Source organism: Streptosporangium sp. G11 (assembly GCF_051192615.1).
Taxonomy (GTDB): Bacteria; Actinomycetota; Actinomycetes; order Streptosporangiales; family Streptosporangiaceae; genus Streptosporangium.
This window is the reverse complement of record NZ_JBPJUQ010000051.1, coordinates 1-57671: the sequence shown is the minus strand read 5'-3', so window position 1 is coordinate 57671 and position 57671 is coordinate 1. Positions and strand designations below refer to the sequence as shown.

At 71.9% G+C, this 57671-nt stretch carries 43 protein-coding genes and 2 pseudogenes (1 of these 45 running past the window's edge); 19 read left to right on the top strand and 26 right to left on the bottom strand.

Annotated features, from left to right (window positions below; translation table 11 throughout):
• From ACSDR0_RS34660 to ACSDR0_RS34625, 8 genes are all read right to left on the bottom strand, one after another.
• Positions 1-1897: the 5' portion of a PQQ-binding-like beta-propeller repeat protein gene (locus ACSDR0_RS34660; protein WP_435293147.1), read on the bottom strand. 173 nt of this gene lie to the left of the window's left edge; 1897 of the gene's 2070 nt are visible here — the first part of the coding sequence; its start codon is at positions 1895-1897; the stop codon falls past the left edge of the window.
• A 135-nt stretch (positions 1898-2032) separates the two neighbouring features.
• Positions 2033-2887, bottom strand: a complete 855-nt coding sequence (locus ACSDR0_RS34655; RefSeq protein WP_435293146.1) for a DMT family transporter — start codon at positions 2885-2887, stop codon at positions 2033-2035.
• The gene (locus tag ACSDR0_RS34650; RefSeq protein WP_435293145.1) at positions 2884-3594 is read right to left on the bottom strand and encodes an ABC transporter ATP-binding protein; all 711 of its coding nucleotides are present in this window, start codon (positions 3592-3594) and stop codon (positions 2884-2886) included. The genes ACSDR0_RS34655 and ACSDR0_RS34650 overlap by 4 nt, the downstream gene beginning before the upstream one ends.
• Positions 3591-5387 (bottom strand): branched-chain amino acid ABC transporter ATP-binding protein/permease, encoded by a 1797-nt coding sequence (locus tag ACSDR0_RS34645; RefSeq protein ID WP_435293144.1) that lies wholly within the window; start codon positions 5385-5387, stop codon positions 3591-3593. The genes ACSDR0_RS34650 and ACSDR0_RS34645 overlap by 4 nt, the downstream gene beginning before the upstream one ends.
• Positions 5384-6253, bottom strand: coding sequence for a branched-chain amino acid ABC transporter permease (locus ACSDR0_RS34640; RefSeq protein WP_435293143.1), 870 nt, complete (start codon positions 6251-6253; stop codon positions 5384-5386). Before ACSDR0_RS34640 ends, ACSDR0_RS34645 begins: the two co-directional genes overlap by 4 nt.
• Before the next feature lies 1 nt (position 6254).
• Complete coding sequence (locus tag ACSDR0_RS34635) at positions 6255-7358, bottom strand: ABC transporter substrate-binding protein (RefSeq protein WP_435293170.1); 1104 nt, start codon at positions 7356-7358, stop codon at positions 6255-6257.
• 162 nt (positions 7359-7520) lie between these two features.
• Positions 7521-9236, bottom strand: coding sequence for a thiamine pyrophosphate-binding protein (locus ACSDR0_RS34630; RefSeq protein ID WP_435293142.1), 1716 nt, complete (start codon positions 9234-9236; stop codon positions 7521-7523).
• On the bottom strand, positions 9233-10681 hold the full coding sequence (locus tag ACSDR0_RS34625) for an aldehyde dehydrogenase family protein (protein WP_435293141.1): 1449 nt from the start codon (positions 10679-10681) through the stop codon (positions 9233-9235). The genes ACSDR0_RS34630 and ACSDR0_RS34625 overlap by 4 nt, the downstream gene beginning before the upstream one ends.
• Positions 10682-10885: 204 nt before the next feature.
• Between ACSDR0_RS34625 and ACSDR0_RS34620 the strand changes: the two genes are divergently transcribed.
• The 4 genes from ACSDR0_RS34620 to ACSDR0_RS34605 all read left to right on the top strand — a co-directional run bounded on the left by ACSDR0_RS34620 (position 10886) and on the right by ACSDR0_RS34605 (position 14854).
• Positions 10886-11665 (top strand): IclR family transcriptional regulator, encoded by a 780-nt coding sequence (locus ACSDR0_RS34620; protein ID WP_435293140.1) that lies wholly within the window; start codon positions 10886-10888, stop codon positions 11663-11665.
• A gap of 15 nt (positions 11666-11680) precedes the next feature.
• Positions 11681-12838: a CaiB/BaiF CoA transferase family protein gene (locus ACSDR0_RS34615; RefSeq protein WP_435293139.1), complete on the top strand. Its 1158-nt coding sequence runs from the start codon at positions 11681-11683 to the stop codon at positions 12836-12838.
• On the top strand, positions 12835-13578 hold the full coding sequence (locus tag ACSDR0_RS34610) for a citryl-CoA lyase (protein ID WP_435293138.1): 744 nt from the start codon (positions 12835-12837) through the stop codon (positions 13576-13578). Before ACSDR0_RS34615 ends, ACSDR0_RS34610 begins: the two co-directional genes overlap by 4 nt.
• A 319-nt stretch (positions 13579-13897) precedes the next feature.
• Positions 13898-14854, top strand: coding sequence for a ThuA domain-containing protein (locus ACSDR0_RS34605; RefSeq protein WP_435293137.1), 957 nt, complete (start codon positions 13898-13900; stop codon positions 14852-14854).
• 60 nt (positions 14855-14914) lie between these two features.
• On the opposite strand, the gene ACSDR0_RS34600 is transcribed toward ACSDR0_RS34605, so the two are convergent.
• Positions 14915-15547 carry a TetR/AcrR family transcriptional regulator gene (locus ACSDR0_RS34600; protein ID WP_435293136.1) on the bottom strand — a complete coding sequence of 211 codons (633 nt, stop codon included), beginning with the start codon at positions 15545-15547 and terminating at the stop codon, positions 14915-14917.
• Positions 15548-15758: 211 nt separating this feature from the next.
• Here ACSDR0_RS34600 and ACSDR0_RS34595 point away from each other — a divergent pair, with 211 nt between their 5' ends.
• The 3 genes from ACSDR0_RS34595 to ACSDR0_RS34585 all read left to right on the top strand — a co-directional run bounded on the left by ACSDR0_RS34595 (position 15759) and on the right by ACSDR0_RS34585 (position 17686).
• Complete coding sequence (locus ACSDR0_RS34595) at positions 15759-16970, top strand: cytochrome P450 (RefSeq protein WP_435293135.1); 1212 nt, start codon at positions 15759-15761, stop codon at positions 16968-16970.
• A 40-nt stretch (positions 16971-17010) separates the two neighbouring features.
• Entirely contained in the window at positions 17011-17211 is a 201-nt protein-coding gene (locus tag ACSDR0_RS34590; RefSeq protein WP_435293134.1) for a ferredoxin, read from the top strand.
• 241 nt (positions 17212-17452) lie between these two features.
• Entirely contained in the window at positions 17453-17686 is a 234-nt protein-coding gene (locus ACSDR0_RS34585) for a hypothetical protein (RefSeq protein ID WP_435293133.1), read from the top strand.
• 44 nt (positions 17687-17730) lie between these two features.
• Here the strand turns inward: ACSDR0_RS34585 and ACSDR0_RS34580 are convergent.
• The 3 genes and pseudogenes from ACSDR0_RS34580 to argH form a co-directional block, all read right to left on the bottom strand.
• A pseudogene (locus tag ACSDR0_RS34580) lies at positions 17731-18123 on the bottom strand (histidine kinase); the annotation flags it as partial.
• A gap of 557 nt (positions 18124-18680) precedes the next feature.
• The gene (locus ACSDR0_RS34575) at positions 18681-19859 is read right to left on the bottom strand and encodes an argininosuccinate synthase (RefSeq protein WP_435293132.1); all 1179 of its coding nucleotides are present in this window, start codon (positions 19857-19859) and stop codon (positions 18681-18683) included.
• On the bottom strand, positions 19856-21403 hold the full coding sequence (gene argH, locus ACSDR0_RS34570; protein WP_435293131.1) for an argininosuccinate lyase: 1548 nt from the start codon (positions 21401-21403) through the stop codon (positions 19856-19858). The genes ACSDR0_RS34575 and argH overlap by 4 nt, the downstream gene beginning before the upstream one ends.
• Positions 21404-22307: 904 nt before the next feature.
• Between argH and ACSDR0_RS34565 the strand changes: the two genes are divergently transcribed.
• Genes ACSDR0_RS34565 through ACSDR0_RS34545 form a run of 5 tightly spaced genes read left to right on the top strand, consistent with a single transcriptional unit; the run spans position 22308 to position 34599 of the window.
• Positions 22308-27308, top strand: coding sequence for an amino acid adenylation domain-containing protein (locus ACSDR0_RS34565; protein WP_435293130.1), 5001 nt, complete (start codon positions 22308-22310; stop codon positions 27306-27308).
• Positions 27305-32089: an amino acid adenylation domain-containing protein gene (locus tag ACSDR0_RS34560; RefSeq protein WP_435293129.1), complete on the top strand. Its 4785-nt coding sequence runs from the start codon at positions 27305-27307 to the stop codon at positions 32087-32089. The genes ACSDR0_RS34565 and ACSDR0_RS34560 overlap by 4 nt, the downstream gene beginning before the upstream one ends.
• Positions 32086-32283, top strand: a complete 198-nt coding sequence (locus ACSDR0_RS34555; RefSeq protein WP_435293128.1) for an MbtH family protein — start codon at positions 32086-32088, stop codon at positions 32281-32283. Before ACSDR0_RS34560 ends, ACSDR0_RS34555 begins: the two co-directional genes overlap by 4 nt.
• A 34-nt stretch (positions 32284-32317) precedes the next feature.
• A complete protein-coding gene (locus ACSDR0_RS34550) occupies positions 32318-33592 on the top strand; it encodes an MFS transporter (RefSeq protein ID WP_435293127.1) in 1275 nt (424 codons plus the stop codon).
• Positions 33593-33648: 56 nt separating this feature from the next.
• Positions 33649-34599 (top strand): methionyl-tRNA formyltransferase, encoded by a 951-nt coding sequence (locus ACSDR0_RS34545; protein ID WP_435293126.1) that lies wholly within the window; start codon positions 33649-33651, stop codon positions 34597-34599.
• A 247-nt stretch (positions 34600-34846) separates the two neighbouring features.
• Here ACSDR0_RS34545 and ACSDR0_RS34540 read toward each other — a convergent pair whose 3' ends face one another.
• On the bottom strand, positions 34847-35443 hold the full coding sequence (locus ACSDR0_RS34540; protein WP_435293125.1) for a hypothetical protein: 597 nt from the start codon (positions 35441-35443) through the stop codon (positions 34847-34849).
• Positions 35444-35619: 176 nt separating this feature from the next.
• Between ACSDR0_RS34540 and ACSDR0_RS34535 the strand changes: the two genes are divergently transcribed.
• The 3 genes from ACSDR0_RS34535 (at position 35620) to argG (ending at position 40072) form a co-directional block, all read left to right on the top strand.
• Entirely contained in the window at positions 35620-37755 is a 2136-nt protein-coding gene (locus tag ACSDR0_RS34535) for a sensor histidine kinase (RefSeq protein WP_435293124.1), read from the top strand.
• Positions 37752-38444 (top strand): response regulator, encoded by a 693-nt coding sequence (locus ACSDR0_RS34530; RefSeq protein ID WP_435293123.1) that lies wholly within the window; start codon positions 37752-37754, stop codon positions 38442-38444. The genes ACSDR0_RS34535 and ACSDR0_RS34530 overlap by 4 nt, the downstream gene beginning before the upstream one ends.
• A gap of 179 nt (positions 38445-38623) precedes the next feature.
• Complete coding sequence (gene argG / locus ACSDR0_RS34525; RefSeq protein WP_435293122.1) at positions 38624-40072, top strand: argininosuccinate synthase; 1449 nt, start codon at positions 38624-38626, stop codon at positions 40070-40072.
• 226 nt (positions 40073-40298) lie between these two features.
• Here the strand turns inward: argG and ACSDR0_RS34520 are convergent, their stop codons facing one another.
• Genes ACSDR0_RS34520 through ACSDR0_RS34510 form a run of 3 tightly spaced genes read right to left on the bottom strand, consistent with a single transcriptional unit; the run spans position 40299 to position 41306 of the window.
• A complete protein-coding gene (locus ACSDR0_RS34520; protein ID WP_435293121.1) occupies positions 40299-40625 on the bottom strand; it encodes a DUF1048 domain-containing protein in 327 nt (108 codons plus the stop codon).
• 1 nt (position 40626) lies between these two features.
• Positions 40627-40983 carry a DUF1048 domain-containing protein gene (locus ACSDR0_RS34515; protein WP_435293120.1) on the bottom strand — a complete coding sequence of 119 codons (357 nt, stop codon included), beginning with the start codon at positions 40981-40983 and terminating at the stop codon, positions 40627-40629.
• On the bottom strand, positions 40980-41306 hold the full coding sequence (locus tag ACSDR0_RS34510) for a PadR family transcriptional regulator (RefSeq protein ID WP_435293119.1): 327 nt from the start codon (positions 41304-41306) through the stop codon (positions 40980-40982). Before ACSDR0_RS34510 ends, ACSDR0_RS34515 begins: the two co-directional genes overlap by 4 nt.
• Positions 41307-41633: 327 nt before the next feature.
• On the opposite strand from ACSDR0_RS34510, the gene ACSDR0_RS34505 reads away from it, so the two are divergent.
• Both ACSDR0_RS34505 and ACSDR0_RS34500 read left to right on the top strand, forming a co-directional pair.
• Positions 41634-42488, top strand: coding sequence for a poly(ethylene terephthalate) hydrolase family protein (locus tag ACSDR0_RS34505; RefSeq protein WP_435293118.1), 855 nt, complete (start codon positions 41634-41636; stop codon positions 42486-42488).
• A gap of 119 nt (positions 42489-42607) precedes the next feature.
• Entirely contained in the window at positions 42608-44008 is a 1401-nt protein-coding gene (locus tag ACSDR0_RS34500) for a carboxylesterase/lipase family protein (RefSeq protein WP_435293117.1), read from the top strand.
• On the opposite strand, the gene ACSDR0_RS34495 is transcribed toward ACSDR0_RS34500, so the two are convergent.
• Positions 44005-45117, bottom strand: coding sequence for a PucR family transcriptional regulator (locus ACSDR0_RS34495; protein WP_435293116.1), 1113 nt, complete (start codon positions 45115-45117; stop codon positions 44005-44007). The genes ACSDR0_RS34500 and ACSDR0_RS34495 overlap by 4 nt on opposite strands.
• 255 nt (positions 45118-45372) lie before the next feature.
• Between ACSDR0_RS34495 and ACSDR0_RS34490 the strand changes: the two genes are divergently transcribed.
• Positions 45373-46200, top strand: a complete 828-nt coding sequence (locus ACSDR0_RS34490; RefSeq protein WP_435293115.1) for an NmrA family NAD(P)-binding protein — start codon at positions 45373-45375, stop codon at positions 46198-46200.
• Between the two features lie 35 nt (positions 46201-46235).
• On the opposite strand, the gene ACSDR0_RS34485 is transcribed toward ACSDR0_RS34490, so the two are convergent.
• The 6 genes and pseudogenes from ACSDR0_RS34485 to ACSDR0_RS34460 all read right to left on the bottom strand — a co-directional run bounded on the left by ACSDR0_RS34485 (position 46236) and on the right by ACSDR0_RS34460 (position 51772).
• Positions 46236-46676 (bottom strand): hypothetical protein, encoded by a 441-nt coding sequence (locus ACSDR0_RS34485; RefSeq protein WP_435293114.1) that lies wholly within the window; start codon positions 46674-46676, stop codon positions 46236-46238.
• 160 nt (positions 46677-46836) lie between these two features.
• Positions 46837-47016: pseudogene (locus ACSDR0_RS34480) on the bottom strand (hypothetical protein); the annotation flags it as partial.
• Positions 47017-47138: 122 nt separating this feature from the next.
• Positions 47139-47975 (bottom strand): carbohydrate ABC transporter permease, encoded by an 837-nt coding sequence (locus tag ACSDR0_RS34475; protein WP_435293113.1) that lies wholly within the window; start codon positions 47973-47975, stop codon positions 47139-47141.
• Complete coding sequence (locus tag ACSDR0_RS34470) at positions 47972-48919, bottom strand: carbohydrate ABC transporter permease (RefSeq protein WP_435293112.1); 948 nt, start codon at positions 48917-48919, stop codon at positions 47972-47974. Before ACSDR0_RS34470 ends, ACSDR0_RS34475 begins: the two co-directional genes overlap by 4 nt.
• The gene (locus ACSDR0_RS34465) at positions 48916-50256 is read right to left on the bottom strand and encodes an extracellular solute-binding protein (RefSeq protein ID WP_435293111.1); all 1341 of its coding nucleotides are present in this window, start codon (positions 50254-50256) and stop codon (positions 48916-48918) included. Before ACSDR0_RS34465 ends, ACSDR0_RS34470 begins: the two co-directional genes overlap by 4 nt.
• Positions 50257-50260: 4 nt before the next feature.
• On the bottom strand, positions 50261-51772 hold the full coding sequence (locus ACSDR0_RS34460; RefSeq protein ID WP_435293110.1) for an alpha-N-arabinofuranosidase: 1512 nt from the start codon (positions 51770-51772) through the stop codon (positions 50261-50263).
• A gap of 132 nt (positions 51773-51904) precedes the next feature.
• Between ACSDR0_RS34460 and ACSDR0_RS34455 the strand changes: the two genes are divergently transcribed.
• Positions 51905-52960, top strand: a complete 1056-nt coding sequence (locus ACSDR0_RS34455) for a LacI family DNA-binding transcriptional regulator (RefSeq protein WP_435293109.1) — start codon at positions 51905-51907, stop codon at positions 52958-52960.
• 316 nt (positions 52961-53276) lie between these two features.
• On the opposite strand, the gene ACSDR0_RS34450 is transcribed toward ACSDR0_RS34455, so the two are convergent.
• The 3 genes from ACSDR0_RS34450 to ACSDR0_RS34440 form a co-directional block, all read right to left on the bottom strand.
• Positions 53277-54545: a hypothetical protein gene (locus ACSDR0_RS34450; RefSeq protein ID WP_435293108.1), complete on the bottom strand. Its 1269-nt coding sequence runs from the start codon at positions 54543-54545 to the stop codon at positions 53277-53279.
• A 115-nt stretch (positions 54546-54660) separates the two neighbouring features.
• Entirely contained in the window at positions 54661-56073 is a 1413-nt protein-coding gene (locus ACSDR0_RS34445) for a glycoside hydrolase family 43 protein (protein ID WP_435293107.1), read from the bottom strand.
• A gap of 299 nt (positions 56074-56372) precedes the next feature.
• On the bottom strand, positions 56373-57416 hold the full coding sequence (locus ACSDR0_RS34440) for a LacI family DNA-binding transcriptional regulator (RefSeq protein ID WP_435293106.1): 1044 nt from the start codon (positions 57414-57416) through the stop codon (positions 56373-56375).
• Positions 57417-57671 lie beyond the last annotated feature (255 nt).

Below are 57671 nucleotides of genomic sequence, written 5' to 3'. Positions count from 1 at the left end.
GGTTGACGAAGGTGACCGTGGTGCCGACCGGCACCCGCAGGTGGGTGGGGGCCATCGCGTTCACCGCGGTGGACTCGGCCGTGCCGACCTGGCCGGTGGCGGCGTTGTAGGTGCGGGCGAGCACGACGGTGTCGTTCACGGCGGTGCCGTCGACGGGGCCGCCGGAGACTGGCCGCCGGATCACCGGCGCGGGCGGGGTGGCCGCGGGAGGCACGGTGCCGCCCAGCTTGAAGGCCCACAGGTGGTCGCCCCGGGCGGCTGAGTCGCCGTAGGGAATGCTGGTGCCGCCCGCGTAGACGGCGACGTACTGCTCCCCGTCGATCTCGTAGGAGATCGGGCTGCTGCTGACGGCGGCGCCGGTCTGCCAGCGCCACAGCTCGTGGCCGTCCCGGGCGTCCAGGCAGAGCAGGTTGCCGTCGGGCCGGCCGATGAACAGCAGGTCGGAGGCCGTGGTGAGGATGCCGTTGCCGTGCGCCAGCGAGTACGGCATGTTCCGCTTCCACCGGACCCGGTTGGTGCTCGGGTCCACGGCCACCACCCCGCCGGTCATGTACTCGCCGGGCGGCCGCAGCCCGTTGGACGGTTCGGTCAGCGAGTGCGCCGCCGCGACGTAGCCGAAGCCGGTGTACACCAGCCGGGTGCTGTGGCTGTAGGACTGGTGGTTCCAGTCGGCGCCGCCCCCGTGCCCGGGGATGGTGAGGATCGGCACGTCCCAGTGCGGGGTGAACAGGGACCCGATCTGGTAGTTCGGGACGGCGCGGTGCGGGAGGCCGGGGATCTCGGTGCCCAGCGGCTGCCGTACGGGGGCCAGCTCGGTCCAGCCGCCCTGGCGGGGGAAGGGCTGGGTCGGCCAGGTCTTCTGCCGGGGCTCCTGGGGGACGGGCACCTCGTCGATGCCCAGCGGGGCCGAGCCGTCGGCCCGGTCGAGGATGTAGTACATGCCGGTCTTGCTGCCGTAGACGACGAGCTTGCGGGTCCGGCCGTGGACGCGCGCGTCGAGCAGGACGGGCGCCATGACGTTGTCCATGTCCCAGATGTCGTGGTGGATGGACTGGAAGTGCCAGCGGTAGGCGCCGGTCTTCAGGTCCATCGCCACGATCGAGTTGGCGAACAGGTTCTGGCCGCCGCGCTCCGAGCCGTCCTGGGAGGAGCGGGCACCCCTGGCGTTGCCGAACGTCCAGTAGACCAGGCCGAGCTCCGGGTCGATGGCGCAGTGCATCCACGGGGTGGCGCCGCCGGTCTGCCAGGAGTCGCCCTCCCAGGTGTCGTTGCCGAACTCGCCGGGTCCGGGGGTGCCCCAGAAGTGCCAGGCCAGGTCGCCGGTCTCGGCGTCGAAGGCGAGCGCGGCGCCGCGCGGGCCGTCGTTGGTGCCGCAGTACAGCATGCCGTCGTGGTAGGTGACCGCGACCTTCTCCAGGTTGCCGTGGCCGTTGTGCTGCCGCTCCCAGATCACCTGGCCGGTGCGCTGGTCGAGGGCGATGAGCCAGTTGTCGTTGGCGCAGGTGTAGACCCTGCCGTCGCCGACCGCGACGCCGCGCCGGGTGACCGCCCCGCGGGTCTGCAGGTACTTCCATTTGACGGCGCCGGTGCGGCCGTCCACCGCGGTGACGTTGCCCAGGGCCGACTCGATGTAGAGCACGCCGTCCACGGCCACGGCGGTGCTCTGGCTGTTGCCCGCCATGAGGCCGCCCTCGATGTTGTTGACCCAGGCGGCCCGTAACCGTTTGACGTTGCCGCGGTGCAGGTCGCGCAGCCCGCTGTGGTTCTGGTTCGCCAGGTTTCCGCCGATCTTCGGGAAGTCGGTGTCGCGCCGGTGGGTGGTCGCGGCGGCCTGGCCGGCCGGGGCGAGCACGGCAGCGGCGGCGGCGGCCATGAGCAGCTCTCTGCGACGGATCATGATCATCCTCTCACTAGTCCACTAGGTGGATTGATAGTTCCGAGTGATGGACGCACGATAGATCTTGCCTCCGGCGGGGTCAATAACCTTTCGACCGATGAGCGGATTCTTGGTTCCACTAGGTGGACCAAAGGGTCAGCGCTTCATCAGCACCCAGCGCAGGCCCACCAGGATCGCCGCCATGCCGAGCACGCTCAGCGGCGAGATCGGCTCGCCGAGCAGCACCAGCCCCCACAGCACGCCCGAGATCGGCACGAGCAGGTTCACCGTGGCGGTCCTGGCCGGCCCCAGCCGGTCGATCAGCCGGTAGAACAGCAGGTACGCCACCCCGCTGCCGAGGATGCCCAGCCCGGCCACCCCGGCGGCCACCGGCGGCGTGACCGGGCCGGGCGGCGGGAAGACGGCCACCAGGGGGAGCAGCAGCACGGCGGCGCCGAGCTGCTGCCCGGTGGCCACCACGAGCGGCCGCACGTCCCGGAAGTGCCGGGCGGCGTAGCTCGCGCCGTACGCGAACACCGCCGCGCCCGCCAGCCCCGCCAGTACACCGGCCCAGCCGCCCGGCCCGACGTCCAGGCCGCGCTCGGCCATCACCAGCGCCACCCCGCCCGCCCCGGTGGCCAGCCCGGCCAGTTTCAGCCCGGTGAACCGGTCGCGGCCCGCCGCCACCTCGATGGCGAGGGCGAACAGCGGGCTCACCGAGTTGAGCACCGCGGCGGTGCCCGCGTTCATGGTCGTCATGGCCAGCGACAGCAGCAGGAACGGCAGCGCGGCCGACAGCGCGCCCAGCACCAGGAACCGGCCCGGAGGCGGCCCGCGCAACCTCTCGCCCCGCGCGAGCACCACCGCCAGCAGCAGGCAACCGCCCAGCGCGGCACGGGCCGCGCTGACGCCGACCGGGCCGAGCGCGCCGACCGCCGACCGGGTGAAGACGAACGACAGCCCGAACAGGGCCGCGCACGTGGCCAGCAGCACCCCCGGGCGGGCCGTCAAAGGCCCAGGTAGATACGCCGCACCTGGGGATCGTCACGAAGCTCGGCCGAGGTGCCGGTGGCGGCGATCTCCCCGTTCTCCATCACCAGGCAGGTGGTGGTGACGTCGAAGGTGAGCTTGGCGTTCTGCTCGACCAGCAGGATGGCGAGCCCGTCGGCGTTGAGCCGCTTGAGGACGCCGGCGATCTCCGCCACGAGAATCGGCGACAGGCCCATCGAGGGCTCGTCGAGCAACATCATCCTGGGCCGGCACATGAGCGCCCGGCCGACGGCCAGCATCTGCTGCTGCCCGCCGGACAGCGCGCCGGCCAGCCGGTGGCGCATCTCGGCGAGGACCGGGAACAGCTCGAACACCTCGTCGATGGGCGTGTTCTTCCAGCTGCTGGTGTAGGCGCCGAGCAGCAGGTTCTTCTCCACGGTGAGCCCGGGGAAGACGTGCCTGCCCTCGGGGACGTAGCCGAGCCCGTGCCGTACCAGGGTGTGCGGCGCGGCGCGCAGCAGGTCGTGCTCGCCGAAGCGGATCGCCGTGGCCTGGCGGGGCGCCAGGCCCATCACGGCCTTGAGGGTGGAGGACTTGCCGGCGCCGTTGGCGCCGATGATGCCCAGCGCCTGGCCGGGCTCGACGGTGAAGCTCACGCCGTGGGCGGCGCGGACGCCGCCGTAGTGGACCGACAGGTTCTCGACGGTCAGTGTCATCGGGGTCGTCATCGGGTCGCCTCCTCGACGGCGGACTCGGTGGGGGCGGCCATGGAGTCGCCGAGGTACGCCTGCACGACGGCGGGGGCGACCGCGACCTCGGCGGGGGTGCCGTCGGCGATCACCTTGCCGCCGGACAGTACGGTGACGTGGTCGCACAGCGACATGACCAGCCCCATGTTGTGCTCGATCACCACCACGGTGACGCCGGAGTCCCTGATGGAGCGGACGATGTCGCCGAGCTGGCGTACCTCCTCGCCGTTCAGCCCGGCGGCGGGCTCGTCGAGCAGGAGCAGCGACGGCGACATCGCCATCGCGCGGGCCATCTCGATGCGCCGCTGGATCCCGTACGGCAGCGAGCGCGGGACGCCGGCGGCGTAGTCCGCCAGCCCGAACCTGGTGATGATCTCGTCGGCGCGCGCCCCGAGCGCCCGTTCGTAGCCGAACACCCTCCAGGGCAGCGCCAGGTAGCGCCAGATCCAGGAGGTCCTGGTGCGGTCGAGGCTGAGCAGGATGTTCTCCCGGACGTCGAGGTCCTCGAACAGGCGCAGGTTCTGGAAGGTGCGGGCGACCCCGCGCTGGGAGAGCCGGTACGGCCTCGCCCCGGTCACGTCGTGCCCGTGCAGGCGCACCGAGCCCGCGCTGGGCGTGTAGAAGCCGCTGACGATGTTGAACAGGGTCGTCTTGCCCGAGCCGTTGGGGCCGACGACGCCGCGGATCTCGCCGCCGGTGACCGTGAGGGAGACGTCGTCGAGGGCGGTCAGCCCCTTGAAGCGCATCGTCACGCCCCGGACCTCAAGCACGTCCCCGCCGGACGCGGCGTGCTCGGCCCGCTCGTAGGGCTGGAAGGGGTGCAGCCGCACCCGCGTTCCCGGATCGCGGCGCCGCAGCAGGGACCGGAGGCGGCGGGGCAGCCCGGCCAGTCCGGTGGGGGCGAAGACCACCACGAGGACCACCACGATGCCGTAGCCGAGCTGGGCGTAGGCCGAGGCGTCCAGCAGCGCCTCGCGCACCATGGCCAGCGCGACGGCGCCGATGACGCAGCCGATGATGCTGGCCCGCCCCCCGATGATCACCATCGCGAGCAGCAGGAACATGTTGGCGATGTTGAACGACTCGGGCGCCACGAAACGGATGAGCCCGGCGTACAGGACGCCGGCCAGGCCGCCGTACACGCCGGACAGCACGAAGGCGGTCATGCGCAGCAGCGGGATCTCCGCGCCGAGCGCGCCGGCCGCCAGGTCGTCGTCGCGCATCGCGCGCAGCCTGCGGCCGAGCGGCGAGTGCGTGACGAACAGCGCGAACGCCAGCGCGAGCGCGAAGACCACCAGCTCGACGTAGTAGAACAGGTACGCGCTGGACAGGTCGAGCCCGAACAGCACCGGCACGGGGATGTCGCTGATGCCCTCGGCGCGGCCCGCGATGTGGGCGTTGGTGACCCAGTTGGTGAAGGCCAGCGCCAGGCCGAGGGTGACGATGCCGAGATAGTGCGACTGCATCCGCAGCGCCGGGACGCCCACCAGCACGCCGAAGATCACGGACACGACCAGGGCGAGCGCCGCCGCGCTCCAGAAGCCGAAGCCCGCCCGCGTGCACAGGATGGCGACGGTGTAGGCGCCGACGCCGAAGAAGGCGACCTGGGCCAAATTGATCTGCCCGGCCACGCCCATGGTCAGGCCCAGGCCGATGGCGAGGATCGCGAAGATGATCGCGACGTTCACGACGTGCATGGAGTAGCCGCCCAGCCCGTACGGCAGCAGCCAGGCGGCCACCGCGAGGGGGGCGAGGTATGCCAGACGTTTCAAGCTCGGTTCACCGTCGTCTCTCCGAAGATGCCGGTGGGGCGGATCATCACGATGACCGCGAACACCAGGAACGTGACCAGCTCGGAGTACTCCTGGAAGTTGCCGGCCGCGAAGGCGTCCAGCAGTCCGAAGGTCATGCCGCCGACGATCGCGCCGGGCATGCTGCCGAACCCGCCGAGCATGGCCGCGGCGAACCCCTTGATGCCCAGGGTGCCGCCCATGGTCGGGTTGACGTACAGCATCGGCCCGATCAGGCTGCCCGCCAGCGCCGCCAGGCCCGCGCCGATCGCGAAGGCCATCGCGTTGCTGCGGCCGACGTGGATGCCGACCGCGGTGGCCGCCTGGTGGTCCATGGCCACCGCCTGCATGGCCGCGCCGCGCTTGGTGCGCTGCAGGAACAGCGCGAGCAGGCCGGTGGCGGTCGCCGCGACGGCGATCACCAGCAGGCTGTAGGTGGGGATGCGGATCCCGCCCAGGTCCAGCGGCGCGGTCGGCACGGGGGAGGGGACCGCGTGGCCGGTCGCCCCCCAGATGAGCACGGCGCCCGCCTCCAGGACGGCGCCGAAGCCGATCGTGCCGATCAGCATCAGCGTGAAGTCCTTGTTCTCCAGCGGCCGCAGGAAGCGCTCGATGATCAGCCCGATGAGACCGGTGACCCCGATGGCCACCGCCACCGCGATCGCGAACGGCAGCTGGGTGGCCAGATAGAACGTGGAGGCGGCGTACGCGCCGATCATCACGACGCTGCCGTGCGCGAAGTTGACCAGCCCCATGGTCCGGTAGACGATCGAGAACCCCATCGCCACCAGCGCGTACACCGCTCCGAACGTGACCCCGCCGATCAGGGTCTGAAGGAATACCTGCACGTCAGCTCGCGTCTTCGGGAACGACCGTGCCGCCCTTGACCAGGCCGATCTTGGTGGCGTGGATGCCGACCCCGGACTCGTTGTAGTCGTAGTCGCCCAGCAGCCCGGCGCGCTTCACGCCGCGGATGGCGTCGGCCAGCGGCTGGCCGCCCGCGCCCTTGGTCTGCTTGAGCGCCTCGATCAGGATCGACGCGCCGTCGTAGGCCTTGGCGACGTGCATCCGGGCGTCCTCGTTGTAGACGGCCTTGTACTTGGCGGCGAACTCCTTGATGGGCTCGCTGGCCTCGTTGCTCAGGTACGGCGAGCTCACGACGGAGCCCTCGGCGTTGTCCAGGCCCGCGGTGGTGGCGTACACGTCGGTGCCCATCGGGGCGCCGCCCGCGAACAGCGCCTTCAGGCCCAGCTCGCGCGACTGCTTGGCGATCAGGCCGGACTGGACCTCCTCGGCGCCGATGAACAGCACCTCGGGCTCCTGCTCGCGGATCTTGGCGAGGTTGGCGTTGAAGTCCTTCTGGTCGGGGGTGACGACCTCGTCGGCGATCGCCGTGATGTTCCTGGTCTTGAGCGCGGCCAGGAACGCGTCGTGCTCACCGGCGCCGTACGCGCCGTTGTTGCTGATCAGCGCGATCTTCTTGTAGCCCTTGTCGTCCACCAGGTACTTGGCGAGCGTCTCGTCGAACGTGACGCTGGTCGGCGCGTTCAGGAACAGGAACGGGCTCTTGAGGTCGGCGAGCTTGGGCGACTGGCCCGAGGTGATGTTCGGGATCTTGGCGTCCTTGAGGATCGGGGCCATGGCCAGGGTGACCGCGCTCTCGGCGGTGCCGAGCATCGCGACGTAGCCCTCGCTGGAGATCTTCCTGGCCAGGTTGGTGCCCACGGTGGGGTCGCCCTGGCTGTCGAAGAGGTCGAGCTTGATCTGCCGTCCGTTGACACCGCCCGCCTTGTTGACCTCGTCGATGGCGAGCTTGACGCCCTTGTGCTCCCACTGACCGAGCGGGCTCAGCTGCCCGCTCTGCGCGTTGACGTTGGCGATCTTGATGGGACCGGTGGCGTCCGCCTCCTGGGCGGCCTGCTGGCCGGGGGCGGAACAGGCGGCGAGCGCCATCAGTGCCACGGCGGAAACGGAAACTCTTGCGGAGAACAAGTGATTCACCTCATTGGGGGGTGGAGGAAAGTGCGGTGATCGACACGGCCCCGTAATGCACGGACTAGTACGTTAGTTATACGGCCTTGCGAAACCCGGGGAAATACCGAACGGGCAACGGTTTCAGTCGGGGAAAACGCCCTGATAGATGTCCTTGATGTTCCAGTGCCCGGGGGTCGGCACCGGCTCGTTGACCATCGGCACGTCGATGAGCGCGGGCCGGCGGTTCGCCACCGCCGAGCGCAGGGCCGCCCCGAACTCCTCCGGCGCGGCGACGGTGTGCCCGTCGGCGCCGCACGCGGCGGCCAGCGCCGCGAAGTCGGGACTGTAGGGGAGCCCGGCGGGGTCGGTGAAGTCGCAGCCGTGGCTGCGGCCGAAGTTCGCGGACTGCAGGTCGGAGATGGTGCCGTGCGCCCTGTTGTTCATCACCACGAAGACCACCGGCGCGCCCTGCTCGACGGCGAGCGGCAGGGCGGGCAGCTGGGCTCCCATGCCGCCGTCGCCGATGAGCGCGACCACGACGTCGTCAGGCCGGGCGAGCTGGACGCCGACGGCGGCGGCCGGGCCGAACCCCATGGTGGAGGCGCCGCCGGGGGCGATGAAGCGGCCCTCGGCCGGCAGCTCGTAGCACTGCGCGACACCGTTCTTGTTCCAGCCCACGTCGGTCACCAGGGTCGCGCCGGGCGGCAGCGCGTCGCGCAGGTCGGCGAGGATGCGCTCGGGCCGCAGCGGGAAGGCGTCGCTGCGGCCCCGCTCGCGGCTCCCGGCGAACAGCTCCGTCCTGGCCTCGCGGATGCGCTCGCGCAGCTCGGGCCGGTCCGCCGGCGGATGGGACGTGACGGCCTCGGCCAGCGCCCGCACGGCGAGCCCGACGTCGGCGACGGCGCCGATCTCGACCGGGTAGTTGCGGCCGATCTCGGCCGGGTCGATGTCGATCTGGATCAGCCTGCCGCGGTCGCCGAGCGTCCAGGTGAAGCGGGGATCCCACGAGCTGGCGTCGGTCTCGGCGAACCGGGTGGCCAGCGCCAGCACCACGTCGGCGTCCCTGGCGTAGGCGTTGGTCAGCTCCAGTCCCCAGAACCCCGGCATGCCGAGCACCAGCGGGTGCGCGTCGGGGACGGTGCCCTTGGCCATCAGCGAGTGCGCGATCGGGATGTCCAGGTGCTCGGCCAGCGCCAGCAGCGCCTCGGAGTCCTCGCGCAGGCCGCCGCCGACGTACAGCAGCGGCCGCTCGGCGCCCGCGAGGGCCTCGGCGATCCGCTCCGCCGTCGCGGCGGGCAGGCCCGGCGGCGCGGCGTGGCTGATCGGCGGATACGGCGCCGCGGGCCGCGAGAAGACGTCCATCGGCACGTTGACCAGCACCGCCCCCGGCCTGCCCGACGTCGCCGTCCAGAAGGCCCGCTCGACGGAGCGGCCCAGGTCCTGGGCCCGCCGCACGTTCCAGGCGCGCTTGACGAAGGGCCGGAAGACCGACGCCTGGTCGGCGTCGGCGTGCAGGTTGATCTCCTGGTGCGGGTGGCGGCCGTGGTAGTAGGACGGGATGTCGCCGGAGATCACCACCATCGGCACCGAGTCGAGCGCGGCGGTCATCACCCCCGTGGCGGCGTTGGTCAGGCCGGGACCGACGTGCACGAGCAGCACGCCGGGCCTGCCCGAGGCACGGGCATAACCGTCGGCCGCGTGCGCCGCCGCCTGCTCGTGGCGGGCGATGACGAAGCGGACGCGGCTGTCGGCCAGCGCGTCGAGCACGGCGATGTTGGTGTGCCCGCAGGTGCCGAAGACGTGGTCGACGCCGAGGTCCTCAAGCTGGGTGACGAGCGCGTGGGCGGCGGTGGTCACTGTTCTCCCCAGATGGTCAGCCCGCGAAGGAGCAGGGTCTTGGTCACGGTGAAGTCCTCGATCATCCAGCGGGGCGACTCGCGGCCGATGCCGGAGTCCTTCACGCCGCCGAACGGGAGGTGGTCGAGACGGAAGTTCGACGAGCCGTTCACGACCAGGCCGCCCACCTCGAGCTCCCGCCAGGCGGTGACGATGCGGCGCACGTCGTGGGTGAACAACCCCGCCTGCAGGCCGAAGGTGCTGCGGTTGCACTCCTGGACGACCTCGTCGAAGCCGTCGTAGGGGAGCACCGCGACGAGCGCGCCGAAGACCTCCTCGCGGACGACCTTCGCGTCGGCGGGCGGCGCGACGACCACGGTCGGCGCCATCACCGCGCCCGCCCGGCTGCCACCGGTCGTCACCACCGCGCCGCCGCGCGCCGCCTCCTCGGTCCATCGCTCCACGCGCTCGGCGGCCTCGTCGTCGACCATCGAGCCGACGTCGGTCGCCGGGTCGAGCGGGTCGCCCACGGTCAGCGCCCGCACCTCGTCGGTCAGCGCCCGGGTGAACTCCTCGAACCTGGCGCGCTGCACGTAGACGCGCTGGACGGAGACGCAGCTCTGGCCGGAGTTGCTGTACCCGGTGCGCGCGCAGACGCGCGCGGCCTCCGCCACGTCGGCGTCCTCGCAGACGATGGTGGCGGCGTTGCCGCCGAGTTCGAGCAGCACCCGCTTGGGCCCGGCGGCGTGGGCGACGGCGGCACCGGCCGTGACGCCGCCGGTGAAGCTGACCACGGCGATCTCCGGCGCGGCGCACAGTCGCGCGCCCACGTCACCGCCCCCGTGCAGGAGCTGGACGGCCTCCTCCGGCATCCCGGCCTCCAGCAGCAGCCGGACCAGGGCGGTGGAGACGGCCGGGGCCTGCGGCGGCGGCTTGACGACCGTGGTGTTGCCGGCCGCGAAGGAGGCGGCCAGCTTGTGGGCCAGCAGGTTCGCCGGGGCGTTGAACGGCGTGATCGCCAGCACCGGGCCGGCCGGGGCGCGCTGCGTGATCGCGGTGTTGCCCACCCCGCGGGCCCAGCCCGCCACGGGGAGGACCTCGCCGCCGATCGCCCTGGCCTCGGCCGCCGCGACGGCGAACGTGTCGGCCACCCGCAGCATCTCCCCGCGGCCGTCCTTGAGCGGCTTGCCCAGCTCCAGGGCCAGGAGCAGGGCGAACTCCTCGGTGCGGGCGGCGACCGCGGCCGAGGCGCGCTCCAATATCGTCGCGCGGGTGGCCGGGGCCAGCCGCGCGACCGCCCCGGCCCCCCGGCGCGCGTAGTCGAGCGCGGTGGTGATGTCGCCGGGCCCGGCGAGCCGGGCCCTGCTCACGATCCGCCGCGCGTACGGGCCGACGCGGTCGGAACGGGGGCCTGTACTCAGCCACTTCCCGGCGATCAAGCATTCGGCTTCGTGGACTGCGTCCATGTCATCTCCATAGAGATCCGCTTAACGGTTCTCCTGAACCGCACTGTGGATCTCCTCACGGTATGAGGGCGGCAAAGGTTCTGGCAAGAGGGGTAAGGGATCCATATAGTGGAGCATGTGGACCGCTGCGCGGACTAGTGTTAGCGTACGGACCGCATGCGAGAGTGAGTGGAAGATTCACCTTCGACGCACAAGTGAGGACCCGTGCCTTCGACGAACAACCCAGCAGAATCCGGTGACGGCGGGGGCGGTGTGCGCAGCGTCCAGCGGGCGTTCGACATCTTGTCCCTGCTCACCGAGGACCGCCGGACGCTGACGATCCGCGAGGTCGTCGACGAGACGGGCCTGGCCAAGACGACGGCGCTGCGCCTGCTGCAGACCCTGGAGCACATGGGGCTGCTGTGGGCCACGCGCAAGGGCTACGCCGCGGGGCCGGCGCTGTGGCGCTGGGCGCATCTCGCGCGCCACGCCTGGGAGCTGCCCGCGGAGACCGTCCAGCTCATGCGCGAGCTGGGGGAGCGGCACCGGGAGACCGTCAACCTCTACGTCCTGCGGGACGTCCACCGCATCTGCATCGCCCAGCAGGAGAGCCCGCAGCCGCTGCGCCACGTCGTGCGGGTCGGCGACGAGCTGCCCCTGTGGGCGGGCGCCGCCTCGAAGGTCCTGCTCAGGGACGCCCCGGTGAGGCTTCTGTCGCGCATCGCCCGCTCCTCGCCGGACGGGGAGGAACACCTGGCGACGTTGCGGGAGTGGATCGCCGGGGCAGCCAGGGACGGCTACGCGGCCAGCCACGGCGAGCGCGAGCCGGGCCTGTCGGCGGTGGCCGTCCCCGTGACGGGCGCGTCGGACGCGACCGTGGCGGCGCTCTCGCTGAGCGGCCCGACGGTCCGCTTCGGCGAGGAGCGTGTCCGGGAGTTCGTCGCGGACCTGCGGGAGGCGGCCAAGCGCATGTCGGACCGCGGCTTCGACCATCCCCTGACCTGACCTTATGGAGCGTGAATGCAGCAGTTGCCACTGGACGGCATCAAGGTCGTGGACCTGACCAACGTTCTGGCCGGGCCGTACTGCAGCTACCAGCTGATGCTGTTCGGCGCGGAGGTGGTCAAGGTCGAGATGCCCGGCGGCGGGGATCTCGCCCGCCGCCTCGGCCCCGATCCCCAGCTCAACCAGGAGGGGATCGGCGCCTCCTTCCTGGCCCAGAACGCCGGGAAGAAGTCGGTCGAGCTCGACCTGAAGAGCCCGGAGGGCAGGCGGGCGTTCGAGGCCATGGTCTCCGGCGCCGACGTCCTGCTGGAGAACTTCAGGGCCGGGGTCCTGGAGCGGCTCGGCTACGGCTGGGACCGCCTGCGGGAGCTCAATCCGGGCCTGGTCTACTGCGCGATCTCGGGGTTCGGCCAGAGCGGCCCGATGAGCGGGGCGCCCGCCTACGACCAGATCGTCCAGGGGCTGTCCGGCATGATGAGCGTCACCGGCACCCCCGAGACGGTGCCGCTGCGCGTCGGCTTCCCGATCTGCGACTCGATCGGGGGGCTGATGGCCGCACTGGCGATCTCCGCCGCCCTGGCCGGGCGCGAGCGCGGCGGGACCGGCTGCTTCCTGGACCTGTCGATGCTGGAGGCCTCCGTCTCCGCGATGGGCTGGACGGCCTCCAACTACCTGGTCAGCGGCGTCGAGCCGGAGCCGATGGGCGACCAGAACGCCACCGCCGCGCCGTCGGGCACCTTCGAGACCGCCGACGGGCCGCTGAACATCGCGGCCAACCAGCAGGCCCAGTTCGAGACGTTGTGCCGCCTCGTCGGGCGGCCGGACCTGCCCGCCGATCCCCGGTTCGCCGCGAGAGAGGCGCGCAAGGCCAACCGCCAGGCCCTGAACCACGAGCTCAACCAGGCGTTGCGGGCCAAGAAGGCGCTGGAGTGGGAGGAGATCCTCTCACGCGAGGGCGTCCCGGCCGCCCGCATCCTCACCGTGGCCCAGGCGTTGGCGCTCGACCAGCTCCGCGACCGCGGCTTCCTGACGGAGCTGCCTTTTCCCGGTGGCGACGAGCGCCGCGTGACGGTCACGGGCAACGGCGTCCTCATCGACGGCGCCGCCCTGCGCCCGCGCCATCCCGCCCCCCTCCTCGGCCAGCACAACGCGGAGTTCGGGGTGGCGTCATGAGCATCGTGGCCGACTGGTGGGGAACGTCGGTGTCCCGGATCGAGCCCAACGTCATCGAACTGCAGGGCAGGCCGGTGCAGGAGCTGATCGGGCGGATCGGCTTCACCGAGATCATCTGGCTCATGCTCCGCGGGCAGCCGCCGGACGAGCGGCAGGCCGCGCTGCTGGAGGCGGCGCTGGTCTCCTCGGTGGACCACGGCCCGCACGCCCCGTCGATCGCCGCCGCCCGGATGGCGATCACCTGCGGCGTCGGGCTGAACAACGCCGTCGCCACCGGCGTCAACCTGCTGGGCGACGTGCACGGCGGCGCGGGGGAGCAGTGCGTGGAGCTGCTGGACGAGGTCGTGCGCACCGGTGACGCGGCCGCCACGGTGGCCCGCTGGCGGGCCCGCGACAAGTATCTGCCCGGGTTCGGGCACCGCTTCCACACCCGTGACCCGCGCCGCGACCCGCTGCTCGGCCTGGTGGACGAGGCCGTGGCCGGCGGCGTGGTGGCCGGCGCCCACCTGCGCGCGGCCCGTCAGGTGGAGGAGCTGATCAGCCCGGTGCCGATGAACATCGACGGCGCCACCGCGGTCATCTACGCCGAGCTGGGCTTTCCCGCGCCGCTGGCCCGCGGCCTGTTCGTGCTGAGCCGCAGCGTGGGCATCCTCGCGCACGCCTGGGAGGAGGCGGGCCAGGGCCGCCGCAACAAGGGACCCATCCCGCCCTCCATCCTGCCCACCGACCTCAGGGCCTGACGCGAGCGCGTCCACCGTGTGATCGCGACCGCCTCCACCGCGTGATCGCGCCCGGTTCCTCGCGCCGGGCCGCCGGCCCCCGCGCCGGGCCGGTCGCGTCCGGTTTCGCGGCCAGGTTCGCGGCCGGTTCCATGAGCGGGGCTGGCACCGTACCGCCAATGGTCCGCTGGGCGGATCCGCGGATCCATCCGACGGACGCACGACAAGCCGGGCGCGGGGTGAGAACAAGAGCTTGTCCGGGGCGCCGGCGCTGGATACGCTCAAGACCTTCCAGTGGACCAGCAGGTCCATCTAGTGGACCAAGGCACGTGAGGTGCTCATGCGCATCAGGCGTACGTCCCTGTCCATCGCCGCCGCCGGCGCGGCGGTACTCCTGCTCACCGCCACATCCCCCGGCTCCGCGGCCTCGCCGGGCCACGACAGGGGGGCGGAGAACCTCGGCGACCCCGACTACGGCGTCTGCCGGGGCACCGACCCCCGCTGCTACCACGACTGGGGCAACTTCGACCCCGCCGAGGGCTACCGCCTGCTCGTCTACAGCCGCACGGCCGGCCCCCGCCACGCCCACCTGGGGACCCCGCTCGGCCCCGGCGTGAACCCGCCGCTCAACGACGACAACGTCGCGGTCAAGGCCGTGATCAAGCTGGGGCGGGAGAACGGGTTCGCCGTCGACTACACCGAGGACGTCACCCAGCTGTCCTCGGCGGGCAGGCTGCTGCCGTACAACGCCGTGATGTTCCTCAGCACCACGCGCGACACCCTCGACGACGCCGCGCAGACCGCGCTGCGGCAGTACATCCGCGCCGGCGGCGGCTTCGTCGGCGTCCACAACGCCTTCGGCACCGAGTACAACTGGCCCTGGTACGAGGGCCTGCTCGGCAACGCCAACTTCTACGACCACAGCGCCAACCAGCCCGGAGTCGTCGAGACCGTCGGCAGGCGGGACGCCTCCACCCAGGGGCTGCCGCAGCGCTGGGCGTTCTCCGACGAGTGGTACAACCTCGTGCCGTTCCCGACGCGGGTCCGGGTGCTGGCCAAGGTGGACGAGAGCACGCTGGCCCGAGGCGTGCGCGGCAACCTCGGCCACCCCGGCCACGGCAGGGACCACCCGGTCAGCTGGTGCCAGTACTACGACGGCGGCAAGGCCTGGCTCACCACCCTCGGCCACGACGTCAAGGCGTGGACCGACGAGCCCATGGAGGGCGATCGGTACTTCGTCCAGCACCTGCTCGGCGGGGTCAGGTCGGTGCTCGGCATGGCTCCGTTCTGCCGCTGACCCGGGGAGTCCCGGCCACCGCCGGAGGCCGCCCGCCCGTATTCCCGGGGCGGACGGCCTCTAGGCGGGGGTGCCGGCGTTGAGGTGGTAGAGCGCGCCGAAGAGCGGCCAGGTCAGAGCGGCCATCTCGGCCGGGGACCGCGGGCATCCGCGCTGGAGCCAGTCGGCGGCCACGCCGATGAGCGCCCCGGCGGTGAACGCGGCCGGGACGTCGTGCGGGATTTCCGGCGCCGGGCCCGCGTGCTCCGGGAGACCGCCGGCGGCCTGGTGCAGGCGGTCGTAGACGGTCGCGGCGATGCGGCGGCGGATGTGGTCGACGACGCGCGCGCTGCCCTGCGGTCCCAGCAGGGCGCGGTAGAGCCCGGCGTGCTCGGCGAGGCTGGCGAAGAACGCCTCCAGTGACCGGGTCGCCTCCGGTGCCGGATTCGCCGACTCGGGACCGGGGGAGGGTAGGGACCCGATCAGCCCGTCGATCATCGCGGTGCAGGCGGCCTCGGCCAGCTCGTGGACGTCGCGGTAGTGGTCGTAGAAGGTCGAGCGGCTCACCTCGGCGCGTTCGGCCACGTCGGCGACGGTGATCCGGGAAAGGTCGTGCTCCTCGACGAGCTGGATCAGCGCGCGTGCCAGGGCTGTCTGGGTGCGGCGCACGCGCCGGTCGCCGGAGGGAATGTTGCTGTTCTTGGTCGTGGCCACGCCTTTCACTTTACCGTAAAACTACACCTGCAGGTTTCCCGACACATGTAGGGTAGTTTGACGGTGCAGGACGACCGAAAGGACCGCGTCATATGCGGGCTCGCCGTGGGCGATGGGGGGGAGCGCGACACCTGGCGGCCCTCCGCGCCCGCCCGGCGGCGGCGAGGAGCGGCACGGCCTGACCGACCCATCCATTCGCAAGGAGATACGCATGAGTGTCGACGAGCAGGTCCTGCGCTACCCGATCCCCAGCGACACGGCGCTGGAGCCGCCCGCGGAGTGGGCCGAGCTGCGCGGAGAGTGCCCGGTGGCGCACGTGAGGCTGCCCGGCGGTGACCGGGCGACGCTGCTGACCCGCTACGAGGACGTCAAGCGGGTGCTCGCCGACCCGCGCTTCACCCGCCAGCTCAACGCCCCCGACGCGGCGCGGCTGTCGGCGGAGGGGGGCGGGGTGTTCAGCAGCGAGATGGCGCAGATCATCCCCGACGGGGGCGACGAGCACCAGCACTGGCGGCGCCTGGTCGGCAAGTGGTTCACCGCCAAGCGGATGGCCGCTCTGCGGCCCACGATGACCCAGATCGCCGAGCGGCTCATCGACGACATGGTCGAGCGCGGCCAGCCCGGTGATCTCAAGGCGAGCCTCGGCTTCCCGCTACCGGTCTACGTCATCTGCGACATGCTCGGCGTGCCGGCACAGGACCGGGACCGCTTCTCGTACTGGTCCGACGCCCTGCTCAACCTCACCCGTTACAGCAAGGCCGAGATCGATGCCGCTCAGGGCGAGTTCTTTCAGTACATGTCCGACCATGTCACCGCCAAGCGCGCCGAGCGGGGCGAGGACCTGCTGAGCGAGCTGATCGCGGTCGGCGGTCCGGAGGACGGCGGGCTGTCCGACATCCAGATCCTGGTCACCGGCATGGCCCTGCTGGTCGCCGGGCACGAGACCACCGCCAACATGATCGGCAAGATGGTCTCCATGCTGCTGGCCGACCGTGGCCGGTGGGAGCGGCTGCTCGCCGACCCGTCGCTGATCCGCACGGCGGTGGAGGAGACCCTGCGGCTCGACGCCAACTCCGGCTTCGGCCTGCCGCGCTACCTGCGCGAGGAGACCGAGGTCAGCGACACGACCCTGCCCCGCGGCACCACCGTGGTGTGCAGCATGGCCGCGGCCAACCGCGACGAGAACGCCTTCGAGGCCGCCGGCGAGATGGACCTGGGCCGCAGCCCGAACCCGCACCTGGCCTTCGGCGTGGGCGCCCACTCCTGCCTGGGCCAGGCGCTGGCCCGCACCGAGTTGCAGGTCGTGCTCGAAGTGCTGCTGCGCAGGCTCCCGACCCTGGAGCTGGCCGTCCCGGTGGAGAAACTGGAGCGCGTGGAAGGGCTGGCCGTCGGCGGCCTGCGCACGGTCCCGGTCCGCTGGTGACCCGGCACCGCCACACCCGGCCGACAGAGAGGAACCCGGTATGAAGGTCACCGTGGACGAGACCAAATGCTGCGGTGCCGGTCAGTGCGTGCTGATCGCGCCGGAGGTGTTCGACCAGCGTGACGACGACGGCATCGTCGTCCTGCTCGACCCCGAGCCGGGCGCGGACCAGCACACCCTGGTCCGCGAGGCCGTCGCCGTCTGCCCCACCGCCGCCATCGGGCTGAGCGAGCAGGCGTGAGCGCCGGGCGCGCGGAGGGCGGTGCGAGGGCCGCCCTCCGCCCGTGAAGGAGGTCAGGCGCGCGTCAGCGGGATCTCCGCCTGCAGCCTGTACGTGTCGTCCGCCGTGGTGCCGGCCCGCAACGTCCCCCCCCATCCGGGACACCCGGGCGGTCAGGTCGCGGATCCCCGAGCCGCCCCCCTCGCCCGCCGAGGTCACCGCCTGGGCGCCGGCCGGATCACCGGCGGGCACGATTCCGTCGTTGACCATCCTCATCGTGAGCCGGTCGTCCCGGCAGGCCAGCGTGATCTCGCAGTTCTCCGCCCTGCTGTGCCGCAGCAGGTCGGCGACCCCCTCGCGCAACACCGTGGCGAGCGTGGCCCGCACGTCCGGCGTCAGTTCGCAGGGCTCCAGCCGCAGGGTCACGTTGATGTTCACCGCGGTGAGCATGGCCCGCGCGGACGCGATCTCCTGGTCGAGTGACCGCTCGCGGTAGGAGGAGGCCACGGCGCGCACGTCGGACAGGGCCCGGCGGGAGATGCCGAGGATCTCGGCCAGTTCCCCGAGGGCCTGTCCGGGCCGCAGGGGGATCAGGCGGTGCGCCAGTTCGGTCTTCAGCGTGATGGCCGACAGTGAGAAGCCGAGCAGGTCGTGCAGGTCGCGCGCGAAGCGCAGGCGCTCGCGGGCCACGGCCAGGCCCGCGAGCTCGGAGCGGGCCTCGTCCAGCTCCTTCACCAGCGACCGCAGCCGGGACAGGCCGTAGACGACGAGACCGATCACCGCGGTCAGGTTCGTGACGTAGACGGCCTCCGGCGGCACGCCGGTGAACCGGTACTGGACGAGCCCGGTGACCAGCGCGATCACGCCGAACACCGGCCAGCCCGCGAGCGGGCGCAGGACGAGCAGCGCGTCACCGGCCAGGAAGCCCGGCATGCCGGTCCAGCCATCGCCGTAGAACGCGAGGGGCGCCAGCGTCACGGCCGCCTGCGCGAGCAACGCCGCGCGGCCCCACCGGCCGCGCACGTCCGCGCGCGGGTTGCTGAAGAACCCCAGCTGCAGGGCCATCATCACGGCCAGGCAGAACGCGGCCGGCGCGACGTGGCCGAACGTCGCGCTCGTGGCCACCACGTACTGGAAGGCGTTCACGACGAAGCCGGCGAACACCACCGTGACGACGAGGAGCGCCAGCCGGGGGGCGAGCCCCGCCGCCCCGCCCCCGGAGTCGTTTCCCCGCGCCGGCACGGAGCCGAGGCGTCCTGCCACAACATGCTCCCCTGTGACGAGTGGAGGACTGCGTCGTCGGAGCGCAATGCTACCGGGTGCCCCAGCGGTCTCCCGCTAGTTTTCTCTCTCCCCTATATGGGGATAAATCCGGTCCTCGTGCCGCGTGACCTCGTGGAAGGTGCGGCGGTAGGCCGCGGGGGAGCGCCCTCGGGCACCCCGCCGGCCGGGTGCCCGGGGGATTCCTCGCGGGGAGGGGAGACACGCGGTCAGCGCGAGGAGCCCCTGAGCGGCAGCGACCACACGTAGGCGAAACCCGCGCCCGCCCCGTGGTCGAAGGTGTCTCCCGCCTCGTAGGTGGCCAGCGAGTCGCTGTAGCGGGAGTTCGGTGAGCGGCGGCTGACGATGGAGCAGGTCCCCTTGTAGAGCTCGACGGTCACCTCGCCCGTCACCTGCGGCTGCAACGTGGAGACGAAACCGTCCAGGGCGCGGCGCAGGTCGGAGAACCAGTAACCGTAGTAGGCGAGTTCGGCGTAGCGCTGCGCGAGGCCCTGCTTGTGGTGCAGCGTCTCGCGGTCGAGGACGATCGCCTCCAGTTCCTCGTGCGCGGCCATCAGCACGGTCGCCGCCGGCGCCTCGTAGATGCCGCGGGTCTTGAAACCCACGATGCGGCTCTCGACGATGTCGACCCGCCCCACGCCGTGGCGGGCGGCGATCGCCGTCAGGCGGGCCACCAGGTCGGCGAGTTCCAGTTTGTCGCCGTCGAGGGAGACGGGGATCCCGGCCTCGAAGCCCACCGTGACGAGCTCGGCCAGGTCGGGGGCGGCCTTGGGGTCGGTGGTCAGCTGCCAGGCGTGGCCGGGCGGCGGCCGGTCGATGTCGTCGAGCTCGCCGCACTCGATGCTGGTGCCCCAGATGTTGGTGTCGATGCTGTAGGGGTTCTCCTTGCTGACCGACACCTCGATGCCGTGTTCCCGCGCGTAGGCGATCTCCGCCTCGCGGGCGGTCAGCTCCCAGTCGATGACCGGCGCGAGCACCCGCAGCCCCGGGTCGAGGGCGGTCACGCCGGTGAAGAACCGCACCTGGTCGTTGCCCTTGCCGGTGGCGCCGTGCGCCACGGCGTCCGCGCCCTCGGCGTGGGCGATCTCGACCATGCGCTGGGCGATCAGCGGCCGCGACAGCGGCGCGGCCAGCAGGTACTTGTTCTCGTAACGCGCGTGCGCCTGCAGGGCGGGTAGCGCGAAATCCCTCAGGTACCTGTCGGTGAGCGGCTCCATGTAGACCTTCGAGGCGCCGGTGCGCAGCGCCCGCTCCCGCACGGTCTCCAGCGACTCCAGCTGGCCGATGTCCGCGCAGAACGCGATGATCTCGGCGTCGTGGCGCCGCTTGAGCCAGTGCAGGGCCACGGACGTGTCGAGGCCGCCGGAGTAGGCCAGAACGATCTTCATGACAGCTCTCCGTTGAGCGTGGGCAGATCGGGGGCGATACGGCCGAGGGCCTTGCCGACGTCGGCTCCGCCGGCGACGTCGCGGGCCGCGCCGAAGGCGGCCTCGTACGCGCTGCGGAGTCTTCGCCGTGTCCCGTCGAGCCAGGCGGCGTGGGCGGTCACGGCCGCGCGCAGCTCGGCGCGCACGGCCGTGACGCTCTGCGGCGAGGTGCCGCCGGGGCTGGTGTAGCCGGCCACCGCGGTGGCGGGCGCGAAGATGCGGGCGAGCACGGGTTCGGCCACGGGATGGCCGAGGCCGGCGAGGATCTCCGCGCCGGCGGCCGTGTCACGAAGCGTCGAGCCCCGCTTGATGAGGGCCGAGACGAGCGCGCCGCTGACGTGGTGCGCCTCGCGGAACGCGAGCCCCGAGTCGGCGACCAGGTGGTTGGCCAGCTCCGTGGCCGTGGAGAAGTTGTCCCAGCACAGCTCCTCGCCCCGGCCGCTGTCGAAGCGCAGCCCCCGGGTCTGCCCGGCCACGATGCGAAGGGTCGAGAGATAGGTGTCGATGGCGTGCCACAGATACGGCTTGTCCTCCTGGAGGTCGCAGCTGTAGCCGAGGGTCACCCCCTTGGCCATGGTGAGGAGCTGGACGAGGGTGCCCACCGTCCGCCCGGTGCGCCCCCTGGCCAGCTCGGCGACGACCGGGTTCTTCTTCTGGGGCATGATCGAGCTGCCGGTGGCGTAGGCGTCGGAGACCTCGACCAGGCTGTACTCGTGCCCGCTCCACATGACGATCTCCTCGGCCATGCGGGACAGGTTGTTGCCGCCGATCGCGAAGGCCGAGGCGCTCTCGATGAGATAGTCGCGGGCGCTGGTGGCGTCCAGGGCGTGGCTGAGCACGCCGCGGAACCCGAGCAGCCGGGCGGTGAGCTCGCGGTCGAGCGCGAAGGACGTGCCGGCCAGCGCGCAGGCGCCCAGGGGCGACTCGTCCGTCCGGTCGAACACGCCGCGCAGCCGGCGCACGTCACGCAGGAGCATGCTCGCGTGCGCGGTCTTCCAGAAGGCGACGGAGATCGGCTGGGCGGCCTGGCTGTGGGTGTAGCCGGGCAGGATCGCGAGCAGATCCTCCTCGGGGAAGCCGATCAGCTCGCCGATCAGCTCCAGGTTCGCCGCGACCGCGTCGAGCTGGACCCGCCGCAGGTACATGCGGGTGTCCGTGGACACCTGGTCGTTGCGTGACCGCGCGGTCTGCAGGTGGCCGCCGATCTCACGCCCCAGATCCTCGATGACCTTCTGCTCGATGTTGAAGTGGACGTCCTCGAGCTCGGGGCGCAGCCGCAGCTCCCCGCGCTCGCTCTGGTCCCACAGCCGCAGCAGCGAGCCGAGCAGCGCCCGCGTCACCTCGCCGGTGACGATCCCCCGGGCGCCCAGCATCAGCACGTGCGCGATGTCCTGCCACAGGTCCGCGAAGACGAGACGCTCGTCGACGTCCACGGTGAGCGTGTAGTCGAGAACGTCCTGGGTGATGTCCTCGTCGAAACGGCCGCCCCATAACTTGTCAGTCAAGGCCTGTTCCTTTGATCGTGAAATCCCGATTACCAGACGGCAGCCTGACCAGCGTTATCCGCTCTGGAGGGCCTGGCTGACACCGCGTTATGCATTCCCGGCGGACGGCACGGCGGATATAAGAATCACGGCGCCGGGGAACAATCACCGACAAACCGGTCCGACGACGCCTGAATAATGCACCAGGCGATCTATCCGAGTCAATGGAAGATCACTACTTTTTTGTGGGGGTTGTGAGGGGGCGCCACTCGTGTGCCGGCCCGGGTGTGGCGCCCGGCGGCCGGGCCGGCCGCGACGGCGTGATCATTCCAGGCATGTCCGCGCCCCGGGAACGCGGCCTCTCGCGATGTCCCCGCTCCGGCCGGACGGCCCCCACCCCCGCCTGAATCCCGTATCCAAGTGCCTCTACCTGGGAAGACGGTGCCGCGCGCCGGTTCGGCGGCCCGCGGCGCCCGGCCCGCGTCGGCTGCGGGCTGGTGGCGGACCGCGGGTCGGGCGGAATTGATACAGCAATTTCGAACGGGCGACAAGGCCCATATTTTCAACACATAGCGAGAATAACGAAAAGGTCTTACGGGCTTGTTCACCGACAACCCGCTGTGCTCTGCTATGGCTCGGGAAATGAGAGTGCGCGGGTAAATGCATATGTAGCCCGGACGTTATCCGCGTCGCGATCGGACCATAACCCGGGCGATAAGGGTCCGATCCAATCAGGGGTTTCATGCCTTGTTTCGGCGAGTGGGGCCGCCGAAATCTGCCAAGGGACATCCAAACGTTCGGGCGGCGGTTCGCCGATGCCCGGTGAGGCGGTTCGACGCCGCGCACGGCTCATGCGGTGAGCCCTGCGTGCCGTTCCTCACAAGACCCGGCGTCGCTTGAGCGCGGTTGACGATCAGGAGGCTGTGTGGACACCAAGCCCTACGACGCCGATGTTTTCTCCTACCCTCTGTGCGACGCACTCGCCGAGTCGTTGAGGACGGGCGGCGAGCGGGTCGCCGTACGGGCGGGCACATCGGAACTGACCTATCGGCAGCTGGAGGAAAGGGCGCGGCGCGTCGCGTCGCGCGTCGGTGACCCGGCCGGTCCCACCGGCGCGCAGACGGTGGTCGCGATCATGTTGCCCAGGGGCGAGGAGCTGATCGCCGCGCTGGTCGGCGTCCTGCTGTCTGGGGCCGCCTTCCTGCCTGTCGATCCGCAACTGCCGCTCGACCGCAGGACGCGCATGCTCGCCGCCGCCGACCTGTGCCTCACCGACGCGGCGGGTGCCGCCGTCGCCGAGCGGGCCGGGATCCGGACGCTCCCCGAACCCGGTACCGTCCCGTTCGCGGGGCACCCGCCGCACGGCGAGCAACTCGCCTACGTGCTGTTCACCTCGGGCACCACCGGCACGCAGAAGGCCGTCGAGGTCCCGCACCGCGCGCTCGGCGCGCACGCGGAGGCCGTCCGGGCGGCGTACGCGCTGAGCGGCGAGGACCGGGTCCTCCAGTTCGCCACCATCAGCTTCGACGTGGCGCTCGAGGAGATCCTCCCGACCCTGCTGGCCGGGGCCACGCTCGTGCTCGCGCCGACCTCGGCGATGACCACGGAGCAGCTCACCGGTCTCCTCGCCCGAGAGCGGGTCACCGTCGCCAACCTCCCCACCCCCTACTGGGAGCAGTGGGTCCGCGACCTCGACCAGGGCGGCGGCACCGTACCCCCCTCGCTGCGCCTGCTCGTCATCGGCAGCGACATGGGCCGCGCCGCGACGCTGGCCACCTGGCGCAGGTTCGGCCAGGTCGAGACGATCAACGCGTACGGTCTCACCGAGACGACGGTGACCTCGACGACGCACCCGCTCACCGGCGCCGACGCCGACGCGGGCACCGGCGGAGCGACCCTGCCCGTCGGCACGGCCATCCGGGGCACCGAGGTCCTCCTGCTCGACGAGAACCTGGAGCGGGTCCCGGCCGGCCGGCCCGGCGAGGTCCACATCGGCGGGCCGGGGGTGGCGCTCGGCTACCGCGGCGACCCCCGGCTCACCGCCGACAGGTTCATCCCCGATCCCTGGTCGGGCCGCGCGGGAGCGCGCCTGTACCGCACCGGCGACCGCGGAGTCCTCGACGCCCGCGGCGTGCTGCGGATCCTCGGCCGGGCCGACGACCTGGTGAAGATCCGGGGCCAGCGGGTGCACCCGCAGGAGGTCGTCCGGCACCTGTGCTCCCACCCCGAGGTCGCCGCGGCCCACGCGCGCGCCGAGACCGGCGACGACGGCGACACCCGGCTGATCGCCTACGTCGTGCCGGTCGACTCCCACCGCGTGCCCACCGCGGGCGGGCTCCGCGAGCACCTGGCGCGGTCCCTGCCCGCCGGCCACATTCCCAGCCGCTACGTCGTCGTCGACGCGCTCCCGCTGCTGCCCAGCGGCAAGATCGACGCTGACGCGCTGCCCAAGTCCCAGCTGTGGCGCCGCTCCGACGACGTGCCCTTCCGCGCGCCGGCCACCGACACCGAGATCGCGCTGACCGGGCTGTGGAGCCGGACGCTGCGCGTCGACCGGATCGGCGCCGACGACTCGTTCTTCGACCTCGGCGGCCACTCCCTCGCCGCCGTGCAGATCACCAACGGGATCCGCGCCCGCTGGTCGGCCGAGATCACCGTCGGCGACCTGATGGCACACCCGACGGTCGCCGCGCTGGCCGCGCTCGTCGACCGGCGCGGCCCCGGCGCGGACGGCGCCCTGCCCCGGATGGAGCGCGGCGGCGACGACGACCGCGTGCCGCTCACCGCCCAGCAGCAACAGGTCTGGTTCCTCGACCGGCTCGCCCCCGGCAACATCGCCTACCACGCGCAGACGACGATGCGCGTGGCGGGAGACCTCGACCTCGACGCGCTGCGGCGCGCGGTCGGCGTCATCACCGCCCGCCAGCCGATCTTCCGGACCACCTTCCACGACGACGACGGCGTGCCGTTCCAGCGCGTGCACGCGGAAGGCCCGATGCCGGTCGACCTCGTCGACCTGTCCGGCGTGCCGGAGGCCGAGCACCGGGCCAGGGTGGAGGAGCTGGTCGTCCGCGACATGACCACGCCGTTCGACCTCGGCGAGCTGCCGCTGGTGCGGTGGACGGTGGTACGGCTCGGCCCGGCCACCCACGAGATCATCCTGGTGGAGCACCACTTCGTCCACGACGGCTGGTCCTTCGGCCTGCTGATGCGGGAGCTGCGCGCCGCCTACACCGCCGAGGTCACCGGGGAGCCGGCCGGGCTGCCCGAGATCGAGTTCCACTACGCCGACTACGCGCGCTGGCAGGAGCGGGCGCTGGCCGGCGAGGGTATGCGACGCCAGAGGGAACACTGGGCCGCGACACTGGCCGGCAGCCCGCCGGCGGTGTCGCTGCCCACCACGAAGGCCCGGTCGAGGCCGCAGGGCTTCGAAGGCGGCATGGTGCGCCTGGAGGTGTCGGCGCGGACCGTCGCCGCGCTCCGCGAGCTCGCCAGGACCCACCACACCACGCTGTTCAGCGCCATGCTCGCGGGCTTCTACGCCACGCTGTGGCGCTACACCGGCCAGGACGACCTCGCGGTCGGCTCGGCGTTCGGCAACCGCCAGCTCGCCGAGACCGAGGACGTCATCGGCATGTTCGTCAACGCGGTCGTGCTGCGCTGCGACGCGGGCGGCGACCCCACCTTCGAGGAACTGCTGCGCCGCGCCACCGGGACCGTGCGCGCGGCCACGGCCAACCAGGAGTTCCCCTTCCTGGAACTGGTGCGCGCGCTCAACCCCGACCGCGACCCGGCGGCCAACCCCTACTTCCAGATCATGTTCAGCGCCAACGACGCCAGGATGCCCGACCTGGAGCTGCCCGGCTGCTCGGCGACGGTCTACGAGCGCGACAACGGCTCGGCGAAGGTCGACCTCAACGTGGTCGTCATCCCCAGAGCCGAGGCGGAGCCCGGCGCCGACGGCCGCCTCGACGGCCGGGTCACCCTGCTGTGGGAGTACAACAGCGACCTGTTCGCCAGGGAGTTCATCGCCGAGGTGGCGGAGTGCTACCTGCACCTGCTCGCCGCGATGGCCGAGAACCCCGGCGCGCGCCTCGGCGAGGTGGACCTGGTCGGCCCGGGGAGCCGGGCCCGGCTGCTCGCCCTGGGCGCGGGCCGGCCGACCGCGCCCGCGACGGCCTTCGCCGACCTGTTCGCCGCCGCGGTCGCGCGCACCCCGGACGCGCCCGCGATCAGCACGACGGCCGGGACGCTCAGCTACGCGGAGGTCGCCGGGTGGGCCCGGTCGGTCGCCCGGACGCTCGACGAGTCCGGCGCCGGTGGCGGCGCGCCGGTCGGCGTCCTGCTGCGCCGCACGCCGCAGGCGCTGGCCTCGCTGCTGGGCACGCTGCTCTCCGGCCGCGGTTACCTGCCGCTCGACCCCGCCCACCCGGCCGACCGCATCGCGTACATGCTCGCCGACTCCGGCGCGCGCCACGTCCTCGTCGACGCGAGTACGGCGGGCCTGCTGCCCCCGGGAGACTGGGAACCGCTCGACGTCACCGAGCTGGAACCCGCGGCGGGCCCCGCGTTCCGGCCCGCGCACCCCGCCTCGACCGCGTGGGTCATGTACACCTCGGGAAGCACGGGCCTGCCCAAGGGCTGCCGGGTGACGCACGCCAACCTCGACCACTTCGTGCGCTGGACGTTCGCGGAGACCCCGGACGGGCTGCTGGAGCGCACGCTCGCCGCCACCGCGCTGACGTTCGACGTCTCGGTGCACGAGATCCTGCCGACGCTGGCGGCCGGCGGGACGGTCGTGCTCGTCGAGGACCTGTTCGCGCTGCCGTCGCTGCCGGAGCACCTGGTTCCCGCGCAGGTCAACGTCGTCGGCAGCATGCTCGCCGAGCTGCTGCGCGAGGGCGCGATCCCGGCGGGCGTGCGCTCGGTGAACTTCGGCGGCGAGGCCGGCACCGCGCCGCTCGTACGGCTGGTGGAGGAGGCGGGCGTGCCGATGGTGCGCAACCTGTACGGCCCGACCGAGACGACGGTGTTCGTCACCGGCGGCCCGGTGACCGCCGACCCCGACCGGCCCTGGCCGCTCGGCGCGCCCGGCCCCGGCGTCGAGGTCCACGTCGTGGACCCCGGCGGGCGCCTGCTGCCGCGCGGCGTCGAGGGCGAGCTCGCCATCGGCGGCGACGGCGTCTGCGACGGCTACCTCGGCCGCGCCCGCCTCACCGCCGAACGCTTCGTCCCCGACCCGTACGGCCGGCGGCCCGGCGGCCGGCTCTACCTCACCGGCGACCGCGCGCGGTGGGCGCTGGACGGCAGGCTCGAATACCTCGGCAGGCGCGACCAGCAGGTCAAGATCCGTGGCCTGCGCGTCGAGCTCGGCGAGATCGAGCAGGTGCTCGGCACGCACCCGGCCGTCGCGGCGGCCTACGTCGTGGTGCGCGGCGAGGCTCCCGCGCAGACCCTGGTCGCCTACGTGCGGCCCGCGACGGACGAGCCGCCACCGGCGAAGGACCTCGCCGCGCACGCCGCGAGCAAGCTGCCCCCGGGTCTGGTGCCGCGCGCCTACGTCGTGCTCGACGAGATCCCGCTGACCACCTCGGGGAAGATCGACCGCGCGCGGCTGCCGGAACCGCCGCGCGACACCGGGCCGGCCCCCGGTGACGAGGCGGGCGAGGAGCGGGCGCCCCAGGCGGAGCTGGAACGCACCATGCGCGGCATCTGGGCGGAGATCCTCGACGTGCCCCGGGTCGACCGGCACGACAACCTGTTCCTGCTGGGCGGGCACTCGCTCGCGGTGCTGCGGATCCGCCACCGGATCAAGGCGTCGACCGGCATGGATCTCCCGGTCGCCGACTTCTTCGCCTACCCGACGGTCGCCGAGCTCGTCGGCCGTCTCGCCGTGACCCCGCCCGCGGAAGAGGTCCCGGCATGACCGGCGCGCGGGGACGCGCGCCGCTGACCCCGGCGCAGCTCGGGCTCTGGTTCGGCGAGCAGTGGGAGCGCGCGGCCCAGGCGGACGGCGGGGCGGCGCTGTACCACATCAACGCCTCCCTGCGGGTGCGCGGCGCGCTCGACGCCGGCGCGCTGCACCGGGCGCTGGCGGCCCTGCTCGACCGGCATCCGGTCCTGCGCGGCCATGTCGTCGCGGGCGAGCGGCCCTCGCTCGAGGACACCGGCCCCGTCGTGCTCGCGATGCCGGTGGTGGACTTCTCGCACTCGCCGCACAGCGCCCTGGAGATGGCGCGGGCCAGGCTCGCCCACGAGGTGGGCAGGCCGTTCGACCTGTCCCGCGGCCCGCTGCTGCGCACGGCCCTGCTGCGGCTGTCCGCCGACGAGCACGTACTTGTCCTGGTGGTGCACCACCTGGTGTGCGACGGCCTGTCCCTGCGGGTGCTGTACCGCGACCTCGGCCTGCTCTACCGCGCGCTCGCCGGTGGGACGGGGGCCGAGCTCCCCGTTCCCGCCTCCTGGTTCGGCCGGGACACGACCGTGCCACCCGGCCGTGAGGAGACCCTGCGGTACTGGGAGGACATGCTGCGCGACGCTCCCGAGGTCATCGACCTGCCGGCCGACCGGCCGCGGCCGGAGGGCGGCGGCAGCGCGGGCGGCGCGCTGCGCCGGACGATCCCGCCACCGCTGTGGCGGCGGCTCGTCGCCGCCTGCGCGCGGTGGCGCGTCACGCCGTACATGGTGGTGCTCGCCGCGTACGCGGTCCTGCTGGCCCGGCTGACCGGGCAGCGCGACCTGGTGATCGGCTCGCCGTCGTCGGGACGGACGTCGATGGACGACGCGGACGTCGTCGGCATGTTCGTCACCACCGTCCCGCTGCGGCTGCGCGTCGGCGCCGGCGACACCGTCCAGGACCTGCTCGACCAGGTGCGGACCAGGGTGCTCGAGACGATGCGCCACGGCGGCGTCGGCTTCGAGGAACTGGTGGACCGGCTGCGGGTCCCGCGCTCGACGGCGTACGCGCCGATCGTGCAGGTGCTGTGCGGCCTCGACCAGCTCGACGTGATCGCCCCCGACCTCGGCGCCGGTCTCGCCGCCGAGCGGATGGCGACGCCGTGCACGAACGCCAAGTTCGAGCTCGGCCTCGGGGTGGAGGTCACCGCCGGGGGAGTCGTCGCCGACTGGGAGTACCGCACGGACCTGTTCGACGAGGGCACGGTGGCCGCGCTGGCCGGAGCCTACCTGGCCCTGCTGGAGTCCTTCGTGGCCGACGGGGGCGAGGGGCCGGTGCGCGATCTGGACGCGGGCGGGAGCGGGAGCCTGCTGTTCGGGCCGGTCGGGGCCAAGGGGCCGGTCCTGCCGACCCGGGTGCCGGTGGCGCTGCAGATCTCCGAGCGGGCCGCCCTGAGCCCCGACGCCGTCGCGGCCAGGACCTGCCAGGGCGTCGAGGTGACCTACCGCGAGCTCGACCGCGGGGCCAGGCGGCTGGCCGCGCGGATCCGCGCCGCGGGAGCGGGAGCGGAGGACACCGTGCTGCTCGCCCTGCCGCGCGGGGTGGGCTGGGCGGTCGGGGTGCTCGGCACCTGGTACGCGGGCGCCGCGGTCGTCCCGCTGGACCTGTCCCTGCCCGACCAGCGGCTGCGCGCGATGACGGAGGCGGCCGGCGCGCGCCTCGGGCTGGCCGAGTCCGCCGAGGCGGCCAAGGAGGTCGCGCGGCGGCTCGGCCTCGACCTCGAACTCGACGCCGACCTCGCCTGGCTGGACCTGGACGGGATCGACGCGGAGACCGAAAGCTTGGAGACCGGAGGTGCGGAGACCGGAGGTGCGAAGGCGGGAGGCGCGGAGACCGGAGACGCGGAGGCAGGAGGCGTGGAGATCGGAGACGCGAAGGGAGGCGCGGAGGCGGGAGCGCCCGCCACCCTCCTCGACTCGCTGGCCTACGTGCTGTTCACCTCGGGATCGACCGGGCTGCCCAAGCCGGTGGCGGTCGGCCACGACGCCCTCGCCTTCTACGCGAGCATCTTCGCCGAGCGGCTCGCGATCACCGCCGACGACGTGTTCCTGCAGTTCGCCGCGCTGACCTTCGACGTCTGCTTCGAGGAGACGGTGCCGGTGTGGTGTGTCGGCGGCGGGGTGCTGCTCCTGGAGGACAACAAGATCGCCCCGGTGGATCTCGAACGGGTCCTCGCCGACGGCGGCGGCACGCTGGCCGACTTCACGAGCTCCTACTGGGCCGAGTGGGCGCGTGACCTGGAACGCCGCCCGCGCCCGCTGCCCCCGACGCTGCGCACCGTGGTGATCGGCGCGGAGGCGGGCTACGTGGCCGACCTCGAACGCTGGTCCGAACGCACCGACGTGCCGGTGGTGAACGCCTACGGCCTGACCGAGACCCTGATCACCTCGATCACCCACACCGGCTCGGTGAGCGACGGCAGGCTCGGTCCCGTGGTGCCCATCGGCCTGCCGATGCGCGGCATGCGCGCCTACGTGCTCGACGCGGAGATGTGGCCGGTCGCGCCGGGGCTGGCCGGGGAGCTGTACGTCGCGGGCCCGTGCCTGGCCCGGGAGTATCTCGGCCTGCCCGCCGCGACGGCGCGGAGGTTCCTGCCCGACCCGTTCGGCGACGAGCCGGGCGCGCGAATGTACCGCACCGGCGACCGGGCCAAGGTCGACGCCGACGGCGTGCTGCGCTTCGTCGGCCGGGTCGACGGCCAGATCAAGGTGCGCGGCCACCGGGTCGAGCTCAGAGAGGTCGAGGTGGCGGTCGCCGCCCATCCCGACGTCGAGGAGGTGGTCGCGCGCGCGGTGCGCACCGACGGCTCACACGAGGTGATCGCCTATGTGGTCGCCCGGCCCGGCGGCACGCTCGACACCGGCGACCTGCGGCGTTTTCTCGTCGAGCGGATACCGAGTTACCAGGTGCCCGCCCACCTGGTCGAGCTGGCCGAGCTGCCGCGCACGGCGGGCGGCAAGCTCGTGCCGAGCGCGCTGCCGGAGCCCGTCCGGGAGCGGGGACCGGCCGAGGGCGGGTCCGCGCCGACGGACGACGGGCAGGCGGCGCTCCTGCGCATCTGGTGGGAGGTGCTCGGCCGCGAGGACATCTCGGCCGACGACAACTTCTTCGCCGTCGGCGGCAACTCGATCTCCAGCATCCGGGTGGTCTCCCTGGCCAGGGCCGCGGGCATGCCGTTCACCGCTCGGGACGTGTTCGCCCACCAGACGGTCCGCGAGCTGGCCGGCGCGCTCGGCGCGACCTGGGCTCCACGCGAGAGCGAGCCGCCGGTGGCCGCGGCCGAGCCGGTCCTCCGGGGGTTCCGGCTGCCCGAGACCGCCCATCTCGGCATCGACGGCGCGAGCCGGTCGGCGCTGCTGGCCGGGCTGCTCGACGCCGAACGGATCGAGCCGGCCGGGCCGATGCAGCGCTGGGGGCTCAACCGGCTGCGGCACCGGCCCCGGCCCGGGATGTACCGGGTGTACGAGGCGTTCGACGTCAGCGGCACGGACGTCGACGTGGACCTGCTGGTCCTGGCGTGGAACGCGCTGGTCGAGCACCATCCCGCCCTGCGCACCTCGCTGCACACCCACGACGGCAGGGACCTGCAGGTGGTGCACCGCAACGCCGCGCTCCGCGTGCGCCGCGAGGACCTCGGCGGGCTCGGCACGGACGAGGCGGTCCTGGCGGTCAACCGGCACCTGGAGGCGCTCAGGAGCGCCCCGGCCGATCCGCCGCGCCGCGGCCAGGTCGGGCTGGCCGTGTTCGACCTGGGTCCCGGGGCCGCCTATCTGGTGTGGGACTACTTCTACCTCAACCTCGACGGCTGGTCGTTCCCGGCGCTGCTGCGGGACCTGTTCGACCTGCACGACGGGTTCCGCGCCGGCGAGCCGGTCACCCTGGCCGCCCGGCCGGAGCCCGGTGTGATCGCCCGCTGGTGGCAGGAGCGTGACGTCGCCGCCGCCCGGTCGTACTGGACCGGCAGGCTCGCCGGGGTGCCGCGCGGGCTGGTCGCCGCCGGGCTCGGCCCCGGCTCCGGCGTCGGCGGGCTCGGCCTCGGCACCGGAGGCGAGATCCACGCCGACCAGCGCGCCTGGCTGCCCGCCGAGCGCACGGCGCTGCTGAACCGGCGGGCGGCCGAGGCGGGGCTGACGCTGCACACCCTGGTGCAGGGCGCGTACGCGATCGCACTCGGCCACGCGCTCGGCGGCGACGACCTCGTCTTCGGCACCGTCGTCTCGGGCCGCGCCGACGCGGTCGTCGGCGCGGAGGACATCGTGGGCTGCCTCAACAACCGGCTGCCCAGCCGGGTCGTGGTCGACCACGCGGCCCGCTGCCGGGACTGGCTGCGCGGCCTGCAGGACAACCACGCCGAGGCGGCCGGGTTCGAGTACGTCTCGCCACTGGACGTCCAGCGCTGGTGCGGGATCGACGACGCCGACCGGCTCTACGACTCGGAGATCATCGTCGAGAACTTCCCGTTCGACGGGCGGCTGCAGTCGCGGCTCGCGGGCTGGAATCCGATCGCCAACGGCGCCCCCGGCGACGAGACGCTGCGACTGGTCGTCTGGCCGGACCCCGCCCTGCTGCTGAAGGTGAGCTACTACCGCGAGCAGGTGCCGGACGAGCGCGCGGTGGAGCTGCTGCACCACGTCAGGCGCGTGCTCGACGCCCTGGCCGACGGGCTGGACCGGCCGGTCGCCGACCTGCTGTCCGTAACGCGCCCACACCACCGAACAGGCACGAGGAACCACCGCGAGGAGTGTCCATGACCGACGCCACCGACTACCACGTCGTCCGCAACGACGAGGACCAGTACTCGATCTGGCCCGCCGGACGTGCCCTGCCCCCCGGCTGGACCGAGGAGGGGACCGTCGGGGACCGCGAGACCTGCCTCGACCGGATCGAGCAGGTGTGGACCGACATGCGTCCGCGCTCGCTGCGCGAGCACCTTGCCGCCGGCTGAGCCGGCACCGACGGAGAAAGGGACACCCCCCATCATGGACAGCAAGGCCACACCCACCGCAGGCAGGCGAAGTCTCTGGCGTCACCGTGACTTCACCCTGCTGTGGGCGGCCCAGACGGCCAGTCAGATCGGTTCGCAGATCACCTTCTTCGCCATCCCGGTGATCGCGCTGACCGTGCTCGACGCGTCCACGACCCAGGTCGGGCTGCTCGCGGCAGCGGAGACCCTGCCGTTCCTGCTGGTCTCGCTGCCCGCCGGCGTGTGGGTCGACCGCTGGGACCGGCGCCGCATACTGATCTTCACCGACGTCGGGCGGATGGTGGTCCTCGCGACCCTGCCGCTCGCCTACGTGTTCGACATGCTGAGCATCGGGCTGATGCTGATCGTCGGCCTGCTGGTCGGGCTGCAGACGGTGTTCTTCGACATCGCCGACCAGGCGTTCCTGCCCTCGGTGGTCGAGGCCGAGGACATTCCCGCGGGCAACACCAGGCTGGAGGTGTCCAGGTCGATCGCCTACCTGGGCGGACCGAGCCTGGGCGGGTTGCTCCTGCAGGTGCTGATCGCGCCGCTCGTGCTGCTGTTCAACGTGGTCAGTTACCTGGTGTCGGCCGTGCTGATCAGCGGGATCACCCGCCGCCCCGCCGCCGGGCCCGCCCCCGACGCCCCCCGGCGGAAGATGGGCGCGGAGATCGGCGAGGGGTTGCGGTTCGTCTTCGGCAACCGCATCCTGCGGGCGATCGCCATGTGCACGGGGCTGATGAACCTGATCGGGCTCGGTGGCGCGCTGACCGCGCTGCTGGTCGTGTTCGCGCTCAACGACCTCGGCCTCACGCCCGGCACCCTCGGGCTCATCCTGACCCTGGGCAACGCGGGCGCCCTGCTCGGCGCGATGGTCAACGGGTGGGTGGTCAGGACCCTGGGGTTGGGGCCGACGCTGGTCGGCGCCGCGATGTTGGCGGTCCTGCCGATCCTGCTCATCGCCTCGGCGGGCCCGGGCGCCGGTGCGCTGCTCGTCTCCGTCGCGATCGGGCTGATGCTGGCGGCGATCTCGATATACAACATCAACCAGGTCAGCCTGCGGCAGGCGATCACGCCGACGGAGCTGCAGGGCCGGATGAACGCGTCCATGCGGTTCGCGGTGTGGGGCACGCTCCCGCTGGGCGCCGCCCTCGGCGGCGTGCTCGGCGACGTGTTCGGCGTCCGGCCGATGCTGTGGGTCCTCGGCTCGCTGGCGGCCATGGTGTGCCTGCCGCTCCTGCTCACCCGGGAGATCAGGACACTGCGCACCGGGCCGGGGGAGAAAGGGTAGGCGGGGCAGCCTCCCTCACCACACTCCACTCTTCACCAACGGAAAGGACAGAGGGCGTGCGGCTTGTCTTCATGGGCTACCAAACGTGGGGTCACCGGGTCTTGGAGGCCCTGCTGACCGAGCACGAGGTTCCGCTCGTCATCACCCACCCAACGAGCGATCACGCTTACGAGACCATCTGGGACGACTCGGTGGTGGATCTCGCGGCGAAGCACGGCATCCCCGTACTGGAGCGCCGGTACGCCAACGACGAGGAGGTGGCGGAACGGCTGCGTGAGCTGGGTCCGGACCTCCTGGTCTCCTCCGACTGGCGCACCTGGGTGGCGCCGCACATCTACGGCCTGGCCAAGCACGGCGCGATCAACATCCACGACGCGCTGCTGCCCCGCTACGGGGGCTTCGCGCCGCTCAACTGGGCCCTGATCAACGGTGAGCGCGAGGTCGGCGTCACCGTCCACTTCATGAACGAGAGCTTCGACCTCGGCGACATCGTGCTGCAGCGCCGGGTCCCGGTCGAGGACGACGACACCGTCACCGACCTGTTCCACAAGACGATAAAGCTGTTCGCGCCGATGGCCCTGGAGGCCATCGAACTCATCGACTCCGGCCGGACGGACTGGACCAAGCAGAACCCGGTCGACGCCACGTTCTTCCACAAGCGCTCGATCGAGGACAGCAGGATCTACTGGACGTGGTCGGCGAAGGACATCGTGAACCTGGTCCGGGCTCAGGCGGCCCCCTACCCCAACACGTTCGCCTACTTCAACGGCGAGCGCATCGGGATCCTGGCCGCCTCGGTGTCGAAGCTCCGCCTGGGCGGCACGCCCGGCCGGGTGTTCCGCCCGGACGGCGAGGGGGTGGCGATCGTCTGCGGTCCCGGCGCGCGCAGCGGCGCCGAGCACGGGGTGGTGGTGGAGCGGATCCGTACCGGCGACGGCAGGGAGCACCGCGCCACCGACTTCTTCCGCACCATGGGCGGCTATCTCACCAGCCACCCGTCGCCATGATCATTGATCGGTGAGACCGAGAACCCCAGGCCGCCGACCTGGGGTTCCGCGGGGGCGACGCGTGGGGTGCCTCGTTCGGCGACCGTGGGGGCCGTGGGTCGTCGCGCCTCACGCCGGATCGCGGTACGCACCCGTTTCACGCCAAGATCAGCCATCCTCCGACTCTCACCCGACGGTCACTTTTGGGCAAGCGGTGAACACCATACCGGCCACCGCTTCCGCGCCGGTGGCCCGGGCGAGGGGATGATCACGCCCCGGAGGCGACGGGCGCCGCCGCCCCGCCGGGCAGGACGGCGGCCGGGCGCAGCGCCAGGACCAGGCCGAGTACGGCGTAGGAGCCCAGCAGCCAGGCGGCGCTCACGTAGACGCCCACCCCCATCCCGATCAGGTTCTTCACCGGGATCATCACGAGCAGCCAGCAGCCGCACACCAGCGGGTACCAGCGCAGGAGACCGCGGAACCGGCCGGTCCAGGCCACCGCAGCGCCCATGAGGAGGGTGCAGAGGTTGGCCAGCGGCCAGCACACGTCCACGACGGCCAGCCACAGCGGCATGTCCTCGTAGCGCTCGTAACCGAACCCGGCGAAGCTGTACACCAGCGCCCCGGCCACCATGACGAGCTGCGCCACCGGGATGGCCCGGCCCCCGGCGGCACCGGTCGCCAGGACCACCCAGGCGAGCGCCGCGACGCCCAGCAGATAGAGGATCCCGGTGACCGTCGAGACGTGCGTGACGCGCGTCTGTATGCCCTCGCCGGCGATGATCGTGCCCACGCCCCAGGCGACGGCCCCGCAGAACAGCGTCACCCCCGCGAGCCGTACCCGGGAGAGGAGGATGTCTTCCATGGTGTTCCTTCCTTTGTCGGAGAGGGCACCAGCTTCGGCGCGGCCCGTCCCGGGCGGCCAGGGAGCGCCCGGCCGCCGGCGTCCCGGATCCGCCCGCCTCCGGCGGGGACCGCGGTCCCGTGCCGCGGGACACGGGGCCCGGGACCGCGGGACACCCCGGGTGGGACCATGCCTGTGTGGCCTCTCCTCGACCGCCGGCGCCCCACGCCCCCCTCGCCCTCGGCGCCGTCCCGGCGAACCGGGCGATCCGGGCCGGCGCCCTCGCGCTGGCCATGCTGTGCGCGCTCGCCGCCGCCGTCGGCCTGTGGGCGGACACGTCGCTCGGTGACGCCCCGAGACCCGATCCGATCGCGTGGTCGTCGTGGACCTCGACGACGGCCGGGCTGATCCTGTCCGTGGCGGGCGCCGTGCTCGCCCACCGGCTGCCCCGGCACCCCATAACCTGGCTGCTGCTCGCCGGAGGCGTGGTGGCGTGTGCCGGCGGGTTCTGCGCCGCCTACGCCTCACTGTCCGTCGTGCGCCACGAGGGGGACCTGCCGCTCACCGCGGCGGCGCTGTTCGTGGGCGGCCGCTCCGGCCCCCTGGAGCACCTGATCGTCCCCCTCATGCTGCTGTTCTTCCCCGACGGGAGGCTGCCGTCGCCCCGCTGGCGCCTGCCCGCCGCGGTGACCCTGTGCAGCGTCGGGCTGGTGGTCCTGATCCTGCTCACCATCCCGTGGCGGATCATCTCCCAGGGCGACCCGCCCTTCCCCGGCCTGGCCGGGATCGCGCTGGACCCGCTCGTCCTCCCGCTGCCGGACGCGGCGTGGCAGGCCACCCGCCTGATCATCGTGGTGCTGATCCTGGTCAGCGTGGCCATCCCGGTGGCGGCCTTCGTCGGCAGGTTCCGCGGCTCGGACCCCGAACTGCGGGTGAGGCTCCGCTGGATGCTGCTGGCCGCCGTCGTCAACATCGCGCTCACGGTCGTCGTCCTGGGCGTCAAGTCCTACCTCCCGGACCTCGCGGAGGCGCTCTGGCCGCTGTGCCTTGGGGTCGTCGCGCTCGCCGTGCTGATCGCGGTCGCGCGCCACCGCCTCTACGACGTGGACCTGCTGCTCGGCCGGACGATCCTGTACGGCGGGCTCGCCGCCGCCGTCGTCGCCGTGGACATGGCGGTCTTCGTGAGCGCCGGCGCGCTGGTCGACGACCCGCTGGCGGCGGTGGTCGGGGCCGGGGCCGTCGGAGTGCTCTACGCGCCGCTGCGGTTGCGCATCCAGCGCTGGGTCGACCAGACGCTGACCGGCCGCGGCGACCCGTACGACGTGGTGTCCGTGCTGGCCGAGCGGCTCGAGGAGTCCGTCGGCCCGGACGAGCTGCTGCGCGAGGTGGCCCGCGTCCTGTCCACGGCGTTCCGCTCGCCGTATGTCAGGGTCGAGCTCGACCGGCCCGGCGGCCACGCCTTCGTCGTCGAGCACGGTTTCCCCCGCGACGACGTCGTGGTCCTGCCCTTCGCCTACCGCGAGGCGCAGATCGGGCGGCTGGCCCTGGTGCCTCGCGCGGGCGCGCGACTGTCCGACGCCGACCAGCGCCTCCTGGCCGACGTCGTGCGGCAGGCCGCCGCGGCCGCCCGCGCCACCGCCCTCACCGAGGAGCTCCAGCGCAGCCGCGAGCAGCTCGTCACCGGCGTCGCCGAGGAACGCCGCAGGCTCCGCCGGGACCTGCACGACGGCCTCGGCCCGCTGCTCGCCGGCACCGCCCTCAAGATCGAGGCCGCCAGAAACCTGGCGGCGCGGGACCTTCCGGCCGCCGACGAGGCCCTGGCCGACGTGCGCGGCGACCTGTCGGCGGTGCTCGCGGACGTGCGCCGCCTGGTGCACGACCTGCGCCCCCCGGCCCTGGACCAGTTCGGGCTGGCCGGCGCGGTGGAGCGGCAGGCCGCCAGGTTCACCGGCGACGCGCTGGCGGTGACCGTCCGCACCACCGGCGATCTTCCGGCGCTGCCCGCGGCGGTCGAGGTGGCGGCCTACCGGATCGTCGCCGAGGCGCTGGCCAACGTCTCCCGCCACGCCCGGGCCTCCGCCTGCACGGTCTCGATGACCGCCACGGGGAACGCCGTGGAGATCGAGGTCACCGACGACGGGCGCGGCCTCCCCGCCGGAGCCCTCGCCGGTGTGGGCCTGCTCGCCATGCGCGAGCGCGCCGAGGAGCTCGGCGGGCACTGCGCGGTGGCCGCCCGCTCCGGCGGCGGCACCCGGATCCACGCCGTCATCCCGCACGGTCTCCCCTCAGGGATGACATCCTCTCCGAGCACGTCCCAGGGAAGGCACCCATGACCTCAGAAGACCCCCGCCCGGCGGGCGATCCCGCGCTTCCCCGCGTCGTGCTGGCCGACGATCACCCCGTCTACCGGGACGGCCTGCGGATGATGCTCGCCTCCACCGGAGCCGTCGACGTGGTCGCCACCGCCGCCGACGGGGTGGAGGCCGTCGTCCTCGCCGGGCGGCTGCGGCCCGACGTCGTCGTGATGGACCTGCAGATGCCCAAGCTGGACGGCATCGAGGCGACCCGCAGGATCGTCGCCGCCAATCCCGGCACCGGCGTGCTGGCCCTGACCATGCACGACGACGACGAGAGCGTGTTCGCCGCCATGCTCGCCGGCGCCCGCGGCTACCTGGTGAAGGGCGCCGACCAGGGGGAGATCCTGCGCGCCGTCACCGCCGTGGCCAGCGGCGAGGTCATCTTCGGCCCGGCCCTCGCCGACCGGATCACCGCCTACTTCGCCCGCCTGGCCACCCTCCGCTCCGCCACCGAGGAGCCGGAACCGTTCCCGCAGCTCACCGCCCGCGAGCGGGAGATCCTCGGCCTCGTCGCGGCGGGCCTGTCCAACGGCAGGATCGCCGAGCGGCTGGTCCTGTCGCCCAAGACCGTCCGCAACAACGTCTCCAACGTCTTCGCCAAGCTCCAGGTCGCCGACCGGGCCGAGGCCATCATCCGCGCCCGCGACGCGGGCCTCGGCCACTGAGACGCCCCCCGGGAAATATACGCCCCTCGGGAAACACGGGCTCCGTGCCTGGTGGCGGGGCATGTCCGGCGGGAGGCCGGCGCCGAGGGCTCCCATACGCACGGGGACGGCCGGGTCCGCCGTAGTGTGGCCGATCAAGACTTTGCATAAGCATGCGTCTTAATGCATACTCTTGTTTCATGTCCAAGGTTCTCACCTCCTTGCCCACCGGCGAGCGCGTCGGCATCGCCTTCTCCGGCGGCCTCGACACCTCGGTCGCCGTCGCGTGGATGCGCGACAAGGGTGCCGTTCCGTGCACCTACACCGCCGACATCGGCCAGTACGACGAGCCCGACATCGCCTCGGTGCCCGGCCGCGCGCTGGCGTACGGTGCCGAGATCGCGCGCCTGGTCGACTGCCGCGCGGCGCTGGTCGAGGAAGGGCTGGCCGCCCTCACCTGCGGTGCGTTCCACATCCGCTCGGGCGGGCGCCCCTACTTCAACACCACGCCGCTCGGCCGTGCCGTCACGGGGACCCTGCTGGTCCGGGCGATGATCGATGACGACGTGCAGATCTGGGGCGACGGCTCGACGTTCAAGGGCAACGACATCGAGCGGTTCTACCGCTACGGCCTGCTCGCCAACCCGCACCTGCGCGTCTACAAGCCCTGGCTCGACGCGGCCTTCGTCTCCGAGCTCGGTGGCCGCAAGGAGATGTCGGAGTGGCTGCTCGCCCACGAGCTTCCCTACCGTGACAGCACCGAGAAGGCATACTCGACCGACGCCAACATCTGGGGCGCCACCCACGAGGCCAAGACCCTGGAGCACCTCGACACCGGCATCGAGACCATCGAGCCGATCATGGGCGTGCGGTTCTGGGACCCCGCGGTCGAGATCGCCGCCGAGGTCGTGACCATCGGCTTCGACCTGGGCCGCCCGGTGACGATCAACGGCAAGGAGTTCGCCACCCCGGTCGACCTGGTGATGGAGGCGAACGCGATCGGCGGACGGCACGGCATGGGCATGTCGGACCAGATCGAGAACCGGGTGATCGAGGCCAAGAGCCGCGGCATCTACGAGGCGCCCGGGATGGCGTTGCTGCACGCGGCCTACGAACGGCTGGTCAACGCGATCCACAACGAGGACACCCTGGCGAGCTACCACAACGAGGGACGGCGGCTCGGCCGGCTGATGTACGAGGGCCGCTGGCTCGACCCGCAGGCGCTGATGCTGCGGGAGTCGCTGCAGCGCTGGGTCGGCACGGCGATCACCGGAGAGGTGACGCTGCGGCTGCGGCGCGGCGAGGATTACTCGATCCTCGACACCTCCGGCCCGGCTTTCAGCTACCACCCGGACAAGCTGTCGATGGAGCGCACCGAGGACTCGGCGTTCGGCCCGGTGGACCGGATCGGCCAGCTCACCATGCGCAACCTCGACATCGCCGACTCGCGCGCCAAGCTTGAGCAGTACGCCAACCTCGGCATGGTCGGCACCACCCACCCCGCGCTCATCGGCGCGGCCCAGGCGGCCTCGACCGGACTGATCGGCGCGATGCCACGGGGCGGCGCCGAGGCCATCGCCTCGCGCGGCAAGGTCTCCGGCGACGACGAGATGCTCGACCGCGCCGCGATGGAGTTCGGCACCGACTGACCGGCTCGCCGAGCCGGGAGGTCCGCCTCACCCCGTCCGGCCCGGTCCGCCGGTGCCCGCGGTGGTGGCGGCCGGTGCCGCGATGGTGTGGCGAGCCTCCTGTTTTCCGGGAGGAGTGGCCCTTGTCGCCGGGGAGCGCGTCCGGGCGGGTGCGGGGTCGGCCCGCCGGCACGACAACGACGTCCCGGCGGTCAAGGCGCCCGCCGGTGCCGTGGGCCGGCGGGTGTCACTCCCCGGCCGTGCCGGGTTTCCCGCTGATGGACTCCTGATAGATGTCCGCGTAGGTGCGCGAGTCCTTGACCAGGTCGTCGCAGAAGGCGGCGACGTCGTTGCCGATGAGTTCCAGGACTCCCTTGCCGGCCGCGACGCCCTCCTCGAAGAAATCGACGATCCCTGGGAGCAGGGACCCGTCGGGCAGGTCGATCGGCCCGACCTTGAAGAGGTACCTCTGCATCTCCTTGTAGACGATCTGGTAGTCCGGCGGGAGCGCCTTGACCCGCGCCATGTGCGCCCGCCACTGCCTCTTGCCCTCGATGATGTCCTGGATGCCCACGTCAGCCTCCTAGCCGGCCCAATTTCCTTGCGACGTTCCTGTTCAACTGCTCGCGCCACCGGTCGCGATAGCTCCGAGCCCCTTCTCCGCCGGCCAGCGCCACGCAGAAGCCCTTGATGTCGTCACCCAGCACCTCGTGAATGCCCTGCCCATCGGCCGCCGTCTCTTCGAGCAGCCCCAGAGCGCCGTCGAGAATCGGCATCAGGTTTCGACCTGTGAAGTCCCCGTAGGGAAAAAGATGACCCTTGATCTCTTCCCACGCCGCCCGGTGGTCGGCCGGCAATACCTGGGCCCGGGCTTCGAACGCCTTGTATTCCCTGGTGAGATCGTTGCCGGTGATGGTCTCCCAGAAGTTCATCTCCCGCCCTCCTTGAGCTTGTCGATCCGTGATGTGATGTACTCCCATTTCGCCCAGAACGTCGCGAGTTCGTCGCGCCCCGCGTCGTTGAGCGCGTAGAACTTGCGCGGCGGGCCCAGCCCGGACGGTCGTTTCGTCACCTGGACGAGCTTGTTTTTCTCCAGCCGCAGCAGGATGGTGTAAACCGTCCCCTCGACGACGTCGGCGAAGCCGAGTTCGTTCAGCCGGCGCGTGATGGCGTACCCGTAGGTCTCCTCGCTGCCGATGATTTCGAGCACGCAGCCCTCGAGCGTGCCCTTGAGCATCTCCGTCAGGTCGTCCATCGTGGGTCCTCTTCGGTTCTCCTGGTACTCGGTGGTACCGAGTACCACTACACGGTAGCACAGAGTAGTGGACCAATGTCCAGCAGGCGGCGAGCGCAGACCACGGAAGCGACTCGAATCATCGGCGCCGCGCTGGCGGGCCGGCTCGAAGGAGGACCGGCCGTCGCCGGAGGCGTTCGGCGACGATCGGAACATCGCACAAACTCCCGCGTCGGTAATTGCCGCGATTGCGCAGAGACAGCCGCAGATTCCTCTATCAGGATGTGCGATCAAACAAGGTGTGAGCCGGATGAAACATCCAGTTCACCGTGGCGTCAGGAGTTCGCCGTGCTGTGGAGAAAGCTGCTCGTCCCGCTGATCTCGCTCATCCTCGTCCTGCCCGCCCTCGCCGGCGTGGGCACCGCCTCGGCGTCCACCGGCGCCGGGTCGGTCGCCGTCGACTACGGCGCCCCCGGCCCCTACGCCACCGCCGTGGAGGTCGGGGCGGTGACCACCCTGTACTACCCGCGCGACATCGCGCGAAGCGACCTCCGCCACCCCGTGATCGTGTGGGGCAACGGCACCTTCGCCTTCCCGGTCGTCTACCGGGATCTGCTGCTGCACTGGGCCGGTCACGGCTTCATCGTCGCCGCCGCCAACACCCCGCAGTCCAACCTCGGCGTCTCCATGCGCGCCGGCATCGACCTGCTCACCCGCAGGAACGCCGACCCGGGCAGCGCCTTCCACAACCGCGTCGACCTGGAGCGCATCGGCGCGTCCGGCCATTCGCAGGGCGGCGCGGCCGCCATCGTCGTCGGCGCCGACCCGCGCGTGGACACCATCCTGCCCATCCAGCCCGGACCGCTGGCCAACATCAACGCCGTGCACGGCCCGGCGCTCCTGCTGGCCGGCCAGCGCGACAGCATCGTCTTCCCCGCACTGGTGAAGGCCTTCTACAACGCCGCCGACCACATCCCCGCCATCTACGGCGAGTTGCGCGGGGCCGACCACTTCACCGTCGTGGGCGGGGCCGGGCCGTTCGCCGCGCCGACGACCGCCTGGTTCCGGCTGCACCTCATGGGCGACCAGGCGGCGCGCACCGAGTTCTTCGGTTCCGGCTGCGGCATCTGCGCCGACACCCGCACCTGGTCCGACGTCCGCCGCAACGCCCTGGCCACCCGGTTCCTCTCCGCCGCCCCCTGACCCGGTCCCGCGGACCGTTCCCGCCGTGACCCGCGGCGTCCCGATCTTCGTCGCCCCCGTCCCCGGCGCCCCCCGCGGCCCGGGGGCGGGGGCGACGGCCGCCCATCGAAAGGACCGAAATGGACATCATCGCGACCACCCGGCACGGCAAGGTCCGGGGCCGCGTCCAGGACGGGATCGCGACCTTCCTCGGCATCCCCTACGCCGCCCCGCCCTTCGGCGCCCGCCGCTTCCGCGCCCCAGCCCCCGCCGAACCCTGGCATGGGGTGCGTGACGCGGTGGAGTACGGGCCGACCGCTCCCAAACGGCCCTACCGGCCGCCTCTTGACCGGCTGATTCCCGATCCGGACATCCCCGGCGACGACTGTCTCAACCTCAACGTCTGGACTCCGGCCGCCGGTGAGGACCGGCTGCCGGTGCTGGTCTGGATCCACGGGGGCTCGCTGCGCAACGGTTCGGCGAGCCTGCCGCTCTACGACGGGCGGACCTTCGCGCGCGACGGCGTGGTCCTCGTCTCGATCAACTACCGGCTCGGGATCGAGGGATTCGGCGTCTTTCCCGACGCGCCCGACAACCGCGGCCTGCTCGACCAGATCGCGGCCCTCACCTGGGTCCGGGAGAACGTCGCCGCCTTCGGCGGAGACCCGGGGAACGTCACCGTGTGCGGCGAGTCCGCCGGAGCCATCAGCATCGCGGCCCTGATGACCAGCCCTCGCGCGAGCGGCCTGTTCCACCGGGCGATCCTGCAGAGCGGCCCGCCGCACACGGTCTCGCGCGGCGAGGGCGCGAAGATCGTGAAATCGATGGCGAGGGTGCTGCGGGTACCGGCCACGGCCGAGGCGTTCGCGGCGGTGGACCGCGAGCGGCTGCTGGGCGCGCAGGCCACGGTGGTCGGCGGGGCCGATCCGATCAGTGGCGGGCCCGGCTTCCACATCGTGGCCGACGGCGACGTGGTGCCCGCCGATCCTCCGCCTCCCGAGGTCGACCTGCTGCTGGGCTCCAACCGGGAGGAGTACCGGTTGTGGTTCGTGCCGACCGGGACGGTGGATCGGATCAGCGGTCTCACCCTGCGGCTGGCGCTGCTGAGGTTCCGGATCCCCGGGCGGGTGGCGCGGCTGTACCGGGCCACCCGGCCGGGTGCCGTGCCCGGGGAGATCCTCGGCGAGATGGCCACCGACCTGCTGTTGCGCGGCCCCCTCAACCGGCTCGCCGACTCCCGGCCGTCCCGGACGTTCGTCTACGAGTTCGCTTGGCGCTCGCCCGTCATGGGGCTCGGCGCGTGCCACGCGCTGGAGATCGGTTTCGTCTTCGACAACCTGCGCTTCGGCGAGGAACTGGCCGGGCCCGGCGCCCCCCAGCCGCTGGCCGAGGCCATGCACCGTGCCTGGGTGGCCTTCGCGACCTCGGGAGACCCCGGCTGGGACGCCTGGGACGCGCGCCGGCCCGTCATGGTCTTCGACCATCCCGGCACGGGCGTGGTCCTCGCGCCGAGACAGGAGGAGCTGCGCGCGTGGCTCTAGGCGAGATCCCTGGCGACGAGCGCCGCCTGCAGCAGCCGCGCCTCGGCGGGGACCGCGAGGTCCAGGCCGGTCAGCGCGCTCACCCGGTGCAGCCGGTAGTCCAGCGTGTTGCGGTGGACGCACAACTCCAACGCGGTCTGGCGGCGGTTGTGCCCGCGCTCGACGAACACGCGCAGCGTCTCCAGCAGGTACGGATGCCCCTCCAGCGGGTCGAGCTTGGCCGCCAGCCGGACCAGCCCGTCACCCGGACGCGCGAGCTGATACTCCAGCAGCACGTCGTCGAGGCGGTAGACCCCGGGCGGGCGGCCGAGCCGCTGGACGAGTTCCAGCACGCGGCCCGCCTCCGCCGCCGCCGACGGAATGGCCGCGGGTTCGGCGGCCGGGGCGGCGGCGGCGAGAACGGGCCGTCCCACCTCCTCCCCGAGCGTGACCATCAGGCCCGGCAGGTCGGGCCTGCCCGGGAGCAGCGCGATCCCGGCGACGTGGTCCATCAGCACCGGGATGCCCGTGTGGGCGTCGAGCGAGGACTGCACCAGCCTGGCCGGCGGGTTCGACGCGAACGCGAACGCCACGACCTCGTGCTCGCCCGCCACCGCGACCCGCGCCGCCTCGGCCAGCTCCTCGTACGGCCGCCCGGCCAGCAGGGCGGTCAGCAGGGCCCGCCGTACCCGCTTGTCCTCGCTGTGGATGTCCTCCTGGGCGTGCAGGTGGGCGAGCACGACGGCGGGCATGATCGCGTGCAGGCAGGCGAGCAGGTTCGCGCCCGCCCCGGCCAGCTCCTCGGGCTCCGCGGTCTCGGCCAGCGCCTGCCACCACACCTCGGCGCCGGTCAGGTAGGCGGCGATCACCGCCTCCAGGGGCACGCGTTCCTCGGCCCGGCGCGCCGACCACTCGATGAGCCGGGTCAGGTCGCCCGGACCCGTCGCGCCGCCGTCGCGCAGTGCCCGCAGCAGCAGGCCGAGCACCGCCACGATCGACCGGGTCACCTCGCCCTCGAGCGTCTGGCGCGGCAGTTCCCCGTAGAACGGCACCTCCGCCGCGCAACGCGCGACCACGGCCGCGGAGAGGTCACCGGCTCGGGAGGCCATCCGGGCGTGTAGATCGGGCATCGGCGAATCGTCACATCGTCCGGACCTCGCCGTCAATCACCGCCCCGTCAACGCCCGCACGACGCCGGCGACCGCCCGTTCTCCCGGCGCTCGTGCCGGCCACGCCCGCGGAACGCGAACGTGCCCGGCACGGGTCCCGGCCGCGGGAAGGTCGTTCGGCGAGGGCGTGCGCCGCGGGTCCTAGGCCCATGGTCCGATGCGGTGGCCGCGGGACGGGCCGTAGCGTCGGTGTCTCGTCCAGAGAGAGGCAGGCCGATGACGTTTCTGGTGACCGGGGCGACGGGCAAGGCGGGTCGGCACGTGGTGGACCATCTGCTCCGCGCGGGCCGGAGGGTGCGCGCGCTGACGAGGGATCCGGCCGGGGCGGGCCTGCCGGAGTCGGTGGAGGTGGTGCGGGGCGATCTCACCGATCCCGGAACGCTGGGGCCGGCCCTCGACGGCGTCGAGGGCGTGCACCTGCTGACCACGGGCGGCGACGACTACGCCACGCTGCGGACCGGGCCGGAGCTGGCCAGGCTGGCGGAGAAGGCGGGGGTGCGGCGGGTCACGCTGCTGTGGAACGGCCGGGTGGGTCCGGTGGAGGAGGCCTTCGCGGCGAGCGGCCTCGAATGGACCGGGCTGCGGCCGGTCGACTTCATGAGCAACACGCTGGCCTGGGCACCGGCCATCAGGGCGGAGGGGGAGGTGCGCGAGCCGTTCGCCGACGTTCCCGGCGGGCTCGTGGACGAGGCCGACGTCGGCGCCGTGTCGGCGGCGGTGCTCGTGCGCGGCGGCCACGCGGGCAGGACATATGTGCTCACGGGGCCTCAGGTGCTCAGCAAGCGCCGCCGCCTGGCCGTGATCGCGGAGGTGACAGGCCGTCCGCTCCGCCTCGTCGAGCTCACCGAGGAGCAGGCCCGGCAGGGCTGGCGGCAGGCGGGACACGCCGAGGAGCTCGTCGAGCTGCTCGCCTCCTGGCATGGCGACCCGCCGCCGGAGTCCGTCTCCATCTCGCCCGCGGTGCGTGAGATCACCGGTCGCGAGCCGCGCTCGTTCGAGGAGTGGGCCGCCGAGCACGCCGCCCGCTTCGGCGCGGAGGTCTAGATGGTTGATCGGGGAATTGGTGCAGGTCGATTAGGTCAGTGGTCGTAGGCGATCAAGGATCGTTTACGCGGCGTGCCGATCTTCCAGTTGAACCGGATCGCGACGTTCAGGGCCAACAGGCGCTGGATCACTCGGGTCCACAGCCCGGACAGGATCCGGGCGCCGTGCTGGTCGAGGCCGAGTTGCCCCTTCAGGGGCCAGTTCACCGATTCGATGCGTTGGCGCAGCCAGTTGGGGAAAGCGTGGTCGGGTTCGTCCTTGCGGGCGGGGCCGACCACGGTGATGCCGAACTCGGTGAGCAGGGTGCATTCGAAGTCCGCGCCGGCGAAGCCCTTGTCGCACACGTCGATGGTGCCGGGCGCGGGTCGGTTCTTCGCCTCGGCGAGCATCGGCACGACGGCCTCGCGTTCACCGTAGAGCTTGGGGTTGACCAGCCCGAAGCCGGTGACCATCCCGTCGGGGGTGGTGATGAGCATGAGCTTGCTGCCCCAGTAGAAGCGGCGATCACGAAGCCCCCCAGCGGTCCGACGTGTGTAGACACGCCGAACCTGGACACTCTTCGTTCTCCAGTCACACACCCACCACGGTGTGTCGCGGCTGGATACCCCTACCTGCCGCTAAATCCCGATCAACCATCTAGACGAGAGGTTCCGAAGTGGGCCGGTGGTCGTGGGCGATCGGTGACCGGGTGACCGGTGCACCGGTCTCGTCGTCGCGCCAGATCGCCGCGGCCGTAGCCGGGATGCGCCGGGCGGCGCGGACGTCGATGCCCTCGAAGGTCCGCCCGCCGTGTCGTTGCAGGTCGAGTCGTCCTTCTCCGTGGAATCCGGCGGTACCGGCCCGGTGCTCTCGAAGACGTCCCGCGGCGCCGGTCGTGGAGGGCTCGCGCTCCGGGTGAGCGGCGGACGGCGGCGAAAGCACCCTGGCGGCGGGTCTGTTCATCCCTTCAGGCCCGAACGGGAGATGCCCTCGATGACCCAGCGCTGGGCGACGAGGTAGAGCACGATCACCGGCAGGCTGGCGATCACCGCTCCGGCCATCAACAGGTCGTAGCGGATGCTGTTGGCGCTCTGGAAGTTGCCCAGGCCCGCCGGCAGGGTCAGGGACTCGGGGCTGAGCAGCACGAAGATCGGCCACAGGAAGTCGTTCCAGTTGGTCAGGAACGACAGCAGGAACAGCGTGACCAGCGCCGGGCGGGCCAGCGGGAGCGCGATGGTGGTGAAGATCTGCCACCGGTTGCAGCCGTCCAGCTCGGCGGCCTCCTCCAGTTCGCCGGGCAGGGTGACGAAGAACTGCCGCAGGAAGAACACGCCGAACGCCCCGGCCGCCGCCGGGACGATCACCGCCGGCAGGCTGTCCACCCAGGCGAGCTCGTTGACGATCAGGAAGTTGGGGATCAACAGCACCACCGGCGGCACGAACAGCGTCGCCACGACCGTCGCGAAGATCGTGTTCCGGCCGCGGAAGCGGAGCCGGGCGAGCGCGTACGCGGCCGGCGCGGCGGTTACCAGAACCAGGGCCGCGTGGCCGGTGGCGGCGGCGAGACTGTTGACGAACCAGGTCACGATCGGGCTGTCGGCGCTGCCGAGCAGCTCCCGGTAGGCGTCCAGAGAGGGCGGGTCCGGGATCCACTGCGGCTCGGTGGCCCCCGCCGCCTCGCGGGTCTTGAACGAGGTGGAGAGCATGTAGAGCAGCGGGCTCAGGTAGAGCGCCGCGATCACCGCCAGGACGAGATGCAGCAGGGCGCGCCGCAGCCGCCGGGTGTCGAGGGTCATCGCCCGCTCCTGTCTCTGAAGGCGCCGAAGACCAGGGCGCTGGCCGCCATCAGGAACGCGGCGAGGATGAAGCTCATCGCGGACGCGGTGCCCATGTCGAACTGGCGCAGGCCGGTCTCGGCGATGAGGTAGATCGCGGTCTTCGTCTGGTCGGCGGGGGCGCCACGGGTGATCAGGTAGGACTGGCCGAACATGTTGGCCGACGCCAGGATCGTGGCGTTGACCACGAACACCATGACGGGCCGCAGCCCCGGCAGGGTCACCGACTGGAACCGTTGCCAGGCGGAGGCGCCGTCGACCATCGCGGCCTCGTGCAACTCGCGCGGGATGTCCTGAAGCCCGGCGAGGAAGATGACCGAGTTCAGGCCGAGCGTCCACCAGACCGTCACGCCCACGAGGGCGACCCAGGCGGGCGGTACGTCGTTGGTCCACTGCACGTTCAGGCCGAGGTAGTGGTTGACCAGGCCGATGTTGCCGTCCAGCAGGAACTGCCAGACGAACCCGACGACCGCCACGCCCAGCACGTACGGCGCGAAGTAGACGGCGCGGTAGACGTTGCGTCCCGCGAAGCGGCCGTTCATCAGCAGCGCGGTGAGCAGGGGCAGCACGATGAGCAGCGGCACCGACGCGACGGTGAAGATGCCGGTGGCCCGCATGGCCGTCCAGAACCGCGAGCCGTCCACGCTGGCCGGGTCGAACAGGTCGGCGTAGTTCTCCAGCCCGACGAACGGCTTGTCCGGGAGGTTGATGTCCCACTCGTGCAGGCTGGTCCAGAACCCGAAACCGATCGGCAGCGCCATGAAGACGGCGAACAGCGCGAGGTAGGGGGCGAGGAAGGCGTAGGGCGTCCAGGCCCGCATCCTGGGCGTGGTGGTCCCGGCGGCGGGGGGCCGGTCCGGCCCGGCGGTGGGGGACCGGCCCGTCTGCTTGGCGAGCAGGCTCACTTCTCGTACTTCCGCTTGTTGGCGGCGAGCAGCTTGTCGGCGGACGCCACGCCCTCCTTCAGCGCGTCGGCCGGGGACGACTGCTTCAGCACGGCCTTGGCCACCGCGAGCTCCAGCGCCTTGGACTGCACGTCCCCGACGCCGGGCAGCGGCGGCAGGAAGCGGAAGATGTTCACGTCGGAGGCCAGCCTGATCTGCGGCAGGTCGGCGATCGCGGGGTCCTGGCGGGCGGAGTTGCGCGCCGGGATCATCCCGGCCTTGGCCCACTCGGTGGACTGGCGGCTGATGTGGTCGATGAAGAACTTGGCCGCCTGGACCTTGTTCGGGTCCTTGCCCGCCTGGGAGGTCATCACGAAGTTGTGCGAGGAGGCCCAGGCCGCGGCCGTGCCGCCGATGTTCGGGATCGCGGCCAGGTTCCACTTCAGCGACCTGGCGTTGGTCTTCAGGTCGTTGATCTGCCAGATGCCGTCCCAGGTGAAGCTGACCTTGTCGTTCTTGAAGGCGGCGTACTGGCTGTCCTGGGCGACCTTGGCCGGGCTGAAGCCCTTGTCGATCTGCTCGACCATCCAGCCCAGGGCCTGTGCTCCCTGCTCGGAGCCCCAGAGCGCCCGCATGCCGTCCTCGCTGTAGAGCTCGCCGCCGAACTGCCAGAGCAGGCTCATGAACATCAGGTGGGCCGGCCACTTGCTGGGCATCCAGAACGGGTTCTCGATGCCGGCCTCCTTCAGCCTGCCCAGGGCGTCCTCGTACCCGGCCCTGTCGGCGGGGGCCTCGCTGAGTTCGATCTTCTCCAGGTGGGACGTGTTCCAGTAGTCGCCCAGGCTGTGCACGTCGAGCGGGACGCTGTAACGCCTGCCGTCGTAGATCCCGGCGTTCCACACGGCGGGGATGAAGTCGGACTCGCTGAGCTTCAGCGCGCCGACCACGTCGTCCAGCGGGATCAGCGTCTTCCGGGTGGCGAAGGTGCCGATCCAGTCGTTGTGGATGATCGCCACGTCGGGGCCCTTGCCCGCGGCGATGGCCGTCGGCATGGCCGGGTAGAGGTCCTCCCAGCGCCGGGTCACGTTGCGGACCTCGATGCGGCCGGAGTACTCCTTGTTGAACGCCTCCAGCATGGTCCGCATGTGCGGGCCGTCGCCGCCGGTGAAGCCGTTCCAGTAGTCCAGGGTCACCTTGGGGCCGGTGTACTCCCCGCCGGCGAAGGTCGGCGCGTTCGAGGCCGGGGCGGCGGCACCGGATCCGATCTTGGTACCGCCTCCGCAGGCGGCCAGGGCGGCGGTGAGGCCGGCGGCGCCGGTCAGGCCCATGAACGAACGGCGGGACAGGGGACTGGTCATGTTCCTACTCCTGGGGGGAAGGCGCGAAGCGGACGATGTTCCACGAGACGGGGGAGAGGTTCAGGGAGGCGCTGCGGCCCCGCAGGCGCGGGCCGTCGCCCGGCCGGGGGACGACGCGTCCGGGCGCGCCGGCGGAGTTGACCGCCGACAGGTCGTCGTCGGTGAGCTCCAGGTGCTCCACGGGCCGCAGGCCCTCCGGCAGCGTGAGCTCCAGCGCGCACGGGCCGTGCCGGTCGCGGTTGACCACGAACAGCGTCAGCTCGCCGGTCGCCTCGTCGTGCGTGGCGGTCGCCCAGATCGCGGGCGCCTCCCCGTATTTGGAGGTCGGGATCACCTCGCATTCCGGCTCCACCCGCAGCACCTGGCCGCGGGCGTGCCGGGCGGTCAGCGCGAACGGGTGGAAGATGCTCTGCCGCCACGCCGGGCCACCCGGCTCGGTCCTGATCGGGGCGATCACGTTGGCCAGCTGCGCCTGGCAGGCGACGCCGACCCGGTCGGTGTTGCGCAGCAGCGTGATGAGCAGGCTGCCGACCACCACCGCGTCGGTCACGTCGTAGGTGTCCTCGATCAGCCGCGGGCGCTCCTCCCAGTCCAGCGACGACTCTCCGGGGAAGCGGCTCTGGTACCAGACGTTCCACTCGTCGAAGGAGAGCTTGATCCGCTTCTTGCTGCGTAGCTTCGCGCCCACGTGGTCGGCGGTGGCCGTGATCGAGCGGATCATGTGCTCCATGTCGGCGCCGCTGGCGAGGAAGGAGTCGGCGTCGCCGTCGGAGGGGTCGTAGTAGGCGTGCAGCGAGATGTAGTCGACCATCTCGTACGTCGCCTCCAGCACCTCGGCCTCCCAGGCGCCGAACGTCGGCATGCCGCTGTTGGAGCTGCCGCAGGCCACCAGCGACAGGCCGCCGTCGAAGCGCTTGAGCGCCCGCGCGGTCTCGGCGGCGAGCCGGCCGTACTCGGCGGCGGTCTTGTGACCCATCTGCCACGGGCCGTCCAGCTCGTTGCCCAGGCACCACAGCCGCACGTCGTGAGGCTTGTCGACGCCGTGCGAGCGGCGCAGGTCCGACAGGCGCGTGCCGCCGGGGTAGTTGGTGTACTCGACCAGTTCCAGCGCCTCGGCCACCCCCCTGGTGCCGAGGTTGAGCGCCATCATCGGCTCGACGCCGGCCTTGGCGGCCCAGGCCATGAACTCGTTGAGCCCGAAGCCGTTGCCCTCCAGGCTCCGCCAGGCGAGGTCCAGCCGTGCCGGCCGCTCCTCGGCCGGGCCGACGCCGTCCTCCCAGCGGTAGTTGGAGACGAAGTTGCCCCCCGGGTAGCGGACCAGCGTCACCCCGAGCTCGCGGGTCAGCTCCAGCACGTCGGTGCGCAGGCCGTCGGCGTCGGCCAGCGGGTGGCCGGGCTCGAAGACGCCGGTGTAGACGCAGCGGCCCATGTGCTCGACGAAGGAACCGAAGAGCCGGGGCTCAACCGGGCCGATCCGGAAGGCGGGGTCCAGGGTGAGACGGGCGGTGGTCGCCAAGACACGACCTCTCTGTTAACGCGACATTTCGTGGTAGAGGGTTTCTACAACGTTGTTTCAACGTTGTAAACAGGTGCTTCGGAAGTCGATACCGGGGCGTTACGATCGTCGGGATCGGATCTCGTGCGATCCGTGGAGTATCGGTCGGGCCGGGCGGCGGAGACCGCGGCGAGAATGGGGGAGCGGGTGGGAGCGAGCCTGCGCGACATCGCGCGCCTGGCGGGGGTGTCGGTGAAGACCGTCTCCAACGTCGTCAACGGGTACGCCCGCGTGTCGCCCGTGACACGGGCCAAGGTCGAGGAGGCGCTCTCCCAGCTGGAGTACCGGCCCAACCTGTCGGCCAGAAGCCTGCGTCAGGGACGCGCCGGCGTGATCGCCCTGGCGCTGCCCGAGCTCGACGCCCCCTACTTCGCCGAACTGTCCAGATTCGTCATCGACGCCGCGGCCGAGCTGAGGTGGCTGGTGGTCATCGAGCAGACCGACGGAAGCCTGGAGCGGGAGCGGCGCATCCTCGACGGGGTCCGCGACCACCGGGTGGACGGGGTGATCCTCAGCCCCATCGCCATCGGCGCCGACGAGCTCGCGGCGCGCACCGACGCCACCGCGCTCGTGCTGCTGGGCGAGCGGATCCACGACGGCCCCGCCGACCACGTGGCCATCGACAACGTGCGGGCGGCGCGCGACGTCACCGAGCACCTGATCGGGCTCGGCCGCACCCGCGTCGCCGCGCTCGGCGCCGAGGACAACGCCGCCAGCGGCACCGCCCCGCTCCGCCTCGCCGGGTACCGCGAGGCCATGGCCGCCCACGGACTGCCCGAGACGGTCGCCACGGTCGAGCGCTACCGCAGGGACCAGGGGGCGGCGGCGATGGCCGCGCTGCTGGCGCGCGCCGAACCGCCCGACGCGGTCTTCTGCTTCAACGACCTGCTGGCACTGGGTGCCATGCGGACCATCCTCTCCGCCGGCCTGCGGGTGCCCGAGGACGTCGCGCTGGCCGGCCTCGACGACATCGAGGACGGCCGTTTCAGCACCCCGACCCTGACCACGGTCGCTCCCGACAAGGCCCAGCTGGCCCGGATCGCGGTCGACCTGCTCAAGCAGCGGATCGACGGCCCCGCCGACCGCCCCCCGAAGGAGGTGGGCGCGGGCTACCGGCTCATGGTCAGGGAGAGCACCGTCGGGCGGTGACCGGCGTGTCCTTTCCGGGGATCCGGCCGTCCTCGTGACCACGGTCCGGCAATGAATCTACATTGTAAAGGCCCCGGCCCGATTTTCAAGATCATTTACGGTGGGCCGATCCGGCACCCGGCGCGCGACGGCGACTTCCGGTTCGACGACCACCGGATCACCGGCTCCACCCCCGTGCCGTGCGGGATGTCGCGCCCGGCCGTACTTCTCGTCCGGAACCCCTTCGAGGGGATCGCCGACGCGATCCCCTCGATTCGCCGCGGGGGCCGGGGGAAGGCCGGGGGCGCGGCCTCCCCCCGGTCGTGCCGGGGGAGCGTCAGTAGCCGTAGCGGCCCTTGAGGTGGCGCCACCAGTCGCGGAACATCCAGGCGTCGAAGTCGGTGATCTGGCTCGCGCTGCCGGCCTTCATGAGGAATCCGCCGACCCCGGAGGGTGTCCAGTCGTAGAAGTCGTCCAGCCCGAAGCTGTGCCCGATCTCGTGCAGCAGGATGTGGATGTTGTCGGAGCCGAGCGCGCCGACGAAGTACTCGCTGCCCACGCGCTGGCCCCAGTCGCCGCCCGCGCCGCCGCCCATCCCGGCGGTGAGCCACAGGGACATGTCGTAGTGGCGCGCGGCCCCGCCGGGACAGTTGGGGTACTGGCCGTTCTGGTTGAAGAAGCGCCCGCACGGTTCGGCGCACTGCGGGGCGCCCTCGCGGATGTTGTTGACGTAGATGTCGACGGAGTTGTCGCTCCACTGCAGCGTGGCGCGATCGCGCACGGCCCAGCCGACGACCTTGACGGGGACGTCGGTGTAGGGCCAGTTGTTGTGGCCGGTCATCAGGCCGGTCCACTTCTTGACCTGGCGGGTCAGGGCGGCGTGGATCTGGTCGCGCAGCGCGGCGGAGACCGGCGCGCTCGACTCCCAGCGCACGCAGTAGTTGAGGCTGCCGCCGTTGGCCATGACCTGGTCCCACCCGTAGTTCCTGAAGGTGTTCAGCTGCGGGTAGGTGCTCTCGTAGTGCTGCCACACCTGGTTGAGCGGGGTGACCAGGTTCGACGGCGGGTTCCAGCCCGTGCCGCCGCTGGGGACGGTGCCGTTGGCCTTGACCTCCAGCAGGCCGACCGAGGAGGTGCCGGTGAGCAGCACCCGCAGCCTGGTCGTGGTGACGGAGGTGAAGGTGACGTGGTTGTACTGGTTGAGTGCCCGGTTGTAGGCGCTCGCGCCGGCCAGGTCGACGTAGGCGCTGCCGTTCCACGACTGCAGTCTCCACGACGCCGGGACGCGCACGCCGCCGTTGTCGTCGAAGAAGTAGACGTCGGCCGAGGTCAGCGTTCGAGCGGACGACCAGGTGAGCAGCGCCCACTGCTCGCCGGTGTTGGGCCAGGTGCCCCAGCGCCGGTTGACGGTGTCGTTGGACGAGGGCGGGTCGATCCCGTCGTTGACCGCCGCGACGCTCTCCCAGGCGGAGGTGTAGGAGGCCGACGCGGTCGCCGACGGAGCCAGGTTGGGGTCCGCCGCCGCCGCGGCGGGCACCGTGCCGCCGGGAGAAAGGAGCAGGCCGAGCACCAGGGCGGGAACCGCTGCCGCCCACCATCGTTTCATCGGGAACCTCCGTGTGTCGTCGTTGTCGCGTCGCCGGGACGATCGAAGGCCGCGGTGCCGGTGGCCCCCGATCCCGGTGGGCCCGCCGGTCAGGTCGGTGGGCCTCGACGTGGTGCTAGAGCGCCATCCACTCCAGGACGCCGGTGGAGTAACCCGTCCTTGAGGTGATGTTCAGCCGCAGCCGGGTCGTGGAGATCTGGCCGAAGGTGGTGACGTTGTAGGTGTTCGCGCCGACGCCGCAGGCGGACTGGCCGGGCACGTTCACGTAGGCGCTGCCGTTCCAGTACTGGACCTGGCAGGACGCGGGCAGGTCGATGCCCTGGTCGTCGTCGAACCAGTAGGTCGCGACCTTGCTCAGGGTGCGCGCGGACGGCCACTGGTACTCGATCCACTCGGTGCCCTGGTGGCTCCAGTTGCCGTAGGCGCCGTGGCTGTGGTCGGCCGAGCCGGAGGGGAGGAACCCGTCCTTGATCGCGCCGAGTGTCTCCCACGGGGAGACGTAGGAGGTGGACGCGGTCGCCGTCAGCGCGTGGTTGGTGCCGGCCGGAGGCTGGCCGCCCCCGCCGCCGATCGGGGTCGTGGTCTGCACGACCTTCTGCATGGTGCCGTCGGCGTTCCAGTACAGCTTGTCCAGGGTGACCGAGCGGCGGAAGTTACCGCCGCCCGGGGCTCCGGCGTTGTGGTAGACCATGTACCACTGGCCGTTGAACTCGATGATCGCCGGGTGGTTGGTGGTCGAGGTGACCTGGTCGAGCACGACGCCGCGCTGGGTCCACGGGCCCATCGGGTTACTCGCCGTGGCGTAGCGGATGCAGGCGTAGCCGGGCTGGGAGCAGCCGGAGTCGTTGGCGGCGTAGGCGAGATAGTAGGTGCCGTTCCGCTTGAACATCCAGGGGGCCTCCCAGAAGTTGCTCACTCCCGAGGGGGTGACGACCGGGCCGTCCAGGTTGATCATGTCGGGCTTGAGTTTGGCGGCGCGGACGCCGTAGTAGGAGCCCCAGTAGATGTACGCCTGGCCGTCGTCGTCGGTGAAGACGGTCGGGTCTATGTTGAGCGGCGAGGAGTTCGGGGTGCTGTCGCTGATCAGCGGCCCGCCCTTGGCGTCGGTGAACGGGCCGAGCGGGGAGTCGCCGACCGCGACGCCGATGTTCATCCACCCGGGGCCGTTGCCGTTGATCGACGTGTACCAGTAGTACTTGCCGTTGCGCGGTTCGACCTCGCTGGCCCAGGCGTCGCCGCCGGCCCACGGGAAGCTGGAGAGCGACAGCTTCGCCCCCTGGTCGGTGAAGGTGGCGGCGTCGGTGGAGGTGTAGACGTGCCAGTCGCGCATGACGAAGTTGGTGCCTCCGGCGGGGGCCTCGTCATGGCCGGTGTAGAGGTAGAGGGTGTTTCCCACGACCAGCGCGGCCGGGTCGGCCGTGTAGATCGCGGTCGTGATCGGGGTCGCGGCCCTGGCGGGCACGGTGGTGGAGGGGACGAGTGCGATCGCGACGATCGCGGCGAGGATGGCGGTCCATCGTCGTCTCATACGGCGCTCCTGGGGGGTCGGGGGAGTTTCGCGCGACATTTGTTTGCGTTAACATTTCGTTTTGGAAAAGCATCTTTAAGCCCTCCGGACGAGGGCTGGGAGATGTGTTTCCATCTGGGTTTCCCGAGTGTTTTCCATAACGTGAAACCTGTCAAGCCCTTGCTTGACTAAGGCTGTCTGAGCTGCGACAACAATGAAAAAGGGCACGTTTAAGGCGGCGGTTCACCGGCTGAAAAATACATTTTCAACGACGCCGGACGGACCGCTGTGTTTCCCTTCTGGTTCACCTCCCTAAGGGCTCACGGTGCCCTCCCGGTGCTTTCTCTGACGACCAGCTCCGTTCCGATGACCCTGACGGTTCCCTCGGCGCCCTCGGCGCCTTCAGCGCTCTCCTCGATCCCCCGGAGCAGCAGGTGGCAGGCGTGGTCGCCGAGGGCGCGGAAGTCCTGGCGGACCGTGGTCAGCGACGGCCGCAGATAGCCGGTCTCGGGGATGTCGTCGAAACCGACCACGCTGACGTCCTCGGGGACGCGCCGTCCCGCCTCGCGCAGCGCGCGCAGCACCCCCAGGGCCATCTGGTCGTTGGCCACGAAGATCGCCGTGACGCGCGGGTCGTCGGCCAGGTGCCTGCCCAGCCGGTGGCCGGACCGCGGGCTCCAGTCGCCGGACAGGACGTCGGGCACCGGCCGTCCCCCGGCCTCCAGGGCCGAACGCCACCCCTGGACGCGTCCCCGCGCGGCCGTCCAGTCGGCCGGGCCGGAGATGTGCCACACCGTCTCGTGACCCAGGTCCAGCAGGTGCCCGGTGGCGCCGGCCGCGCCGCCGGCCTGGTCGGTCATGACGACCGGGACGGGCATGCCCGGTCCCGCGTCCACCGCGATCAGGGGAGGGCCGGGCGGGAGGTCGCGCACGCCGTCGGCGGCCGCCTCGTGCGGCACCACGACGATGACGCCGTCGACCTTCTGGGCGCGCAGCCTCCGCACCCCCTCGCCGATCGAGCCGGGGTCGGCCGAGTCGAGGCAGGCGATGCTGACCGCGTACCCGTGCCGCCTGGCGGCCCGCTCGACGGCGTACAGCGTGGTGGCCGGGCCGTGCAGGGTGAGGTCGAGGCCGACCACCCCCAGCACGCCGGAGCGGCCGGTGACCAGCTGGCGGGCGATCTGGTTGGGCCGGTAGCCGAGTCTCTCCACCGCCGCCAGGACGCGCGCCCGGGTGTCGGGGCTCACCCGCTCGGGGACGCTGAGCGTACGTGACACCGTCATGGTCGACACCCCGGCCAGCGCCGCCACGTCACTCATCACCACCGATCTGGCCCGCGCCCGGCCGGCGTGCTCCGGTGTCATGCGGCACCTCCCGTCGTGTCGTCGTCCGCGCCGGTCCCGGGCCGGGGGGCGGCGGGCCGGAGGGGCGGCGCCGTGGCGGCGCGCCCCTGCCCGAACCGGAGGGGACGCGCCCAGGGGCGCGTCCCCACGCCTGGACCGCGGGGGGCGTGCCGTCCCGGCACGCCCCCCGCGGGGCGGAGGTCAGGTCCCGTAGGCCTTGACCTCCAGCAGGCCGACGGAGGAGGTGCCGGTGGCGGTGAGCAGCACCCGTAGCCG

What these genes read in the sequence shown, in the direction of transcription:
- ACSDR0_RS34490 (WP_435293115.1), top strand. Translation starts at nt 45,373, where the DNA reads ATGACGTTTCTGGTGACCGGGGCGACGGGCAAGGCGGGTCGGCACGTG.
- ACSDR0_RS34560 (WP_435293129.1), top strand. Translation starts at nt 27,305, where the DNA reads ATGACCGGCGCGCGGGGACGCGCGCCGCTGACCCCGGCGCAGCTCGGG.
- ACSDR0_RS34500 (WP_435293117.1), top strand. Translation starts at nt 42,608, where the DNA reads ATGGACATCATCGCGACCACCCGGCACGGCAAGGTCCGGGGCCGCGTC.
- ACSDR0_RS34485 (WP_435293114.1), bottom strand. Translation starts at nt 46,676, where the DNA reads ATGCTCATCACCACCCCCGACGGGATGGTCACCGGCTTCGGGCTGGTC.
- ACSDR0_RS34450 (WP_435293108.1), bottom strand. Translation starts at nt 54,545, where the DNA reads ATGAAACGATGGTGGGCGGCAGCGGTTCCCGCCCTGGTGCTCGGCCTG.
- ACSDR0_RS34635 (WP_435293170.1), bottom strand. Translation starts at nt 7,358, where the DNA reads ATGGCGCTCGCCGCCTGTTCCGCCCCCGGCCAGCAGGCCGCCCAGGAG.
- ACSDR0_RS34555 (WP_435293128.1), top strand. Translation starts at nt 32,086, where the DNA reads ATGACCGACGCCACCGACTACCACGTCGTCCGCAACGACGAGGACCAG.
- ACSDR0_RS34615 (WP_435293139.1), top strand. Translation starts at nt 11,681, where the DNA reads ATGCAGCAGTTGCCACTGGACGGCATCAAGGTCGTGGACCTGACCAAC.
- ACSDR0_RS34550 (WP_435293127.1), top strand. Translation starts at nt 32,318, where the DNA reads ATGGACAGCAAGGCCACACCCACCGCAGGCAGGCGAAGTCTCTGGCGT.
- ACSDR0_RS34650 (WP_435293145.1), bottom strand. Translation starts at nt 3,594, where the DNA reads ATGACGACCCCGATGACACTGACCGTCGAGAACCTGTCGGTCCACTAC.
- ACSDR0_RS34575 (WP_435293132.1), bottom strand. Translation starts at nt 19,859, where the DNA reads ATGAAGATCGTTCTGGCCTACTCCGGCGGCCTCGACACGTCCGTGGCC.
- ACSDR0_RS34510 (WP_435293119.1), bottom strand. Translation starts at nt 41,306, where the DNA reads ATGGACGACCTGACGGAGATGCTCAAGGGCACGCTCGAGGGCTGCGTG.
- ACSDR0_RS34445 (WP_435293107.1), bottom strand. Translation starts at nt 56,073, where the DNA reads ATGAGACGACGATGGACCGCCATCCTCGCCGCGATCGTCGCGATCGCA.
- argG (WP_435293122.1), top strand. Translation starts at nt 38,624, where the DNA reads ATGTCCAAGGTTCTCACCTCCTTGCCCACCGGCGAGCGCGTCGGCATC.
- ACSDR0_RS34440 (WP_435293106.1), bottom strand. Translation starts at nt 57,416, where the DNA reads ATGACACCGGAGCACGCCGGCCGGGCGCGGGCCAGATCGGTGGTGATG.
- ACSDR0_RS34495 (WP_435293116.1), bottom strand. Translation starts at nt 45,117, where the DNA reads ATGCCCGATCTACACGCCCGGATGGCCTCCCGAGCCGGTGACCTCTCC.
- ACSDR0_RS34475 (WP_435293113.1), bottom strand. Translation starts at nt 47,975, where the DNA reads ATGACCCTCGACACCCGGCGGCTGCGGCGCGCCCTGCTGCATCTCGTC.
- ACSDR0_RS34610 (WP_435293138.1), top strand. Translation starts at nt 12,835, where the DNA reads ATGAGCATCGTGGCCGACTGGTGGGGAACGTCGGTGTCCCGGATCGAG.
- ACSDR0_RS34530 (WP_435293123.1), top strand. Translation starts at nt 37,752, where the DNA reads ATGACCTCAGAAGACCCCCGCCCGGCGGGCGATCCCGCGCTTCCCCGC.
- ACSDR0_RS34465 (WP_435293111.1), bottom strand. Translation starts at nt 50,256, where the DNA reads ATGACCAGTCCCCTGTCCCGCCGTTCGTTCATGGGCCTGACCGGCGCC.
- ACSDR0_RS34540 (WP_435293125.1), bottom strand. Translation starts at nt 35,443, where the DNA reads ATGGAAGACATCCTCCTCTCCCGGGTACGGCTCGCGGGGGTGACGCTG.
- ACSDR0_RS34595 (WP_435293135.1), top strand. Translation starts at nt 15,759, where the DNA reads ATGAGTGTCGACGAGCAGGTCCTGCGCTACCCGATCCCCAGCGACACG.
- ACSDR0_RS34515 (WP_435293120.1), bottom strand. Translation starts at nt 40,983, where the DNA reads ATGAACTTCTGGGAGACCATCACCGGCAACGATCTCACCAGGGAATAC.
- ACSDR0_RS34605 (WP_435293137.1), top strand. Translation starts at nt 13,898, where the DNA reads ATGCGCATCAGGCGTACGTCCCTGTCCATCGCCGCCGCCGGCGCGGCG.
- ACSDR0_RS34625 (WP_435293141.1), bottom strand. Translation starts at nt 10,681, where the DNA reads ATGGACGCAGTCCACGAAGCCGAATGCTTGATCGCCGGGAAGTGGCTG.
- ACSDR0_RS34590 (WP_435293134.1), top strand. Translation starts at nt 17,011, where the DNA reads ATGAAGGTCACCGTGGACGAGACCAAATGCTGCGGTGCCGGTCAGTGC.